The sequence below is a fragment of the Psychrobacter pulmonis genome (assembly GCF_904846465.1).
GTDB lineage: Bacteria > Pseudomonadota > Gammaproteobacteria > Pseudomonadales > Moraxellaceae > Psychrobacter > Psychrobacter faecalis.
Genome location: NZ_CAJHAT010000005.1, coordinates 57,672 through 115,342 on the forward strand (window position 1 = coordinate 57,672; position 57,671 = coordinate 115,342).

Genomic DNA, 57,671 nt, shown 5'->3' on the forward strand with positions numbered 1-57,671 from the left:
AAAAAACGGCGCTTCACCTAGATGGCATGGTGGTGGTTTGGGTCATTCACAAATTCAAGAGGATGATAATCACAGTGGTTGGATATCCGGTATTGCTCAATATGGGCTGACGTCTGACTCTGAGGTGAACCTAAGTTTCGATGACACGCCTAATAAAGTTGGTCTACAGTGGACCGTCAATACTGGCGCACGTGCCAATGCTGAGACGCCAACTATTACAGATCAAGCGACCTTTGCCCCTGACGAGCATGTATTAGAATTGGGCGTACTACGTCATCGCTTTAGCAATCATCAATCAACAGACAGTGGCCAAGGGATTAATCTAGCCACCGACCATGGTTTGCAAATCACTGGCGACACAGGCGTACTGCTTTCCACCTTTGGTGTCAGACATAGTCAAAGCGAGCACGAGTCTGCTTGGATCAATGATGCAGGACAACGCCAGTTAAAAATGGGGACTGAGCTAAGTGAGACTTTCAAAGAAGCTAAGCAAGCACACTTGCAGACTACGGCAGCACTTAGCGATACCAACCAAACGATAGAAGTCTTTAGAACCAGTGCGCAAGTGATCGACGAGACGCTAAATACGGAAGTGCTTGGCGCACCTGATGTATTGCTAGTCAGTAAAGACAGTATCCTCGCATCTGCAAATAATACGCTATGGACGGCAAAGACTATCGTCAGGCAGTCAGGTAGCACGCAGTCGGATGTGGTGGCAGGTAATTATACGCTGACGGCAGATACGATTGACTCCCTCTCTGGGATTGGTGGTCAAGCCGATCTATCAGGCTTACATATCAGCGCCAATACCAAACCTGTAGCCATACAGGCACAAGGTGGTGAGCTGCAATTACACAGTCATCAGTCGATGACGATTGGTAGTGAGTCGGGTCAGGTGAATGTGTCGAGTCCAAAGCGGATTAAGTTTCAGACCAGCGCGGGGGCATCTATTACGATTGATGACAGCGGTATTAAGCTGGTGTGTCCGGGGACGATTAAGGTTAAGGCGGTGAAGAAGAGTCTGGTTGCGGGGGCTAAAGTGAATGCGCCAGTGGTTGCTTTACCGACCTCGGGATTGTTTAGTAAAGCGTTTGATTTAAAAAAGCTTATTCCTCAAGATTTAATAGACCAAGGTATCAGCTATAAGCTTATTAATCACACAAGAGGTACTGAGATTGAAGGTAAGCTTGATGAAGAGGGTCAGACACTAAGGGTGTTTGGTGATGAGGCTGAGAAGGTTGAGTTAGAGCTTGATGCGATTACTGTTAGAGAAATAGATATCAATGATTTAGATCTTGACGAAAATTTTGGGGATGAAGATGAAGATTGCGGTTGCTAAAGTCCAAACATGTTCGGTATCTGTTTTACTGAGTGTTCTATTAACTATGGCTGGATGTAATACTCAACAGTCTGTTAACGGATCAAAATTGGTTAAAGATGAGCCTTTGATTATAAATTCTGATTGTCAATATGAAACTGTGTTTGATGACAGCATACCAGCGCGAGTCAGTTATTTTGATTATACGGGGAAAAAAATTAAGTTTGTACCTGATCCTGATCATTTTTGGCAATCTACTGTTGCAGGCTGCTTTAACACTAATCAAGGCTTAATTATCATCGGATTAGACCGAAATCATCCAGCAGAGTCTGTTGCACAAATGACTTTATCTACTTATTTATATAAAGATAATAAGTTTATTTCAAAGAAATACTTAAATCAAGCTTGGAGCTGCATGCCTGATCATTCAAGGGGTGAGTTTTTAAATAAATTTAACTTAACTATAAATATCAAGTGTAAGGATAAGAAAGAAGGTAATGAAAACATAACTTCATCTTTTGATCAGAAATTTAGTATAGGTCTACTATGAGCTACACTTATGAAGATAAATTGAACTTTATCGTTGATATTTATTGTCCTATTAGAAAAGTATCGTTCGAGACAGGTATGTCATGGAAAACTATGCTGGCTCAAGCGGCACAAGAGACAGGCTGGGGTGAGAAAGTATTGCCTGGTACTAACAATATTTTTAACATCAAGCTTGACAGCAAATGGAAAGGAAAAACTAAGGTTTTTAGAGTATGGGAAGGAAAGAAAAGCAGTGGTAGATATGAAAACTCCAAATTTCCTGTTTTTGATACGCAAGAAGAAGCTATCTATGATAGGGTCGACTTCTTAAAAAGAAATCCTAGATATTCTAAAATATTTAGCAAAGATATATTAGGAAACTTTGAAAAGGAAGTACAAGCTCTTGAAGATGCTGGATATGCTACACATGCAGACGAAAAGACTGGTGAGTTAATTTATGCTGAATTACTCATTGCAGTTTTTGGCCCAACAATGCGAAAAGCCATAGCACGTGCAGAAGAAAAAGCAAGTTGTGTCATTACTGCGGCTGTATTTAAAAAAGGTGTAAGCGGTGAGCTCCTAGCAAACACTAAAGTTCTCATAAAAACTGATCATAATAAATATATCGATAAAAAAACTAACGGCAAAGGTATTATAGAGGGAATAACCTCCAATCTTAATGGTTTAATAAACTTTAATCTTGATAGTAAAGAATTTTCACACTCTGTTGCTAATAAAAGAAAATTGGCAATTGAAGTCAATATTACCAATGATAAATTTGTGACGAAAACAGTCAATCATGTAACTGCTGATAATAAACCAATAGATGAAAGTAAGAGTACTACAACTAATAATAGTGAATCATCTACTGCTGATTCAAAAAATTCTAATAATGTGACTTTCAACATAAAACTAGTAGAAGCAGACACAGGCAAACCCCTACCTAACACAACCTATCATCTTGAGTATAAAAACAACATCAAAACCCATAAAACCGACAGCTCAGGTATCGAATCTGGCATAACAGCTGATGTTAGCCAATCTATCAGCGTCTACCTTGATGATGACGGTGGCAAGAAACAATCTATTTATAGCATGGCATTTCCCGTTATAGGTGACCTAAACGGGCAAACCAAAATACTCAAAGTTCCTGTGGTAACCCTACAACTCATATTTGTTGATAAAAACAAAAAGCCTGTCCCTAACTATGAGTTCAAAACAGTCTATCGCGGTCGCATCTCTGAGATTAAAAAAGCCAATGCTAGAGGCATAGCCACTGTCAAAGCGCTAGCGGGTCAGAAACTAAAAATCATTCATGTAGCAGTAAATAAATTTACCAGTAATATCGTCACTGATGGGTCAACTAAATGGACATACAATACTGACAAGCTGATAGGAGATCCTAGCAACTCTCCTAGCTCTACTAGTAATGTAGCTACCAGTACACCCTCCTCCTCGCAAAAACCGGATAATACGAAGCCAATCGCTACTGACAAAGGTAACATTATACGTAATGACAAAATCACGCCAAAAGGCCCAACACATGAAATTAAAACAGATAAAGCAAAAATTACTATTAAATTTCTAGATGAAGATACAAATCAGCCTTTGTCAGGATTAACCTATTGGACTCAATCAACTAAATACGGTAAGAATGCTTCTACTACTGGTAGTGATGGTACAAGAGGCCGTACGCATGATTCAGATGTGGGTGTTAGCATTGCAGTATTAGTCAATGAGAATGGGAAGGAAGTTAAAAAAGGTACTATTATAGCTACTAGTGACAAGAACGGTACTGCTTATGTTTATAAGGCTAAGAAGCCTAAGTTAGATCCAAGTGGCGCACATTGGCATAGTAGGTTTAAAGCAAGTACAAGCTTAGATGATTTATCAGAACCGTTTAAGTCCAATGCTAAGAAATTTATTAGTGCATTGAAAGCTGCTAACATTTCAGTCCGTATTTCTACTACATATCGTCCTGATGCAAGATCTTATCTAATGTATTATTCAACTAATATAAAACGAGGCAAAATTAGCCCAGAGAAAGTTCCTCCATGGCCTGGTGTTAATATTGATTGGACTCATGGTGGAAATGAAAGTAAAGCTGTTGAAGCGGCTAGAGCTATGCATGCTTCTTATGGAATTGGAGATAATCCTGTTGGAAAACCGTCTAATTCTAACCACAACGTAGGCCTTGCAGTAGATATGACAATCACTAATTATTCAGGTAAGACAATTAGTTTAAATGGTAAAAATCATAAGTTAAATGGATTTAATGATTTAGTTGCTGCGGGGAAAAAAGTATCAGTTATTTGGTATGGCAGCAATGACAAACCTCATTGGTCACAAACTGGAAGATAGAATGAAACTTAAATATATAGTAGTTAAATTAGTGTTACTGAGTCTAATAATAGGTTGCACACAACTAGAAGAAGCAAATGAGGATGTCACTGAATTATCAAAAGAAATAAGTGAAGATATCATTGTACCAAAAGATAGTAAAAGCTATGTAAGTGGCGGGAGCTATAACACTATAGGGATAGAACAAGACAATAAGACTCTTGCTTGCATTAAATACTCTACAACAATAAAAAAAGGGGTACTTATAGACTTAGACTCATCAGAAATACCAACCATTAAAATTCAAAGTATCGAAGTTAATCCAGATCAAATAAAATTATGTAATGAATATTTTAATAGTCAAGAATACACGCATACAGCAATATCCTCTGAAGCCTTTCAATATACGACAAACGGCTATATATTTGATGAGAATGATATTAAATTTCTTATTGAAAACGGTAAAATTATTGGATTAGATCTTAATGCTGACAATAAGTCTGATTATTTAAATACTTGTTCAAGCATAGAGTCTGAACATTTAAGTGTTTGGGAAGATGAGCTAAAAAAAGCCAGATTAGCTTATGCATCTCGACATATAGATGCAGATCTTCTTGAAACGTGTGGCAATATTGATTATCCCGAAAGCCATTAGTTTCTTATAAACCATCCTAAATTAGCTGACTATTATAAACTACTCTAGAGCATAGCTATTGTGTAAACTAGAGACTGGCAATTTATAAATCTTAGACATTCTATCAAAATCAAACCAAAAAAATCCGACCACATCAAGTGATCGGATTTTTAGTATTTGGTGGAGATGGCGGGAGTTGAACCCGCGTCCGCCAGCATTACGCTCATGAATCTACATGTTTAGTTTCTGTCTTTAGTTTTAATCCGCACCGATCCGACAGTCAGGATGGATTGGACGATTCTCTACTTTTGAACCCAAGCGATTGAGACAATCACTTGTGGCGAGCCTACATGCGGACGCTTCAACTTAGTTAACCAACTGTAGGTGATCAGCAACCAAGTAAGCAGGGTTTAAGCTGCTAGAGCGTAAGTTTCGTCGTTTGCGACTATAACAATATATGTTTGATTAACGAGAGGACATACGCTCTCGACATGCATCATTGAGTTTCATCACCAGCGTCGAAGCCAGAACATCCCCAATAAGACTGACTATTATATAGTACCTGCCTATCGGTTTTCAACCTAAACGCCTTCTGTATTACATTAAGTTACAGCTCAATTGTCTAAGCCAAAACTTTATTTATCCATTGGCCAATATTTTGAATCTGCGGCATACAAACTTGATGTGCCATCGGGTAGGTATGGTAAACGACACTATAGCCTTTCTCCGATAACAAATTTTGTGCTTGTTCGCCTAGAACCACAGGCACCACAGGGTCATGCGTACCGTGTTCAATCAATATCGGCATGTCTTTGTTAGCGGCGCTATAGCTGATATGGTCATTGGTCGCTAGATACGTAGACAACGCCATCAGCCCTGCCAAGCGCTGTGGATAGCCAAGCGCCACATGATATGCCACTGCCCCACCCTGCGAAAATCCTGCAATGACAATATGCTCAGGCTTAACACCGCGCTCGATTTCACGAGCAATCAAGTCATGAATTTGCTGAGAAGATTCTTCGATTTGAGCAATGTCGACTTTACGTTCAAGGCTCATCTCTAAGATGTCATACCATGCGGGCATGACCATACCACCATTCACCGTCACTGGACGATTAGGTGCATGCGGAAAGATAAAACGTACTGCCATGTCATCCGCAAGACCTAACTGTGGAACAACTGGCTCAAAGTCATGACCGCTAGCACCCAAGCCATGCAGCCAAATGACGGCTCGGTCAATCACTTTGTTTTTAGGATTGTGTTCAACAATAACAGCATCTAAATAGTTACTCATGTTTTTAAGTTCCTTTAACTGATAAATAAAATCAGATTTGTTTGTTTGATTAAGCAAGACATACCGTATTTAAATGAGAGTTTATAACTTACCTACTTAACTTTTTAAGCATGCATAAAAAAACCCTCTAACGTATCTAATAGAACAGCAGTAGATGCGACAAAGGGCAAATAAATAGATGGCAGAAAATCTAAGTAATCGATTGGACTGGTTGCTTAATATCGGCATTTTGACCACGATGACGCAGATAGTGATCAAGCAATACAATCGCCAGCATCGCTTCAGCAATGGGGGTCGCGCGTACACCTACGCAAGGGTCATGACGACCTTTAGTCAGCATCTCAATTGCTTCACCCTCTGTATTGATACTCTTGCCAGCCGTGGTAATACTAGAAGTTGGTTTCAGAGCAATACTAACGCGGATATCTTGGCCTGATGAGATACCACCCAAGATACCACCTGCATGATTGGCGGTAAAACCATCAGGGGTCATCTCATCACGTGAGCGATGACCAAACTGTCCAGCTACCGCCATACCATCACCGACCTCTACGCCTTTGACGGCATTGATACTCATCATCGCATGGGCAATATCGGCATCTAAGCGGTCAAATACTGGCTCGCCCAATCCGACGGGCACGCCGCTTGCGATAATCTCTAACCTCGCACCACAACTCGTACCTTCACGGCGCAAGCTATCTATCAAGACTTCAAAGCGGCTGACTGCATCGGCGTCTGCACAAAAAAACGGATTGCTATTGACAAAATCCCAGTCGATTTGACTTGGGTCTAGCACTTGACTGTATTCCGAGCCAATTTGGGTAACATGTCCGCGTACTTGCACGCCTAAGCGCTCATGCAAGTATTTCTTAGCGATAGCACCTGCCGCCACCCGCATGGCCGTTTCACGGGCTGATGAACGACCGCCGCCGCGATAATCGCGAAAGCCGTATTTCATACTATAGGTATAGTCGGCATGACCGGGGCGAAAAGTGTCTTTTATTTCACTATAATCTTTTGATTTTTGATTGGTGTTACGAATTAAAAGCCCAATCGAGGTGCCCGTGGTCTTACCTTCAAAGACGCCAGAGATAATCTCGACTTCATCAGACTCACGGCGCTGGGTCGAGTATTTAGACGTCCCAGGTTTACGGCGATCCAAATCTATCTGCAAATCTGCTTCGCATAATTCTAAACCTGGCGGTACGCCATCGACGATAGCCATCAGGCCTGCACCATGCGACTCACCGCACGTCGTTACGGTGAAAACCTGTCCAATACTATTGCCAGCCATATTTATCCTTAAACAAATGAAGTCGATTTTTTAATTGCTGTTTTTTAATTTAGCGTCAGTGTCAATTTTACTTTATTGATTACCATCCAATAATTGCACATAAGCGGCGAATAATTGACGATGAGTCATAAGCTCGTCATAGGTAATAGCAAAAATACCATGACCACCGTGAGCGAATTTCAACCAATCAAATTGGATTTCAGGATACGCTTGCTTTAACGCCCATTCACTATCGCCGACTTCACAGACCAGCAAGCCTTCAGGGCTCAGATAATCTGGCGCTTCAAACAAGATACGATGTACCAAATCCAGTCCGTCCTGACCGGCAGCGAGCGCATGTTCTGGCTCATATAAAAACTCTGGTGGCAAATCGGCCATAATCGCGGCATCGACATACGGAGGATTGGTAACGATTAGCTCATATTGATGCTCAGCAGGAATCTTGGCAAATAAGTCAGACTCAATCACATTAACTTGATGACCTAAGTCATGATGATCGACATTGACCATCGCAACTTCTAGCGCTCCTTTATCAATATCAACCGCATCGACTAAGGCATCAACAAAGCGGGTGGCAAGCGCAATAGCGATACAACCAGAACCGGTACATAAATCCAAAATACGCTCAGGCTGCGCCAACTGCTTAATCTCTAAACCATGGTCAAAGAAGGCGGCAGCTTGATTGTTCATGCTCATACCAAGCGGCTTTGCCAACTCATTAACATCGAAGTACGGATGGAACTGCTGACGAATCAGCTCGGCGATTGGTGAGCGTGGAATTAGGACGCGCTCATCGACATAAAAAGGCAGGTCGCAGAAATACGATAAATTAATGAGATAACTTAGCGGCTTACGCTCAGCGATACGCTCTTCTAATAAGCCCAGTACCTGCTGCTTCTCTGAAGTGGTTAAACGGCAATCGAGAATCTGATCATTGGCTGCCCAATCTAAGGACAGCGTGTGCAACACAATCGCCGACGCTTCGGCAAATTCATCCGTCGTCCCTTGAGCGACGACCACGTCATAGTTGCGCAGCTGCGTGACCGCAAAACGAATAAAATCACGAATGCTGACCAGTTGCTCACGCGCTTCTGCAAGCTCGGCACGCAGATTGGCAAACTCATCATCTTCACCAAGCAGACCTGACTCCAAATCGTAGGTCATCTCATCCTCTAAGCCTTGCGACTCATCAGCAAAGTACTGATTTTGAAACTCTTCTGCGCTCATGGTTTGGTCTTCTGACATATCACACCTTACTGATTGCACGCGTATCGACGACATGCGGATGGGTTAAATCGCTGACTTTTAACAGCCGATTTATTAAATAAAAACTTGTCATACATTATAGACGTAAACCTTGCGCTGCGCCAATGACTGTGTTTTTTAGCGCAAAAAGCTACCGCAAATAAATAAGGCAACTTTTATGATAGGTAAATGTATCATTAACCTCTTATCACTCTAGCATTTAACGATAAAGCAAATAAACAAGACCCTAACCAAATGTGAATGCTGTTTGATAACTAGCATGACTAAATTATTTCCCAACTGTAGTGAATACGTCAACTGTTGACGTTTAGCAAGCCCTAAACGAAAAAAGATGTGTCAAAAGTTTGCGAAGCGTCCAAATTATGCGCATAATAGCCGCATTAGTTATAACCATAAGTAAGCCAATATGATGAAAATAAAGCCCCTTATCACCGCTATATCTATTGCGATTGTTAGTGCCAGTGTCAGCGCTGTTGCTGTACCTGCCGACAATACGCGCACTCTACCAGTACGTAAAGCTGACTCAATGCCTACTATTGCTCAGCCTAGTATGGCGAAAAAAGTCAGTCTTAACGTGCAAGAAAACCGCAGCAGTTCACTCGATAGTCGTGCGCCTGTCGTAGCCACGCCTGCTTTAAAGCCTAAATCGCCTGATCGTATGACGCAGCTGATTGATGAAAAACAGGAAGCTAACGAAGACGACAATGACGCGCAACAAGCAGATGAGCAACAAAGCGTCAGCGCTGACAATATGAGCGTCGAAGAGCTAGCGCGTAAAGATGTACAGTCTGATAGCACCGATGACATCAGTGATGGCCAAGCTGTTGCCGCTCCTAGTGCAGCAGTAGCAAATAACCGCCCAGCCGATACTTCTATCAAAAGTATCGAAGATGTCGATGGTAAAAAATATACCACGCTAAACCTGTCTAATTACGCCAAACAAGTCAACGGTGCCACTTGGACACCGAACATGAAGGTCAACTCCGCAATGACCATCAAAATGCAAGCGTTATTGGATTGGAATCACGCTTCACCGGGCGCTATCGATGGCGGCTGGGGTATGAACAGTAAAAAAGCACTGATTAACTTCCAAACCATGAAAGGCTTGCCTGCGACTGGTAAAATGGATCAAAAAACGTGGGACGCTTTGAATAAAAACATCCCAGCCAATAAGCCAGTGCTAGTGACTTATACCATCACCGAAGATGATGTGAAAACCAACTTTGCTACTACGCCTGCTGGTGCAGAAGCCAAATCGAAAATGAAAGGCTTGTATTATCAGGACATCAAAGAGATGTTAGGTGAGCGCTTCCATATGGATGTGCGCTATTTAGACAAGTTAAATAAAAACAAACAGTATAAAGCTGGCGAAACCATCACCGTTTTAAATACGCGCGATCCACTCAAACAGCGGATTAATCGCGTCGTTGCCAATAAAGCCGACAAAACCCTTTATGCTTATAACGGTGATAAACTGGTCGCCACTTATCCAACAACAGTCGGAAGTGATGCGACACCTTCACCGCAAGGCACGTTTAAAATCATTAATAAAGTAAAAATGCCGTGGTATAAAGCGACCGTTGGTAAAGGGTCAGACAAACAAGTACATATGCTACCACCAGGTCCAAACAGCCCTGTCGGTGTGGTATGGATGGGCTTGTCTAAGCCATCTTATGGTCTACACGGTTCACCGAAACCTGAAGGTATCAGCCGCCAAGCATCCGCTGGTTGCGTCCGTTTGACCAACTGGGATGTGTTAGAGGTATATGCCAATATCGAAAATGGCGCCACCGTTGAGCTAAAATAGTTGTTATTAATGAAAACGCATAACCACGCCTTATAAGCAATAAAAAAACAGCTCCTTTTTAGGGGCTGTTTTTTATTTTATATAAATTCTAAAGCTAAGCTGCCTTTCTTTATTTTTAATTTTTATGGTGGCGGGCTTTTGAAACTGCTAGCTTTTGAAATAGCCAGCTTTTGAAATGGCTTAGTCTTAAATTCGTAGCTTTGTAGCCCTAAGCCTTATGACCTTCCTTACCCGTGATACTTCCCACTTTTTTGGTAAAAAATAAGGCAGCTGGAATGGATACAATGATACCTGCGGCAACCGCCATTTGGATGTGCGGGATTTGGTTAAATCCTGTGACCAAAGCAGCAATCATTAATACACCGACGGTCACGGTTGCAGCTATTGAATAGATGACAGAAAATAGTGGCCAGTTCATGATTTATTCCTCATTTTTTGTGTGGGTATAATACCTTTATACACCAAATCCACACAAATAGTAAGCCTTTTCTTATAGACCCACAGCCCATTTATAGCAAGTGATTCATATTAAAAGCCATATTATAATTATTGATTTGTACTTGGCATTTTTCTCTTGAAAATATAGCTAAACTATCCGCTTATCTGTCTTTTATCTCCCTCTATTTAGGCACAAGAAATTTACACGCTATTGGACATTTATCATTACAATAGTAGACCTTCTGCTTTCTTTAGTTTTAGAGTTCTTGTCGTTCTCTATACTCTGAACTGCCACTTTTATCTTCTAACCTCATTTTTTAATAAAGTTTTCTTCTATGACCTCCTCTCACGCTGACACTTCTAAAGACTCATTACCTATGAATCACCCTAAAAACGATGCTGAGTTTGCAGATGAACGTAATGTTGGCAATATCGACAACGAGGCTGTTATCGAAGAACAGACGCATAGCGAAAATAACAATGAGGAAGAACGAGCAACAGCGTCAAAAGATGCGCAAGTGCCTGAGGCAACCATCAAAATGGAAACGGTGGCACCCGATGTGGTGGTTGCTTCCTTAGAAACGCCGGAAGACGTTGACGACTCTCAACCTGTTGATGAATTTACAAATAATAATTCAGACATTGACTTTACCGATACAGCGGAAGCGTTTTTTCAGGAGAAGGATAAGGATAAAACTGAGGTCAACGCCGCCGCAAATAAAACTATCTCTAATCAAAACCATGCAAAAGACACAGAAACTCAAAAATTAGTAGTTGAAGAAAAACGGCAAGAGAATGTAAAACAAAACCTAAATAGCTTAGATATAGATAACATCAACGATAAAAAAGATAACAAACAAAATAAGCAGGAAGTTAATAAGGCTGAAAACACACGCCAAACCGCTAATAAGGCTTTGGAAGGCGACAACCACGTAAATGCAGATAATATAGAGGATAGCGAAGAAGACGAGGTCAAAGAGAAAAAAGAAGCCAAACTTGAGTCTTATAAGCAGTTTGTCGCCGAGCAATTCAGTAATAAAAAAGTAGACTATCCAGAAGTACGGGTCCGGATTGAGGCCAACGCCCTGCCGAGTAAAATGTATTTTGTGATGAATATCCTCTCGGCTATCATCGCAAGCTATGGTTTGGTGACCAATTCGGCAGCGGTGGTTATCGGCGCGATGCTAGTAGCAATGATGCTCGGTCCTATCACTGGTGTGGCGTTGGCGATTATTGACCACCGTATGCCGCTATTGCGAAAATCACTTATTACGGTATTTCTTGGCATCTCTTTGGTTGTATTGGTCGGTTTCATCGTTGGTTGGCTACATAAAGATCAACCACTTACTGTCGAGATATTATCGCGCACCCAGCCAACTTCGATGGATTTGATGATTGCCTTAGCTGGTGGTACGGCAGGTGCTTATGCCATGGTTTCGCCGCACCTGTCGGTCGCTGTGGTTGGGGTCGCCGTGGCTACGGCTTTGGTGCCACCGCTTGCCGCCAGTGGGATATTATTTGCCAATGGTGAGATGCAAATGGGACTTGGCGCGCTGCTATTGGCCTTGACCAATATTATCGCCATTCAATTTACCAACGCTTTGGTACTATGGCTACTAGGTTTTCGCCGCTTGGTCGATGATGATTATAAATCAAGTACTTATTGGACCTTTTTACGGCGTAATGCGGTGACGTTATTGTTGTTAGGCGTTTTAGGGACCTATTTAACCATCAACCTACAAACCAACGCCAAGCAGCAAGGGTTTGAAAGTAGCGTCAAAGAGACGATTAATAGCTACTTTAGCGACAAGGGTAACGTGCTGACCAATACCCAATTCGATAAAGACACTTCCCATCAAGTCGTGCGCGCGGTGATTCGCGGCGAGACCACCCCTACCTTTTATGACGTCCGCCAAATTGAGGCGATTATTAGCAAAGATATGGCGGAACACTTTCCCGACTATTTACCCATTAAGCTACAGCTACGCTATATGCCCGTGCAGGTGATTGAATCACACCCACTTATTCAAGATAAACTCGATAAAACCGATGTGACCGTTTTAACCAACTGATGTGTTTGACGGTTTAATTTATCCTAGTCACTTAATACAAGCGCTTGCTTAATAAAGAAAATTAAGCCTTATTTCCACTGCGTTTGCTGATGAATCTTCAACACGCTTGGTACGTTTGTGCTAAAATCGCTTGCAAAATTATTTTACTTATTCTATTTAATAAAACCATTCGTCAGTAAGGAGCCGCTGTGAGCCAGCCACATCAAACAGCCGATATTCGTCAAGCTTTTATCGATTTTTTTATAAGCAAGCAGCACACCCCCGTCGCCTCATCGAGCTTGATTCCCTACAATGACCCGACATTGCTATTTACCAATGCCGGTATGAATCAGTTTAAAGAGACCTTTTTGGGTATGGAGCCGCGTGACTATACGCGTGCGGTAAGCTCACAAAAGTGTGTCCGTGCCGGCGGTAAGCACAATGATTTGGATAATGTCGGTTACACGGCGCGCCATCATACGTTTTTTGAGATGCTCGGCAACTTCTCGTTTGGCGATTATTTTAAGCAAGCAGGTATTGCTTATATTTGGGAATTTTTAACTTCCGATGAATGGTTGGCAATTGATAAAGATCGCTTGTATGTGACCATTTATGAAACTGATGATGAAGCCTTTGATATTTGGCATAAAGACATTGGCCTACCTAGTGAGCGCATCATCCGTATTGGTGATAATAAAGGCGCACCGTACGCCTCTGATAACTTTTGGACCATGGGTGATACCGGTCCTTGCGGTCCTTGTACCGAAGTTTTTTATGACCATGGCCCTGATATCGAAGGCGGATTGCCGGGTACGCCAGAAGAAGATGGTGACCGCTATATCGAGATTTGGAACTGCGTCTTTATGCAGTTTAACCGTCAAAAAGACGGTACCATGCTGCCGCTACCTGCGCCGAGCGTCGATACTGGCATGGGGCTTGAGCGTATTAGCGCAATCATGCAGGGCGTCCATGGCAACTATGAAATAGATTTATTTATCCATCTAATGGATGCGGCGGCTAAGATTTTAGGTATTGAAAACGAGCAACAATCCTCATTAAAAGTCATCGCCGACCATATTCGTGCCGTGGCCTTTTTGATTGCTGATGGCGTAACCCCAAGTAACGAAGGGCGTGGTTATGTACTGCGCCGTATCATTCGCCGTGCCGTACGTCATGGCAATAAACTTGGCGCGGACAGTGAATTCTTTTATAAAATGGTCGCGCCTTTGGTTACTGAGATGGGCGACGCCTATCCCGAGCTAAAAGACAAACAAAGCGCGATTGAAAACGCCATTCAAAAAGAAGAAGCCCAATTTGCCAAAACCTTAGCACAAGGGTTACGCTTGCTTGCCAGCGAGCTTGAAGGCTTACAAGACGGCGATACGCTCTCTGGCGAAGCAGCATTTAAACTTTATGATACTTATGGTTTCCCCGTTGATTTGACCGCTGATATCACCCGTGAGCGCGGTATTGTGATTGATGAAGCAGAATTCGATGAGCACATGCAAGCACAGCGTGAACGTGCGCGTGATGCCGGCAAATTCGACGTTGATTATAGTAGTGTCATTCAAGTAGACAACCCAACCACCTTTGTCGGCTACGAACAGCTTGAAGAAGACGGCGTCACTATTCGTGCGCTTTATCAAGACGGCAATCTAGCCGAGAGCTTGGCTGAAGGCATGGAAGGCGTTATTGTCCTTGACCGTACCCCATTTTATGCTGAAGGCGGTGGTCAGGTTGGCGAGCTGGGTGAGATTCGCACAGCGACAGGTGTTTTTGAAGTGCAAGACACCAAAAAATCTGGCCAAGCCATTATCCATTATGGTGTGGTCACTATGGGCGAAATTAACGCTCAGCAAACGGCTGATGCACAAGTATTATCAAGCATTCGTGCGGCGAGTGCCAAAAACCACTCGGCGACGCATTTATTGCATGCGGCATTAAGAGAAGTACTGGGCGATGCAGTCACACAAAAAGGCTCATTAGTCTCAAGCGAAGTATTACGTTTTGACTTTTCTTATGACAAACCGGTTAGCGCTGCTGAAATCAGCCGTATCGAACGTCTTGTCAATGAGCAAATTCAAGCCAACACCCCTGCTCGTATCGAGCATATGTCTATCGATGAAGCGATGAAACAAGGTGCGATGGCGTTATTCGGCGAAAAATATGGTAATGACGTCCGTGTCTTGACCATGGGTACCGACAGTATCGTTGATGGTCAGCGTAAGCCGTTTTCTATTGAGCTGTGCGGCGGTCTTCACGTACAGCGTACTGGCGATATTGGGGTATTAAAAATCACCAGTGAATCAGGTATTGCTGCGGGTATTCGCCGTATTGAAGCGGTCACTGGGATGAATGCCATTAAAAACATGCAGCAAAGCGAGCAGCAACTGAGCGAGCTTGCAGCTCAGCTAAAAGTCAAACGTCCAGAAGTTGCACAGCGTGTGCGCACCATGGCAGATAAGCAGCGTGATTTGGAAAAACAACTAGAACGCTTAGAGCAAAAAATTGCTAGCGCCCAAGCGGCAAACTTGCTTGATGACGTGCAGACCATCGCTGGTACATCGGTACTTATTAGCACCTTAAGCGGTGTTGATGGCAAATCGATCCGTACCCTAACAGACGATGTAAAATCAAAACTGCCGTACAGCGTGATTGTGTTAATTGGTGATAAAGACGAGCAGCTGGCACTGGCGGCAAGCGTTGATAAATCGCTAACCGATCGCGTCAAAGCGGGCGACATTATTCGTCATTTGGCAAGCGAGCTTGGTGGTAAAGGCGGCGGTAAGCCTGATTATGCCCAAGGTGGTGCGCCAAAATCTGCCAATACCAATGCCGTTATCAGTGCACTAAGCGCTTGGGTTGCAGAAAAGCTGGCGTAAATAGTAGGAATATAGGGGATTGGTTATAACGGTTATAACCAATCGCCATATATCTAATTCTTGCTAGCACTTAAAGTTATACGGCTAATATGGTATAAAGTAGCACGCTTAACGACTGTCAGCATATCAAGTGTATGAGTATAAACAGTAAAACAGCAGAGCAAATAAAGGGCGCAATTTTTATAATTCGGCTTTATCGTTATTAAAATGAATCTTGCACTGTCATGGCAGACCGCGCCATGATGGATTGATGTCGACAAGTAACAGATGGCCATTGGTGAATAATAGGTAGATTTTTATGGCGTTAATAGTACAAAAATACGGCGGCACCTCGATGGGCAGTATCGACCGCATCAAAAATGTCGCCAAACGAGTCAAACGTTGGCATGACAACGGTCATCAAGTGATCGTAGTTGTGTCTGCCATGAGCGGTGAAACCAACCGTTTGATTGATTTAGCACGCCAAATCAGCAGCCAACCTGATCCACGCGAATACGACCAAATGGTCTCAACGGGCGAACAGGTTTCTATCTCTTTACTGGCGATGGCGATTAAAGAGCTCGGTATTGGTGCCCGTTCATTCACCGGTCGTCAAGTTGCTATTAAAACCGATAGTGCCCACACCAAAGCGCGTATCGAAAGCATCGATGATAAAAACATCCGTGAGCAACTAGATGCGGGCAACATTGTCATCGTGGCAGGTTTCCAAGGTATCGATGAAGAAGGTAACGCCACAACCTTAGGTCGCGGCGGCTCGGATACCACAGGTGTTGCCATTGCCGCAGCCTTGGGCGCTGATGAATGCCAAATCTATACCGATGTCGATGGCGTTTATACCACCGACCCACGCGTGACCTCAAAAGCCAAAAAACTTGAAAAGATTACCTTTGAAGAAATGCTTGAAATGGCAAGCCTTGGCTCTAAGATTTTACAGATTCGCTCAGTAGAGTTTGCTGGCAAATACGGCGTACCTCTGCGCGTATTATCTAGCTTTGATGAAAACAACGATGGTAGCTTCGACCAAGATTTTCAAGACAATGTCGGCACCCTAATTACGATAGACGAAGGAGACAACATGGAACAAGCAATCATCTCAGGTATCGCTTTTAATCGCGACGAAGCAAAGATCGTCGTGCGCGGTGTGCCCGATCATCCTGGTATCGCCTCTGCCATCCTAAGCCCTATCGGTCGCGCCAATATCGAAATCGATATGATCGTTCAAAACCTATCAACCAATGGCACTACTGACTTTACCTTTACTGTCAACCGTACAGACATGGATAAAACCATGAAAGTGCTAGAAAACGAAGTCAAAGATGAGATTGGTGCCAAAGAAATATTGGCCAACAACGAAGTAGTAAAAGTGTCATTGGTTGGTGTTGGTATGCGCTCGCATGCAGGTGTTGCCAGCCTTATGTTCCAGACTTTGGCTGAAAACAACATCAATATCCAAATGATATCGACCAGTGAAATCAAAGTCTCTGTGCTTATTCAAGAGCAGCATTTAGAAAAAGCCGTGAAATCATTGCATACCGCCTTTGGTCTTGACCGCGAAGACGGCGACAGCACAATCGCTGGGTTATAATATTTAAAAGCTATATATTAAATCACTGTAAGATACTTCTGGTTTAATAATGATGGGTTAAGTAGCGATTATTTTTTAGTAAAATTTCGATTAAATAGAGTCTTTTTAGGCTCTATTTTCTTTTATTACTATTGCTCAGGTAAGTATATACCTAATAGTTTTGTGAAAATCCGTGACAGTATCTGTTATGCCCCCTATAATGGGGCTTTCATTTGGGCTAAATGAATTTATCTATCATTACCGCTATGAGTACTAGGTGACGCAGAGTTTTTATAATGACTACTCTGCCTATTTAGTACTAGAGTAATGTCCTGTAATTGAGACGCAATCTGATGAGTAATAATCTGTTGATGCGACATAAGGAGTGTGACGCATGTTAATTTTGACACGCCGCGTGGGCGAAACGCTAATGATTGGCGATGAAGTCAGTGTGACTGTCCTAGGCGTTAAAGGCAATCAAGTACGAATCGGCGTCAATGCGCCAAAAGATATAGCGGTACACCGTGAAGAGATTTATCAGCGTATTCAGCATGAACGCACGGTACAATCGCAAATGCAACATCTTGAGCAAGGCAGCTTTGCACCTTCATTCGATGATGAAGACTATTTTAACCGCTAAGTTGATCGCTTGTTCGTTAACTAACTATCAATAATTATTGGGCATAAATTAAGCACCCTATTTTTGCTTTCTAATCTGCTCTGAGGTCATGTATTTATGAGTATCCGTCAATCAGATGTATCGGCTCTACTTAATGGTTTGAATAAAAAAGCCATTGGATTCAATGATGTCATCAGCTTTATTGATGATTTTTATCGTTATGCGCCAGCGCCTTTTGTTAATGGTATGCTGCACAATGCAGCGGGCGAAAACGAAGGCAGCGCCAAAATTTTTGGTTTTGCTAAGCACCATGGTCTAAATCAATTGGACACGCTAAAGTTGTTCGGTGAGCATTACGCCAAGGTACAAGCAACGCCAAAGGGTACCGACCATGCCAATATCCGCAATTTTTTACATTGGGGCTGGCAAGGATTTTTGATGGAAAAAAATCCATTAACGCCGCGTCCAAGTGTTGATACTAGCGCGCTGTAGTTTTCTATTTTTGCTAACTATCTATTTTAAAAGTATTAAAAAAGCCACGCTATACAATTAGCGTGGCTTTTTTCTGTTTACTGCTTTCAATTTAGTGCTTTTGACTTAATGCTGCTTAGCCGCTTACTTGTCTCAATTAACTGCGATAAAGCTGCTGCTTATTTATTATGAAATTTAACAGGTTGTACTGCCCCTTTAGGATTGGGCATGTTGGGATAATGATGCTCGTGCTCGACATCACATTCCGCGCCCACGACAGAGCCATCGTCTCGCACAGGTTTATGAATATAACCGGTACGCTCGGCTGGCGGCAGATGCTCATGCTCCCATACCATCACCGCTTGCATACAAGTTTCGCGCTGCTCAGGCGTCAGCTTACGACCATCCGGCCATTTACCCAGCTCAATGGCTTGGCGAAACTTTTCTACCACTTCTGGTGTGACACTTGCTAATATCGTTTGTTTATCCATCGTACCTACTCTCCACGACTATTTTATAATCCAGTACTGTTTTGAGAAATCTAGCACTGCATTTATTCTTCTATAATATCATCATCGATATCCATACTGAATTCTTCGGCATGGACGTTCCAGTGTAATTTGGTGCGGCAGGCTTCATAAAAATCAAACCCTGGCGGATGAAGCAAGGTCAGCTTATCAGGATGTTTGCGAATATACAGACGCTGCTCTTGGTCGAGCGCGATACTCGGCTTGCCGTCGGCGCTAACTTGTGGCTGGGTGCGGTTATCTTCATGAATACGAATACAAATCTCGCTGGTGCCACTCACTACAATCGGGCGACTGGACAAGGTATGCGGATGCATCGGCACCAAACAAATGGCATCCATACTCGGATGAATAATCGGACCACCGCCAGAGAGCGCATAAGCAGTGGAACCCGTCGGTGTCGCCACAATAAGTCCATCGCTATGCTGACGATAGACATCGTGCCCGTCAATTTTCATCTGAAAATCAATCATGTGCACCGATTTACCCGCATGCAGCACTACATCGTTGAGCGCCATATCTTCATGAATGATTTTTCGCCCTTCACGAATCTCCATGGTCAGCAAAAACCTGTGGTCTAATTGATAATCGCCCATCAATACTTGGCGTAGTTTAAAGGCCGCTTCATTGGGTTTCACATCGGCCAAAAACCCCAAACGACCACGGTTGACTCCTAGAACTGGCACCCGATAGCGCGCCAATGCTTCGGCGGCATGCAATATCGAACCATCGCCGCCTACTACGATGACTAAATCGCAAATCTCACCAATCAAGCTGCGTTTGACGATTTTAACTTTTTCAATTTCAGTGAGGTTCAAAGTAGGCAAATTGGCCGTCTGCACATCCATAATCAATGTCAGATTCATCTCATTGATGGTATTGGCAATCTGTACCAAACTTTGGGTCACGCTGCGTTTTCCGGCGCGGCCCATCAAACCAATGCGCCTAAACGCTGGGTTTTTGATGGCATGAAACAGCTCTGATTCATGTAAGTGCGGCAATCGGGCGGACTGCGCTGAGTTTTCCATAAAACGACTCGGCATAACGATAAAATACAGTGCAATGATAACGAGAAATCAGCGCTTAGACTAGCATGTTTATGAAGTTTCGTTGTTAACTGTCGTAATTGGTCCCATATATCCTCTATCATACGCCACTTTTAGGCGTATTTGCTTCGCTACGCCTAATCGCTTTATATATCAATATTTCCTAGTTAATTAAGGCTCGATAGCCATGTGATGCCTTGCATGCACTCACGTAAACACAGTTGACAATAATGGCGGTTTTGCTAAAGTAGCTGGCAACTTAGTTATTTATATTTTAAAAAGGACAACTTTATGGCAAATCCTATTGTCAGTCGCGCAGAGCTTGCCGTTGGCGGCGCGCCGATGACGGTAAAGGGTGTGATTCAAAAGACCAGTTTATTGCTTGGACTATCGGCGATTACGGGTATTGGATTTTTCTTTTATGCATTGATGGCAGGTCTATCACAAGGCTTCATCACCATGGCTGCTTTTGGTAGTATGTTTGCCGCCTTTGGTCTTGCTATTTTCATCACTTTTAAACCGCAAAAAGCCAAAACCTTTGCCGTACCTTATGCGTTATTGGAAGGTATCTTTTTAGGTGGTATCTCGCTATTCTTTATGCGCATGTACCCAAGCGTGCCAGTCACCGCTATGTGTGCGACCTTTGTCACCGCTGCGGTCATGCTAGGGCTGTATCGCTCAGGTTTGGTTAAAGTCACTGAGAAATTCCGCTCAATCGTCACCTCAGCATTGATTGCTATCATGTTGGTTTATGTGGCGCAGTGGGTACTGTCTTTAGCGTTCGGTTCGAGCTTACCTTTCTTATTTGAAGGTGGCGCTATCGCTATCGGCTTTAGCTTATTCGTGATTGTTATCGCTTCTTTTACGCTGCTATTGGACTTTGATAATATCGATCGCGGTGTGGCGATGGGCGTCTCAGAAGACTACGAATGGTTATTTAGTATCGGTATTCTTGCGACGCTAGTATGGATGTATATCGAATTTATGCGTTTACTAAGCTACCTACAAGACTAAACTAAACCCTGTTTAGCCGTTATTTAAAATAATTACCCACAAAAAACCGTCTTTATAAAGACGGTTTTTTGTGGGTAATTTTTAAGGTTTATATAAATAAGTTTAAGCTGCTTTACATTAGGCACGCTTTAGACGCAGTGCGTTTAATACCACAAACAATGAGCTTAAGGACATACCAATCGCTGCAAGCCAAGGCGGCACATAGCCTAGAGCTGCTGGTATCAAAACGCTACTATTATAAATCAGCGCCCAGCGTAAGTTTTGCTTAATAATACGTTTGGTCTTATCAGCGATACGTTTCGCCGCCGTGATAGCTTCGATTTGACCATTTAGAATAATACTGTCACTCGATACTTGCGCCAAATCTGCTGCGCCCGCAATCGAGGTTGAGACATCTGCCGCTGCTAAAACAGGCGCATCATTAATACCGTCACCAACCATAAGGACGACGGCGCCTTTTGCTTGTAGCGCTTGAATATGATTGACTTTATCGGTTGGCGACAGGCCGTTATAAGCGGCTTTCATGCCTAACTCTTCCGCCATTACCAGTGCTTGCGGACTTGGGTCACCGGTTAGCATGACCGGCTCAATACCTGATTTTTTGAGAGCGGCGAGCATAGACGGCGCACTATCACGTACCTTATCGTTAAAGTAAAAACCTGCCAGCGCTTGCCATGCATTTGACTGACTATTTTGACAAGACAATACCACCGCCGAGCTGGCACGATGAGTGGCTAAATCAATGGTTAAATCGTTATCCGCATTAGCAGCATGACCCGTTCTATCTAAGGCAAAATCGACATGACCGATGCGATATAGGACGCCATCAATCATTGCCTCTACCCCGCCTGCAGGATAGTATTGCAACGACTGCGTCGCTGGCAGATGCAATTGGTAAGCGGCGGTGAGCAAAGCGTGAGCAATCGGATGGCGGCTGCCCACTTCAAGCGCGGCGGCAATCGCTAATAACTTGTCTTTTTCTTCATTGCTAGCAGCTGTCGTATCATTAGTTGCCAATCGCTCGATATTTAATAAATTGGGCTTACCATAAGTGAGCGTGCCTGTTTTATCAAACGCCACATGGGTAATCTCAGCAAGGGTTTGCAGCGTATGGCCACGTGTGGTTAAAAAGCCATAACTTGCCAGTCGATTGGTCGCTACGGTCAGCGCAATCGGTGTCGCTAAAGACAGCGCACACGGACAGGTCGCCACCAATACTGCCACCGTTGCCCAAATTGCTTGGCTTGGGTCAACGATATACCAACCAATGAACACCAAAGCTGATAATACTAAAATCCGCGCTACAAACCAACGCGCCAGCTTATCCGCTTGCTGAGCGAGTTTTGGTTTCTCACTCATCGCCCGATTCATCAGCCTATCAATCAACCCTATCTGGCTGTCTTCTGGCAATGCCGTCACTAGCATCTCAAACGGCTGACTGTCATTTTGGGCGCCGCCAACGATATAATCACCTTGGGTTTTGATGATTAAATCGCCCTCACCAGTTAGCAGGCTTTGCGAGACGGTCGCGGTAGAGCTAAGCAAGATACCATCGCTGATAATCTCAGAACCGGCTTCCACCATAATAATATCGCCCACTTGCAAGCTATGAGCGGTCACCATCTGCCTTTTTTCTGGCACGGCTTCTGTCTGCGCTATATTTGATGGTTTATGATTTTCCTGCTGCCAGTCTTGAGCGATACGTGACGTCAATTGCTGAATATTGGCATCCATACTTTGCATAAAGTTGGGCATCGTTTTTGCGCTAGTGGTTGTGCCCTTTGTCGTTAGATTATTATTTGGATTAAGCACCTGTTCAGCACTATTATCAGGAATAGTATCATTATCAAGGGCAGTATTATCAAGCGTATTTTGCTCTATGAGCTGCAAGATACGCGCCGCCGCGTCTTTATCTTCAGCAATTTTTTGCACCAAGACGGGCTCGACCACCACCAAGTCATTGGCCATGGTAGCGGCTTTCAGGCGTGCATTATGTTCAATATAACGCCCAGCCAATAAGAAGAAAATAAACATACTGACCGAATCAAAGTAGGTTTCCCCTTGCCCGGTAATGGTCGCATAAAGACTGGCAAAGAAGGTCACCACTAAGGCGATGCTAACCGGCACATCCATATTGACTTGGCGGGCACGAATCGCTGACCATGCTGAGGTAAAAAACGGCACACCGGCATAAAAGAACACCGGCGTACTTACAAATAGCGACACCCAACGTAGAAAATCACGCTGAAAAATAAGCATGTCGCTATATTCACCAAAATAAATCGCTACCGCATACATCATTGCTTGCATCGAGCCGAGCGCCGCGATACCAAGCCGCAATAGCATCTGACTGTTATGACGTGCCAGCATGGCTTCATGGGTATCTTGACGATAAGGCTTGGCTTCGTAGCCAATCTCATTGATAACGCCCAAAATACGACTAATCGGTAGCTTATCTTCGTCCCAAATCACCCGCATACGTTGATTGGTTAAATTCACCTGACATTGGCTGATGCCATCTAACTCATCTAGCCGCGACTCAATCAGCCACGTACAGGCAGCACAGCGCAGGTTGTTGACCGACAGCTCGGCTACCGACATGCCATCTTGCGCATAGACAAATTGTGATTTTATTTCATCGTGATCATAAGCTTCGAGGCGCGTCAGCTGTGTGGGTAAGCTTGCCGTACGGTTAATCTCTGAGCGGTCAAGATAATATTGCTCAAGCCCTGCCTCGACAATACTTTGCGACGCCAACTGACAGCCCATACAGCACATCTCGCGCGACTGACCTAAAATATCGGTATGAAAAGGCGGCTCAGGCACCGGATCACCGCAATGAAAACAATGACCGGCAAGCGGCAACACCAGACCCTCAGTAATCGAGTGGTCTTGATAGTGGCGGTTGTTATTTGCTGGCATAGATGAGGGAATACTAGACATAATCGCGCTATTTCCTTTCGACAAGTTTACTTGCAGCCGACCGGCTTTTAATAGACTTGCTCTGATTAACGAGAGTCAATCCCTATGTAAAAAAGCGATTGAATTATCTGCCTTTAACACAGCTACTTTACATAGATATTGGCACAACGTTATTGGCATAAATGAGACCAAAAAAAATCGGTAAAAACGATTAATAAAAGGGGGCGATAAAACTGTTAGTATCAACCTAATTATTAATATAAACATTATACTACAAGCGCGCGGCGTAAGCAGCCTAGCCCTTTATCCCAAAACATTAATACCTCTAAAACACCTACTACGAAAGTCTAACGCCTGCTTAATGAATGCGGGCGTTGATGATGATAGATTGAAAAATTTGTCAATTTGCGTCATTATGAGGCAGTTTTTTATCCCAAAATGGTGTGTCATCAGTGCAAAAGTCTAATTCTAAGCGACCACAGTCGTCTAAGCCTGCTATCAATACGCTACCCTCACAGCAGCGCGGCGTGGTGTTTAGTGGTATTTTATTAATCGTCATTATCGCGGCTATGGTGCTATTGGCGCTATATTTGGTCAAACTTGATCGCACTATTACCACCAAATTTGAGGGTAAACGCTGGGATATTCCTGCTAAGGTCTACTCACAGCCTTTAGAGCTATATCAAGGTGCCAATGTCAATACAGACACCATGAAAACTTGGCTTAAGCTGCTCAATTATCAAAGCAACAAGGCTTATGATCGCACCGGTACCTACCATAAATCTGGCAATACCTACTTTATCCATACGCGCGGCTTTACGTATAGCGCCAACGACGTCGATAAAGAGCAAGTCATCAAAATGACCATTGCTGGCAATAAGATTGAGTCGGTACAAAGTACCCAGCCTGCCAAAACTGGCATTATTCGTCTGGAGCCAGTAAACATCGGCGGTATTTATCCAGACAGTAACGAAGATCGCATGGTGGTGACGCTCGATCAAGTACCGCAGCCGCTGATTGACGCGCTTATCGCCACCGAGGACCGCGGGTTTTATGAGCACAAAGGCGTCTCGATACGCGGTATCGCGCGGGCGGTAATAAACAACTTTACCGGTGGCCCTAGACAGGGCGGCTCGACCATCACTCAGCAGCTGATTAAAAACTTTTATCTCAATTCTGATCGGACGATGAAACGTAAAGCCAATGAGGCATTGATGGCGGTGTTACTTGAGCTGCATTATAGTAAAGATGAGATTCTACAAACCTATCTAAACGAGATTTACTTGGGTCAAAACGGCAATCGCTCTATCAATGGCTTTGGTCTTGCCTCACAATTTTATTTTGACAAACCGCTCAAAGAGCTGCGTTTAGACCAACAGGCACTGCTCGTTGGTATGGCAAAAGGCCCGAGCGTTTATAATCCGCGCCGTCATCCAAACGATTCGACAGCGCGCCGTAATACCGTACTGAATAATATGCTGGCGGTCGGTAAAATTAGCCAAGAAGAGTACGAAAAAGCGATAGAAAAACCACTCGATGTGGCGGACAAACCCGTCGAAGGCAAAAGCCAGTTCCCTGATTTTTTAGATATCGTCAAGCGTGAATTGAACAAAGTCTATTATTCTGATGATCTAAAAAACGAAGGTCTGATTATCATCAGTACCTTAGATCCTATTGCCCAATTGGCAGCGGACAAAGCGGTTGAGAGAAAACTCGGTGAGCTACGTCGTCGCGGTAGCAAGACCAAAGACTTACAAGGCGCATTGGTCAGTGCCAATCCTGAAACCGGCGAGCTGGTGGCAGTGGTCGGTAGTGGCAGTGAATTTACCGGTTTTAACCGTGCTGTCGATGCCAAGCGTCAAGTTGGCTCGTTATTAAAGCCAATTATCTATATGACGGCGCTTGAAAGCGGGCGCTATAATTTGGCAAGCTCGGTCGATGATTCGCCGATTACGGTCAATCTGAGTGACGGTACTGAGTGGAATCCAAAGAACTATGACAATCGTGACCATGGTTATGTGCCATTTACCACCGCTTTGTCGCAATCGTATAATCACAGCGCGGTACGTTTGGGTATGGAGTTTGGCGTTAATACCTTTGCCAAACAGCTACAGCGCATGGGCGTAAAAGAGAAAATCCCGCCTTATCCTTCGGCTTTATTAGGCTCGGTCAATCTTAGCCCAATGGATATGCTGGGCGTTTACCAAGTATTTGCTACCGGTGGTTTCCGCACGCCTATTCATAGTATTCGTAGTGTTATTGATGATCGTGGACATATTTTGCAGCGTACCGGTTTAAATACCCAGCGTAGTATTCCGCCTGAGACCAACTTTTTGATTAACTATGCCTTGCAAGACGTGGTCAAAAACGGCACGGCCAGACGCATACAATCGCTTGGCAGCAACTTAAACCTTGCGGGTAAAACCGGCACTACCAACGACTACCGTGATGCTTGGTTTGCGGGCTACAGTGGCAACTATGTTAGCGTGGTTTGGGTCGGCCGTGATGACAATAAGCCCATCGGTCTAAGCGGTGGTAGTGGCGCTTTGCCAGTTTGGGTCGATTATATGAATCGTCTCAAACTGACCCCTGTCGCGCTGCCAGAGCCCGAAGGAATTGAGTGGTTGTGGCTTGAGAACAACTCTGGCAAGTTGTCTAATGAACGCTGTGCTGATGCGCGCTATCTGCCAGTGATGTCAGCGTATCTACCCGAAGAAGCCAGCAGTTGTGCTATTAGCTTATATCAGCAAGAGCGTGCCCGCGAGCAGATACAATGGCAAAATGAGCAAGGCTCTATCAATCAGCAGCGCCGCCGTGAAGGCTTAGATATTCCTAATGGCGAAGCCGTTGATACGGATAACGACGATGGCGATGCTGATAATGCTGAGCAAGAAGGCGGGTCGAGCAATCGTGCCGATACTTGGTACGACCGCGCCGTTGAATGGTTCTAGGGTTTTTAAGACTTAAAAAAGGGTTTTAACATGGCTTTATTGATACAGCAAACTGTCGCCGCTAAGCAGGCTAGTACTGCTCCTTCTAAAGGGCAAACTAAGCTGATTAATACGATTCTTGCTACTAGCGCCCTTATTAGCGCATTAAGTTTAAGTGCTTGCCAAACGGCACCGACAGCAATAAAAACGTTTCCTGCGCAAACGTCTGCGCCTCAAAAACAGCAGCCTACAGCAAAACAGCCAGTAACGGTAAACCAAGTACCCATTGTTAAAGGCGATGATAATAAGTACTCTACCGTGCCTAATACAGTGCCTACACAACCGGCTTCGACAATACAGTCATCCGAAGCAGAACAGGTCTATACGCCAGCAACACAAAGTCCAATCATCACACAGCCCGATAGCCAAGATACCATCATCCTTACGCCTTCTCGTGAAGATTACATCCTATCCGAACCATCGATTCCTTCGCATAATGAGCTATTGGAGCGGGCGCGGCAAAACTCACAGCAGCGCAGTCAGCAAAGCACAGCCAATAACAGCAACTTGCCAGCCTTTCGTAATCTCATGCAAACAGGTACAGAGCAATTAAAATCAGGCAATCTCAATGGCGCTGAGAGCAGCTTTACGCGTGCGCAGCGCCTCGCACCCAAATCATCAGCCGTCTATTTTTATTTGGCACAAGTCGCTCTTAAAAAGAATCAACCACGTAAGGCTGAAGCGATGGCGCGCCGAGGTTTGACCGTTGCTCAAGACAGCACTCGCCGCCGCAACCTTTGGCAAATCATCTTGCAATCAGGACAAGCACAGGGTAACGCTCGCGTGATAAATGAGGCCAGACAGGCGCTGCGCTAATAGCACACACTCTCGTATTTACCATGACGACTGAATCTATAAGCGCTAAAATAGGCTTATAGATTTAGTCGTTAATTTTTTTATCCAGTTTTTTATTGGGTTTAATGACTGTTTTATTTTACTCCTTTAATTCTTCACTTTTATTTTAAACTAAGGTTACCTTTATGGCATGGCAACAACTGCATTTACAATGTGAAAAAGACAATGTCGATCTCGCTGAGGCGCTGTTATTAGAAGCTGGCGCGCTATCAATCGCTTTAGATGACGCAGGCGATCAGCCTTTATTTGAACCCCTTCCCGGTGAATCACCGTTATGGGATGAGGTCATACTCACAGGCTTGTTTGACGCCAATACAGATGCTGGCAATCGTCAATTACTTGAGGAGTTAAGCCATGAAATCGGCGCACAAGTACAAGCCAGCCGAACGTGGGTCAACGCTGTCGATGATAAGGATTGGGAGCGCGAATGGATGTCCAATTATAAGCCAATCGAGTGCGCCAATAACTTATGGATTGTGCCTAATTGGCTAACACCGCCGAACCCTGACGCTACCAATATTATTATGGATCCAGGTTTGGCTTTTGGTACTGGCTACCATGCCACTACTCGCCTCTGTCTTGATTGGCTGACCGAGCAAGACCTGACCGATAAAGTTGTGATCGATTACGGCTGCGGCTCCGGTATTTTAGGTATTGCGGCGCTTTTACTGGGCGCGCGTCAAGTTTATGCGGTGGACATTGACCCACAAGCGGTGCTTGCGACCAATCAAAATGCGGCGCGCAATCATGTTGACGACCGCCTGCAAGCATTTTTGCCAGAAGACTTCAATAATTACTGGCAACAAAACGATATAAAACCCGTAGAAATCATGGTTGCTAATATTTTAGCCAAGCCACTCATTGGTTTAGCGCCTTATTTTGCGACCTTGATGGCCCCCAAAAGTCGTATCGTATTAGCAGGTTTGATTGAATCGCAAACCGAGCAGGTCAGCGAAGCGTATAAGCCTTACTTTGCGCTCGATCCTAAGCATGCTTTTACCGCGCAAGAAGATCAACATTGGCAGCGTTTATCTGGTACATTTACAGGCTAGCAACATTTAATTACATCTGTTACGATAGAGGAGCAGTTAAATAATGTTGTGTATTTGACGCTGCTCTATCGTTGCCTGAAAATTATGATGATTACTATATAAAAAACCACATAAAAAACTGGTAGCGATTGGTAAGTGATTATGCGGTATTAATACTGATACCTTTTTGGATTCGACCTTATGACTACGCCAATCAAAACCCAGTGCCCTCATTGTCATGCTATTTTTAATATTAAAAAAACACAGTTAAACCAAAAAACAGCCAATGTTTGCTGTGAACATTGTCAACACAGTTTTTTGGTCAATAACAACCTTATTGTCACGGCTGATACAGAGCCGACTGCTGACACTATGGGGCATGAACCTCAATCTGATGCATCCACTACAGCCAAGACTTCTATTAAGCAAACGTCTACCGTTACGCCAGAAGCAAAAGCCACAACCAAACCAAACGTCACCTCTGAACCAGAAGATGCAGATATTCTTATCCATGATGATATGGCTGAAGAAGATTTGATAGATGATCAGTTGATTCACGATGATATGGATATTGCAGATTTTGAAGAGGAAGATTTAGAATACGGTTCGCTCGACAGTATGGACGCTTGGCTAACGCAAGCAGCAGATAGCACCCCTACCTCAACTACAAACAATAGTGACAAGCCGCCGAAAAGTCCAGCGACAAAGCTAGATAAAAACGCTCACGCCTCTGTTAGTTCCATAGAAAAACCTTCTTTAGCAAACGCTCTTATAAAAGAGCCAGCATCAGCTGCCCAAGTAGCCCTTAGCTCAGCGGCAGCTAATGACATCCATGCCAGTATCGATGATAATAGCGATGAGTCTTGGCTTGAAAAATTGCTCAAAGAACAAAATGAAAACGAAGACGGCCATAGTCCAAGAAAAGACACAGATTTATCAGCGCTGCTCGCAAGCATGGGCGTTTCTATCAAAGACGAAGACAACACGCAGGCCGCACGCCTTAAAAGGCAGCAAGCACAAGCCAAGTTTTCACCAACACCTGCTAAGCGCTCGCTTGCTTCATTACTCTGGACACTTGGATGTTTGGTATTAGCGCTGCTACTTTTTGCGCAGTATGTCATTTTTAATTTAGATAACTTGGTGAAAATTCCTGCCCATGCTGAGCGCTTGCAAAAAGTATGTGCCATCGCCGCTTGTAGCTTACCTAGCGCCAATCTAGCGGCTTTGAGTACAAGCGATATCACTCATCGACCTAGCCGCATCAAGACTGCCAACACCTTTAGTGATATCAGCATCACTTTAAACAACCAAAGCACCCAAGCACAACTCCTGCCGCATGTGAAAGTCAGTATTTATGGTACTGATGCACTTATCGGCGAATTTATTGCAGCACCGCAAGATTATCTACTCAGTACACAGAGCCAATTAGGCGCAACAAGTCGCAAACAGCTGTTATTTACCATCCCAGTTGCCAATGCTCAAATCGACAAAGTAAACGCTGAGCCTATTTATTAACATCAGGCTTGGTAGAAATGCCATTTATAAGCAATAAAATTTATTCAAAAGTTTTGCTCTTTTATCAAACTTGTCCTAAATGTTTTAAATCTGTCATCATAAATGACAATAAATAGCGTCAAGCTTAGAGTAATAATAGGGTAATACCCAATCTATTGTTCTGATAGGCGTTGACTTTGTTATAATAGCGCTTAAACGCCTTATGGTTTACGCTTACGCTTACGCTTAAGGACATTATCTTATGCCACCACATGCACCGTATAATGCCACTCATTTTGACCAGGATATTGAGAGCTCTGCTGATTATAAAGACGGCTATCATCGCTCTATCCATAAGGTAGAAGCTTCCTTAGACAATAGCCTTCATGCGCACCAACCGTTACGTGTGCATGTAGAGCGCGTGGTGCGGCAGTATTTTGCGATGCTCGATGATGAGATGCCAACCGACTTATATGAGCTTATTTTAAAAGAGATAGAGCAGCCACTATTGTCAGTCGTGCTCGAAAAGTGCCGCGGCAATCAGACCAAGTGTGCGCAAATCTTAGGTCTCAATCGCGGTACGCTACGCAAAAAGCTCAAAACTTATGGCTTAATGTAATCTATGGCTTTATGCCAGTCGCCGTTACTTACGACGACCAAACATCGCAATCACCACGCTCCTTAGCACCGCTAACCGACATTCAATTGTATGGCACGTTTATAGTTTATGATCTTATCAAACCCGATATGCTCTGCACTGCTTGCCATTATTACCTTGCCAGACGTTTACGTCAGGCTTTTTTTATGGAAATTTTCTTATGAGTACAACTCCCCTTGCCCTACTATCGGTTTCCGATAAGTCAAATATCGTAGAATTCGCCCAAGGCTTGCTTAAAGCTGGTTTTGGTTTATTATCGACTGGCGGTACTTACCGCTTGCTGGCAGAAAACAACGTCGCCGTCACTGAAGTTTCAGACTATACGGGCTTCCCTGAAATGATGGACGGCCGCGTTAAAACCTTGCATCCAAAGATTCATGGCGGTATTTTAGGACGCCGCGGTACCGATGACAGCGTCATGAATGAGCACGCTATTGAGCGCATTGATTTGGTCGTCGTCAATCTTTATCCGTTTGCAGAGACGATTGCACGTAGCGACGTCACTATGAACGATGCGATCGAAAACATCGATATTGGCGGCCCTACTATGGTACGCTCAGCCGCAAAAAACCACGCTCACGTTGGTATTGTAACCGATCCTGCTGATTATACGCGCGTACTCGACGCCTTAGGCGATGGAACGACTCTAACCGCTGCCCTACGTTACGATTTAGCGGTCAAAGCCTTTGAGCATACCGCACAATACGACGGAATGATTGCCAATTTCTTGGGCAGCCGCGTGAATGAAAACCAAGAGGCAGAGAATTTCTCTCGTACCTTTAACGTCCAATTAGAAAAAGTGCAAGACCTGCGCTACGGCGAAAACCCGCATCAAAAAGCGGCTTTTTATGTCGAAAACCATGCGCTAAAAAGCCAGCAAGCCTCTATTGCAACCGCGCAGCAATTGCAAGGTAAAGAGCTCTCTTATAACAATATCGCCGATACCGATGCTGCCCTTGAATGTGTTAAAGCCTTTAGTGCGCCCGCTTGCGTGATTGTAAAACACGCCAATCCTTGCGGAGTTGCCGTAGATAGCGATCAAGTCACGGCTTACCGCACCGCTTTTAGTACTGACCCTGAGTCATCTTTTGGTGGTATTATCGCCTTTAACCGCGAGCTTACGCTTGCTGCAGCCAAAGCCATTATTGACAATCAATTTGTCGAAGTCATCATTGCCCCAAGTATCGAAGATGGCGTTTTGGAAGCGACCGCTGCTAAGAAAAACGTCCGCGTCTTAGTCTGTGGCGAGCTGCCAACGCCTGAGCAGCGCGACAGCCAGCTTGATTATAAACGCGTCAATGGTGGTTTGTTGGTGCAAGAGCAAGATTTGGGCCTTATTACCGCCAACGATTTAAAAATCGTTACCGACGTCCAGCCAACCGAAGCACAGATTGCTGATTTGTTATTTAGCTGGAATGTCGCTAAATACGTCAAATCTAACGCCATTGTTTATGCCAAAGGTCAACGCACTATCGGTGTCGGCGCCGGTCAAATGAGCCGCGTCAATTCAGCACGTATCGCCGCTATCAAAGCTGAGCATGCCGGTCTTGCTACCGAAGGCGCGGTAATGGCATCAGATGCCTTTTTCCCGTTCCGTGATGGTATCGATAACGCTGCTGAAGTCGGTATTGCTGCTATCATCCAACCAGGCGGCTCTATGCGTGATGACGAAACGATTGCTGCCGCCAATGAGCATGGTATCGCCATGGTCTTCACTGGTATGCGCCACTTCCGCCATTAATCAGCGGTTAAGATAATGCTATTAAGACAACAGCGTTAAGAGTAAATAAAAATTGTAACGCATAAAAAAAGCCACTATTGATAGTGGCTTTTTCATATTTAAGGCTTAATGAAACTCGTTAAAGAAAGGGTTTAACAAATGCCTTATAGATCGCTTAACGTCCTTGCGCATTGGCCATATTGGCTTCGTTAATCTCAACTTTATAGACCATGCGTAGATAATCTAGATAATCTTGCAGCTGATCTTGACCCAAATTATCACGAATAATGGCGGCAGTTTGTGCCCTTTGGGCATCAGATAGCGGCGATTGCTGCTCTGTTTTGATGCGATCACCGACCAATAACGTCGCGCCCGTCTCAGTCTCACTCGCTACCGCCACAACGCCATTTGCTGCTGCTTGCTGACTAAAGGCTAAGCCGCGCTCTTTTTCGCTCAATTGCGTGGTTTGACGGTTTATCTCGCCCAATGCTTGCAGTTTAACAGGCTGTTTTGCAATATCAGCAGGCGTTTTAATAGTGGCCGCTAGTTTCTTCGCTTCTTTTAATGCCAGTGCCGTTGCTTTTTGTTGACGCAATATCTGTGTGATTCTTGGCGTCGCCGCTGTTAAAGACAACGTCTTGGTTGGACGATAATTACTTGGCTGTACCCATACCGTACCATTACCAACCTCAATACCCGCAGTCACCGCTTGGTCTTGAATGGTAAATTCATCAAACGCTTGCTTAATCACCGCCGGCTGCGCCAAAGCAGATTGGTTGTTTTCTTTACGATAATCTTTAATTCGTTTTAATGGCACATTTTCTTGCTGAGCGATATCTTCAATACTAAAGCCATCTGCTGCCAAGTCATTAATCGCTGTGACTTTATCGGCATACATTTCCTGGCGTTTATATTCTTTCGCTTTAGCGGTTAGCTCTGCACGCATACTCTCTAGACTTGGGATTTTGCTACCATTGTCTTCAGTCACAGTAAATATCTGATAGCCAAAGCTGGTCTTTACAGGCGCGCTGACCTCACCAACGCTCAAGCCTGCAAGCGCTTCTTCCACGGCTGGTGCATCATTACCAAATACCGCTGGGTTAAAACGTCCGATATCGCCGCCTGTTTCGCCTGTTGGATCATCTGACTCGGCTTTCGCAACTTTAGCAAATGATTCACCTTTCGCAAGGCGGGCTTTAATTTTATCTGCTCGCGCCTTAGCATCTTTACCCGTTAGCAGGATTTGACTGATTTTGCGCTCATCTACGATAGCAAGACTTTGCTTATAGGCTTCATATTGCTGCTGCAAATCTTCTTGGGCAACCTCATTAACTTCAATCGCTTGCGGATTTAGCTGCAAGTAAGCCAAGTCGACCATGGCCGCGCTTTTGAGTTTGTCTTTATTGGCATCATAGTAAGCTTGTATATCACCCTTGCTCAACTTTACTTGCTCAGCATAATCTTGCCATTTGAAACGATGCAGCCAGATATTGCGCGACTCTAGCTGCAAGTCAATCAACTGACTGACCGCTTGCATCGGATAAACTGCGGTACCTACGATGCTGGCATTGAGCTGATCTAGGCTTAACTGATTGCGAAACTCAGCAAACAGCTGGTTTTTTGTCATATTGCGCTGACGTAAAAAGTTTGCAAACTGCTCGTTAGAAAAATTGCCTTCTGCATCTTTAAAGATTTCTTCTTGGCGCAGCAAACGATTGATGGTGTCATCAGAAACCGTCATGCCAAGCTTGCCGGCCTGCTGCTCTAGCAACGTGCGATCAATCAGTCCTTTTAGGACTTGCTCGTGCAGCACATCTTCATTTAACAAACTGGCATCATCAACTTGATCTAAAAGCTCAGTACGGCGGTTATTGACAGCAGTTTGATACTCGGACAGTCCCACGCTTTTGTCACCTACTTGAGCGATTTGGTTGGAATCAACACCGCCGCCAAAGTAGCTTTCGACACCCAATAGAGCGAGCGGCGATAGGCACAAAATCAATAAAATGCGACCCGGCCAGCTTTTTAAGAAATCGCGCAATTTATCCATAGTTATCTCTGCTTTATTAACCTATATTGATGAAAGACCATTGTAATACTATTAATAATATCAACGCTGTATAAGCAGGCAATGGTAAGAAGAAGAACGTGTGCATTTTATCGCTATAAAATAAGGCGGACTGACGAAGTTTATAACAAGATTTATTTAAAATCCTCGTTTATACAAAACCGCTATCGCGCGCCCTATGATACGTGATTTTTGATATATACTCAAAATATTCAGGCGACTATTGCCACTAAATACTACAAATTTCAGCACTAAAAAAAGCACCTAAACTCTAGGTGCTTTTTTGCTCATTCGCTCATGACTTAATGAATCGTTAAATCATGAGTTGCTATCTATTATTTTACTGCCAACCAACGCTGTTTTTATTCGTGTATCACGTCGTCAACGAGCATTTGATTATCTCATTATAGAATAGCTAAAAAGAGTACAGCTTAAACAAAGCGGCTTAGTTTAAACGCTCTTTTAGGTTTTTACCGGCTTTAAAGCTTGGTACTTTGCTTGCTGGAATGCTAAGTTCTTCACCAGTCTTAGGGTTACGGCCAGTACGCGCTTTACGGTCTTTTACGCTAAAAGTACCAAAACCAACCAATGAGATGCTGTCGCCAGCTTCTAGCGCTTCACCAACACTTTCCATTACTGCATTCAAAGCTTCGCCAGCTTGAGTTTTATTTAGACCACTTTTTTCGGCGATGCTATCAATTAATTCTGACTTATTCATAAAATTTCCTTCAAGTTTTAGGGGGTAAAAAACGCTCACGCCAAGTATTGTATCGCTCTCAGAGTACTTAAGCAATAAAAACCACTGGCCTCACGCATAAACAGGTTTCGCTTTGTTAACGCCTTTATATCAAGGCAGCATAAGGAGCGCAAGCGATTTTACATATTTTTGTGCACTCTACTACGTATTTGACACTCAATGTTACTTAAAACTGCTGCAAATTTTCTATTAAATCGCTACTTTAGCTTATAGGATTTAACGAAATAAAGCACCTATCAAATAAAGCACCTATCTTTGTATTGGCTCTTTTATGCATTTTGCCTTTATAACCTAAATACTCAAATATGATGCAGGTGCCAAAACTCAGTTTTTATACTAACAAGCAAAATTAAAAACTAAAGCATAAACTTGGATCGAAAAACGGCTGCCAAGCCCAACTAATGCATTACCAGTCATAAATTTTGGTGTCTTTATAGATGAGCAAATTATAAGGTAGTGACTGACCAACTGACAGAAACGTGCGTTACTTTTTATACTAAAGGCGTTACTATAAGCGCGATTGCATTGTACATTTTGGGTTGATTTTGATATTTGTTTGTCCTTTTATCTTTAACTTAAACAATAAAAACGGATTATTTACATGAAGCGTTCTACGTTGTCTCACTCTTTTCTTAATATCATATTGGTGTTTATCGAGTCGGCGCTGACCCTGCTGTTACGTTTAGACCCAGAACTCCGTAAAGCCGCTTATCCACTCGCCAAGCAAGAGACGGTCGTCGCGCTTAGGTTATACTTGCCTCATGTAGAGGTTTTCGCCACATTTACTACCAAAGGGGTGTTATTAGACGATAGATTGCCTATCGGCCGTAGTGAGCCTGACGTTATTATCAACGCTTATAGCATTCAAGTGCTTAATGCCATCATTACCCACGATACTGAGTCGACTGAAAAGCTGCAAATGCGCGGCGAGGCGATGCAAGTACAGCTGGTGAAGCAGTTTATTATGCAGCTTGGTTTTGGTAGTCTGATTCAAGGGCTGATTAAAAAGATTAAGGGCGGCAAAGGTAAGACCAAACCTACCGAAGCCGAAATGGCAGAAAAAAAGGAGAGTTATAAGCTGCGTATTAAGGAGCAGCAAACTCAAATCAACACCTTGACCATTAAAAACCGTGAGCTTGAAACCACGGTCAAAGAACTACAAAGTAAGCAGAAGACCTTTATCATTACCGCAATTATTTTTGCGGTTATCGCTATCGCTGCCATTATTGCTTTATTTATCATGACCTAATGCCTTACTAACTGCAGTGATAACGTGTTTTTAAAGTTATTTTTCTAACCTTGTATCGCGTTTAATAGGATGTAGGCTTGTTAAGCGCTCTTGCATCCCTTCTGTAATTCATATCCTGCGCGTTCGCGTATTTATTCTCTTTTAAGCCTTAATATTTCCTATCATTGTTTTTATCAATGATAGGAATAAGTCGCACTCACCATTCAACCACACTTTAATCTTGACTAAATTACTCGGGATTGAGTATAATTACCCTATCGTTGCACACATCGGGTAAACCATCTGCTGTTTAATAGCGACAAGACACCATTTAGTCGATAGATGATTTTCCTAAATAGAAGTGCAAGTACGGCTAGCTACTAACTAGCCTTTAGCAATAAGTCGATTATAAATCTATAAAGAACCTATTGATAACCATGCACTTTTGGAATACGACAAGACTAAGTTCGTTGTTAAATAAACTTTTTATGAAAAGGATTGGAGATAACACATGCGTTTGACTACTCGAGGCAGATACGCCGTGACCGCTTTACTTGATTTGGCTTTGCAAACCAGCCAACAAGACAGCGCCGTCTCTTTATCTGACATTGCTAAACGGCAATCGATATCTATCTCTTATCTTGAACAGTTATTTTCCAAGCTTCGTAAGCGCGGTTTGGTCACCAGTATCCGCGGTGCAGCAGGGGGTTATCATTTAGCCAAGCCGCTTGATCAGATTGATGTGATGAGCATCATTTCTGCCGTCGATGAATCTGTCGATGCGATGCAGTGCGGCGGACGCGGTGATTGTCAAAGTGGTACAATGTGCCTAACGCATGATTTATGGTGCGCTTTATCAAATCATGTCGAACAATACTTGAAAAATATAACATTAGCGCAATTATTAGACATGGAACATGTGCAGTCAGTCTCAGACCGTCAGCACCTCACGTTTCCAAACGACATTGCTACAAAAGATATGTCCACAAAAGACATCAACACTATTACTCTATCGACCAGCGAGGCAAACCCAGCATGAGCCAACATAACAACCTTATATACTTAGATTATGCCGCCACGACGCCAGTTGCTAAGTCAGTCGCTGCTAAAATGAGCGAATATCTGACGGTAGACGGCATCTTTGGTAACCCAGCATCACGCTCACATGGCTATGGCTGGCAAGCAGAAGAAGCGGTAGAAACGGCTCGTCAGCAAGTCGCTGAAGTGATTCATGCGGATCCACGCGAAATCGTCTTTACCTCGGGCGCAACAGAATCAGATAACTTAGCTATTAAAGGCGCGGCACATTTTTATCAGTCGCGCGGCAAGCACATCATTACCAGTAAAATTGAGCACAAAGCGGTTTTAGATACTTGCCGTGAGCTTGAGCAAGAAGGTTTTGAGATTACTTACCTTGAGCCACAAGCTGGTACGGGTTTGATTTTGCCAGAGCAAGTACAAGAAGCCCTACGTGACGATACGATTTTAGTATCACTAATGATGGTTAATAATGAGCTTGGTACCATTACCGATGTCGCCGCGATTGGTGAGATCACTCGCAAAGCAGGCGTTGTATTCCATGTCGATGGTGCGCAGTCTGTGGGTAAAATACCTGTCAATCTTGAAGAGATGAAAATTGACTTGATGAGTTTTTCAGGTCATAAAGCCTATGGCCCTAAAGGTATCGGTGCGCTATTTGTTCGCCGTAAACCTCGTATTCGCCTAAAAGCTGAGCAGCATGGCGGTGGCCACGAGCGCGGTATGCGTTCAGGTACCTTGCCGACGCACCAAATTGTTGGGCTAGGTGCGGCATTTGCATTGGCCAATGAGCGTTATGCAGAAGACCATGCTCACGTGGCAAAGCTGCGCCAAAAGCTGTGGGACGGTCTACAAGATATCGAAGAGATTTATCTAAACGGTGATTTAGAAAACAGCGTGCCTAACATCATTAACATCAGCTTTAACTTTGTTGAAGGCGAGTCACTGATGATGTCGCTAAAAGACTTGGCGGTTTCATCAGGTTCAGCCTGTACTTCAGCGACGCTTGAGCCATCGTATGTATTGCGCGCCATCGGTCGCCCAGATGAGTTGGCACATAGTTCAATCCGCTTTAGCTTTGGTCGTTATACCACCGAAGAAGATATCGATACCGTGGTAAAACAGATGCATGAAGCGGTAGACAAATTACGCGCGCTATCGCCACTTTGGGATATGTACCAAGAAGGCGTTGATTTAGACTCGGTAGAATGGTCTGAGCATTAATATTTATCCATAAATTTTAATAGTAAAAAGGTTTAATGGTTATCAGGTATAAGCATTAAACCAAATAATTCATCAGACAATTATAAATACCATTTTTATAATATGTGTTTGACCCCAATTATCGATGAGTAGACAGACATTTAAACTTAATAAGTGAGTTATTTGGAAAGTTACTTATATAACTTAACATTTAAGTGGCTACTCATCATCTAACTAGGAGAAAACCCCATGGCCTATAGTGACCAAGTTATTGATCATTACGAAAACCCACGCAACGTCGGCAATCTTGACAAAAATGCCAAAAACGTTGGTACGGGTATGGTTGGCGCCCCAGCCTGTGGCGATGTAATGCGCCTACAAATCCAAGTCGATGACAACGGTATCATCGAAGATGCACGCTTTAAAACCTATGGCTGCGGTTCAGCGATTGCTTCAAGCTCGCTTGTCACCGAGTGGCTAAAAGGCAAAAGCTTGGACCAAGCTGGCGAGATCAAAAATATGGATATCGCTAAAGAATTGGCATTACCACCGGTAAAAGTGCATTGCTCAGTCCTTGCAGAAGACGCCATTAAAGCCGCCATTAGCGACTATAAAGGTAAGCATGGTGCAGCTGCGGCAGTAACAGAAGAAGCAACCAGCTAAATTTATATAAAGCCTTGCGCTTATTTATATAATAGGCGAAAGTAGCGAATTTGAAAACAAACATGAGTAATACGACGTTAGAAGCTACTAACGCCCCTAAGGTGACAATAACGCTCATGTAATTGTCACCTTTTATTTATTTTTAACGCTTTATTGGCAGTGGTGTTGATAAAAACGCTTTTGCCGCAATTATTATCTCAATTATTGATAGTCAATGGGAGTTGGCATGATTGAAATGACAGAACGCGCCGCTCAGCATGTTCAAGACTTTTTGGACAATCGCGGTAAAGGTGAAGGCATTCGAGTAGGCATTCGTACAGCGGGCTGCTCAGGCTTGGCTTACGTGCTAGAGTTTGTTGACACGCCTGACGAAAACGACACCCGTTATGAAAGCCGTGGCGTCAATATTTTTATTGATCCTAAAAGCTTGGTTTATTTAGATGGCTTAGTAATGGATTATGAAAAAGAAGGTCTCAATGAAGGCTTTAAATTCACCAATCCCAATCAAAAAGGTGAATGTGGCTGCGGTGAATCGTTTACCGTCTAAAGCTCTAAACCAAAGCGCGCTAAACGATTGATATACGAGCGCTTAGCACCTAAAACCTGAGTTAGCGCTTAGATACTGAGTAAGTACTGAACTTTAAAAGACCAGTATTTAAAACAGACAGTAAACAAAACAGTGCATAAGTAAAAGCAAGTCTTCACAAGAATAAATAAAAACAAAGGTAGACGCTATGACAGACATCACGCCAGACGCACAGTTTGATAACTTCTTTGCTCTTTTTGAGCAACCTGTACAGTTTGCGGTCAACCAAGAGCGCCTTGATCAACAGCTGCGTCTGCTACAAAAACGTTATCATCCGGACAATCTTGTCGCTGATAGCAAAAATGTAGCGGATAGCGCACAAGCTAAGCAGCAATCAGAGCAAGCTTCTGCGCTGATTAACCAAGCTTATCAAACGTTAAGAGACCCTGACAGTCGCGCCAGCTATTTGTTAGATATCGCTGGGCAAGCGCAAAACTTAGAGCATTCTATTGCCGACTTGGACTTCTTAGAAGATGCGATGCAAATGCGTATGGATTTGGACGATGCGATTGAAGGCAAAGAGCTTGCCGTGCTAAAGCAACTAAATCCGCAGATTACCGTGCGTCTAAATAAACAATCTGAGCGTTTTGATAGTGCTTATCAGAGCCAAGATTGGCAAACGGCGATTGATGCCACGCAAAAATTAAAATTTTTGGTGAAATTAGATGCCGATGTTACTACGGGGCTTGATGAAGTCGCGTCTGCTGAGCATTTAGATGACGATGATTTATATGTTTAACGTCATACTAATTCATTTGAATTGTTTAACTTCGCGGGTAACAAGCCTATATGTAGCTAAGGTTAAAATAACCACTACTATGCCGTATAATTGTAAACATTAAATACTAGTCAACCATATATTGTATTTGTACCATTTCTCTTAATTCATTTTATCTTTGAGTTTTCTTATGTCTTTATTGCAAATTGCCGAACCCAATCAAAGTGCCCAACCTCACCAGCATCGTTTTGGCCTAGGAATTGACCTTGGTACGACGCGCTCATTGGTCGCTGTGGTACGCTCAGGCAAGGCGCAAGTTTTGCAAGCCGATACAACGACCGATACTTTGTTGCCGTCGGTGGTCTACTATCCAAGTGCTGGCAAGCCTTTAGTTGGCTATGATGCCCTTACCCATTTAGCAGATGATCCAAAAAATACCATCGTCTCGGCTAAGCGCTTTATGGGCCGTAGTCAAGCCGATATTAAATTCTCCCACCCCTATGAGTTAAGTGGCAGCGAAGATGCCATGCCAGCTTTTGTGACGGCGCAAGGTGAAGTCTCTCCTGTTGAAGTGTCAGCGCGTATTTTAGCCGCGCTAGAGCAACGTGCCGCAAGCGCTTTGCCAGATGACAGCATACAAGGTGCGGTGATTACTGTGCCCGCCTATTTTGATGAAGCGCAGCGTCAAGCCACCAAAGATGCCGCACAAGCTGCTGGTATTAACGTTTTGCGTTTATTAAATGAGCCAACCGCGGCCGCCGTTGCCTACGGTCTTGATCAGCCTAACACTGACAAGAGTGAAAACTACTACCTCATCTATGATTTAGGCGGTGGCACCTTTGATGTGTCTATATTAAAGCTTAGCGATGGCGTATTCGAAGTATTAGCGACGGGCGGCAATAGTGCGCTTGGCGGTGATGATATCGATCGCTTATTGACCAATTGGCTGATTAAGCAGTTAAATATTGACCCTAAAGACGTGAGCCTGCACGACAAATCCATACTCGCTCAGCAAGCAAAAAGCTATAAACAAGCATTGACCGATGCTGAGCAAGTCGATATCGACATTGTTGTCAATGAGCGCTCTTTTCGAGGTGTGTTACGCCGCGATGATTTGATAACAATTGCAGAGCCTGTCAGTCGCCGCACGTTAAGTGTCTGCGAGCAAGTACTGCGCGATGCCAAATTATCTGCCGCTGACTTAGATGAAGTCATTTTGGTTGGTGGCTCGACGCGTATGCCTGCTATCCAGCAGGTGGTGGCAGATTTCTTTGCGAAAGAACCGCTTTGCCGCTTAAATCCCGATGAAGTCGTGGCTTTAGGTGCTGCCCAAACTGCGCATCAATTGGTCAATGGTGACAGCGATAATAGCTTGTTATTGCTCGATGTGACGCCTTTATCGCTCGGTCTTGAGACTATGGGTGGCTTGGTTGAAGTGCTGATTCCGCGCAACACCCCTATTCCCGTTAAAAAACGCCAAGTCTTTACCACTTACCAAGATGGTCAAACCGGCATGGTCATTCATGTAGTGCAAGGCGAGCGTGAAACAGTGGATAATTGCCGCTCACTTGGACGCTTTGAGCTATATGGTATTCCGCCGATGAAAGCGGGCTTTGCGCGTATTGAAGTGACCTTTAGTATTGATGCCAATGGTCAGCTGACCGTCAGTGCGCAAGAAACAACGACCAAGACTGAAAGTAAAATTGAGATTGTGCCATCTTATGGTCTGTCTGATGAGCAAAAAGAGCAATTATTAATCGCAGGCTTTAAGTATGCGGAAGAAGACAAAAATGCGCGCTCGCTAATTGAAACCAAAGTAGAAGCGGAACGTGAATTATTGGCGCTACAGTCGGCGCTTAACGAGTTTGCGGCGTTAATCACACCTGAAGAGCAGCAGTCGTTGACCGTGAGCATGCAAGCCTTGCAAACCGCGCTTAGCACCGACGACTTAACCGTTATTGAAAGCGCGCAAGGCAAATTAAAGCCACACAGTGATGCTTTTGCCGCGCGTATTATGAATCAAAGCGTCAAAGCAAGTATGTCGGGTACCAGTGCGCAAGATTGGTAGTAGATAGCATTTATACCAATTATATGATAGGCGCTTAAGAAGCTAAACTAACAACTATACTAGATTGACCCTTTTTTTATTTTTAATTGATTAGCAGCGGACGAATAACTTATGCCAAAAATTACAATATTACCTCACCATGAAATCTGCCCAGAAGGCACCGAAGTCGAGCTAGAATCGGGCACAAACTTATGTAAAGCGCTACTTGAAAAGGGCATCAAGATTGAACATGCTTGCGAGATGTCGAAAGCCTGTACCACTTGTCATGTCGTGGTGCGTAAAGGCTTTAACACCTTAGATGAGATGGACGATATCGAAGCGGATTTATTGGACCGCGCGTGGGGTCTGGAGCCTGATTCACGCCTATCATGCCAAGTGATGCTTGAAGATGATGATCTAACGATTGAGATTCCTAAATATACGTTGAACCATGCAAAAGAAAATCATTAAATAATAAAGCTGAAGCATGAAATGAAACTAAAAAATCCAGTTATGTATCATAACTGGATTTTTTCTTTTTATAAATACTTTCAAGTCGCAATCAATCTGTACCTAATTATGACTGATATTTTCCTGCTTACTTTCTGCTACTATCTCAAGCAGCGCCGCCTGCTCTTCTTGTTCGATACGGGCAAGCGCTAGATTCAAGCGATTTCTGATATCTTGATAGTCATTATTTTGCATGTCTTTAAAGTTCAAATGCAAATTAAAACCAGGTAGCGTATGATCCACCCATTTTGACAACTGACCTTTATTTTCATCAGGGTCGAGTACTTGCCACGCGCTTACCTTATTATCAAAACCTTTGAGCTGAAAAGCACCGACATATTCACAGTCATAATCATGCGAAATATAATCATGGGTACTTTCGCTAATAAATATCTGGCCTTTACCCGCGACTGCCTCAAGCCGTGAAGCAAGGTTGGCCTCTTTACCAATCAGCGTATAGCTCAAACGGTTGTTACTGCCAAAATTGCCGACGTGACAGTAGCCGGTGGTAATGCCGATACGGATATACAAACCCTCGAAACCGAGCAGCCGCCATTTTTGCCGCAAGGTGCGCATTTCACGGCGCATATCTATCGCCATTGCCACACAATCGAGCGCATCTTGGCGCGGCCCTCGACTGTTCGGCTCGCCAAAAAAGCACACCATCCCATCGCCGATAAACTTATCCAGCACCGCACCGTGCTTATTGGCGATTAACGTCATACAGTGCATATAGGTATTTAGAATGTCCGCCAAATTGTCAGCGCTCAAACTATCGGACAATTCTGTAAAGCCGACAATATCTGAAAACATCATCGTCAGCTTGGCACGTTTATTTTCGACGCTAACGGGACTGTCAGATTTAACGATTGGTTCCCAAACTTGCGGCGGTACAAAGCGCGTCAGTTTATTAATGACAGAAACCATGGTATTTAAACGTCCAGCCGCTTGCCGCGCTCGCGCTTCATAATCTACATAATCACGATAAACATGGCGAAAATGGCACAGTATCACAATCATACTGGCCAATAACACCGCAGGGGTAACAAAGCTGTCGTGACAGTCCATCTCCGTGCTATTTAAAGTCACACTGACGTAATAAAAAACAATGACCGTCACTACTGACGCAGCGAGAAGTTTAAGATGGTTTTCAGGGCTACTAAGAATAATTCGCAGACCGATGAGCGCTGCTAGACTGAGCGAAATCACTGCACAAAACTGTATCGAACCTATGACCGCTGAAGATAAAATAATAACAATGTTAGACGTCCAAAAACTGGCTGGACGGCGATAGTTATAAATTAAAATCAGCAAACTCGGCAGACAAACCACGACAGCGAGCGCCATCGACGTCGGACTAAAGTTATAATGTATCGCGAGCAATATAACCGTTAGTATTAAAACAAAAATTTCTGGATAATCAAATCGATAGGCATTGCTACTACTACCACCCTGTACAGGAATCTTTGGGCTTGTGGTTTCAAAAAATACCATAGTCAAGGTTCGCTTAAAGGAAAACTGTCGAAGGTTTGAATAAAAATTAAAGCGGATTTTCTATCAACATATGTTTTTGCGCAGTCTTTAGATTAATAAGTACTTAGGTTAATAAGCTTTCAGGTTGCTAAGCCCTTAACTTAGCAAGTAAATACATTAATAAGTAAAACGCTTTATCAACATTTGATAATATAAGTAGATAGGAAATCTACCTATTATACGGCTTTAATGCCTTCTTACCTAGGACACTGGTAAGTAAAAGCATACCACTTGTCGCTTATTAGCCATAAAAAGCAGTGTAAAGCTCATGATTAATAAAAACTATTTGCATTAAAAACGACTTGAGTTAATAACCATAACAAAGACAAAAAAGCCAGATAATATCTATCTGACTTTTTTGAAGTGAAAAATAAATATAAGCCCATACTCAACAACTATCTGAATAAAAACAGTTATTGCGCACTAAAACTATTAGAAACGCCTGAGTAAGGCTTAATTTTATGCGTCCAACCGCTCTTCCAGTCGCCTTGATGGGGCAATCGATAAGTACCTGCTAGGGTGTCCTTAGCTATTCGCCAATCAATGATGGCTTTACTATACGCCACCCCTTCGCGCTGCCACGTATAAGTGGTATCAAAATCACTATCACTCAGATAATCGACCCATTTACCATTGTCAAGACGCTGTACTTTTAAGAAACTGTCTTCGGTACGTAGATTATTTTTGGGATGAGCACCGCGGAATACTGCCGTAGCAATGTCACCCTTTTGATAACTGGCTTTGGGCTGAGTGAGGGTTTGTCCCCAAGCTTGTTTTAAAGGCTTATCGTCGAAGACCACCCTTGGACGCTCGTTAAAGGACTTGCCTGAGCGATCAGGCGGTGTGGCGCTGTCATAGATTTCTATACCATCACGTAGCGCTTCAGCCAGCCGCGTGTATTCTTGGATATAAGCAGCGGTTTGATATGGACCATACTCAGTAGACGCGCCTTCGTAATGCTGAGTAGCAAATTCTTCGCGCGTGGTCAAATAGCCGCTATAGTTATTCGCCAAACCATTAATAATAACGGTATCAACTCCAGAGTCTTGTAACTGGGCAAGCACGGCGGCGCGCATCCGGCGTCCAACCATCGTCGTCGGTTCGGCAGGGATGGCAACGAGAGCGATATTACCGATACGCATCAGTTGCACCGGCTGTTGAGTATTAATCCAGCCCCAGCTTCCCGTTGGCAATAAGACTTGTTTTTCCGCCTGACAATCATCTTGGCTGACGGTTGATACTATACCAAACGCGCCGCGCGTTAAACTGCCCAAAAATGATTGATCGACTTTATTGATATCGTCATTGATACGGAAATTTTCTCGGGTCATGCCCTCATACATACCAGGTATATTCGAGGGGCCATTCTCCCCGCCAGCGGCAAACGAGTAACCACGAGCTGGCATACATAAGACTTTATTACCCGCGCCATTGGTGAATTTACCTTCGACCTGATAGCCCTTTAAGTCAATCCAGCGCGCGCGTACGTCTACTGGTCCAGCAACCGGCACGCCTTGATGCCAAAGCTCAACCGCTTTATCCAGCTGCATCTGCCCATCCCGTCTAACGTTTTCCCACTCGTTATCGCTACCTTGAAAGCCCGGTTTAGAATTGGCATTACCACCTGCCGCCAGCATATCGCCTTCATCAGCATTGGCAAAAGCTGCGACAAACGGCTTGTCTGATGCTCCGCCAAAAATCTTTTCCGCGCCGCGCTGAGTAAAGCCTTTGTTATCAGCACTTAGGTGCATAAATTTATTACTAAAACTCGTTGGATGCAGCGCAAACCAATTGATCAGACCCACTGGGGTGCCATCGGCGTCATTAAGACGCAGCTGGGTCATGGTTTCATTGACATTACTATCAAAATCTTTGACGTCGTTATTATTGTTATAGGCAAAATCCGAGCGATTGACTGTCGCACCCTTTAGCTCGCCTTGCGCCAAAGATAACGTCCCTGGCGTCAAGGTAGCGTGAGCGCGTTTAATTGAGGTGACAATACCATTGACGATAGCATTGAAGTTTTGGCTGCTATAGCCTGCTAGCGTGTCATCGGTACTGGCAATTTGATACAGCTGCTGATGTGAGTAGCCGGCGTTACTCACATAGGTATGCGTGGCTGCGAGCATGACATTGTCATCGTTATATAAGTCGCTATAATCCGCTTTTAGACGTTTAATGACCTCAAGTTTTACCGCGGTAAACATCGCGCCCATATCTGCTGATACATAGACGACACGTTTGCCCGCATTTTTATCCGCTTCGCCGATAATAAAAGCATAAGAGTAAAAACGGTCGTTGATACCTTGTACCACCTACCCCGCCGCATAACCAAACATGCCAGTTTCGGCAGCAGCTCCGGTGATATCTGCCTTACCACTACCAACGAGATACTGACTTGTCGGCATTGTTCTCATAGACATAGCAGAAGCGCTACGATTTAACGTGATAGAGCTGTCCGCTGCGGCAGTAGCGTTTTCACTAATGGTTGGCCTCGAATCGGACAAGGCTGCAGCAGATTGCACGGATGCCGACTGTGTTGAAGCAGACTCCGTTGAATCCGTCTCACATGTCGTTAGGTTCAATACAGTGGTACAAATAGAGATGAGTAACATAAAAGGTCGTAATAGTGGAGGTGCGATAGAAGAAGTAGCCATTTATTATCCTTAACATAGAGTAAAATCTTCAACTGAAGTATCTCAGTCTAAGATTAAATATCCCGCAACCTGTGATGCGCGCTTAATCAATGATAACTATTGATAACTATTGATAACTATTGATAACTACCAATACACATCAATCCACGAAAACGACTGCGAGTACATAAGTTGGCTATATCCATTTAACCAACCCACTCTCTAATATAACGACTAACAAACAAGTGTAAGATATTTTATAGCAACCAAACCTTCAATTGCCCTTAAAAACCACTTTACTATGATTTTACTTTGAGCATACCTACTTAAATAAGATGGCTTAGATAAAACGACTTAAATAAAAAGTACTGAAGTCACATTTATCAACCATTATCTAAAGCTTAACTACATTTGCCAATCGAACGGCATTTGATGATGACCGCGCAGCGCCATCATCAGCGTTTGCTGCATTTGCGCCAACACTTCTTTGGTATAAGGAACGGCAGGAATGCCCCATACTGGATTTGGCCATTGCATGTCGTTTTGATAGCGGACGATATGATGAAAATGTAGCTGCGGTACTTGATTACCGAGGGCAGCGACATTCATTTTATCTGCTTGGAAAGTCTTAGCAAGTTGGCTTGATAACCAGCTCGACTCACGCAAAAACTGCGCCTGGTCTGCCTCAGATAGCTCGTATAATTCTTTGATACCTGATACCCGCGGTACCAATATTAACCATGGAAACTGACAATCATTGATTAAACGACAGGTTGATAATGGGAAATCACCCACTAAAAAACTGTCGGCTGCAAGTTTATGATGAAGTTGGAACATAATGACGGTTCTCTTGTTATGACGCTCAAATAAAAGGAATTAAAATACCAAAAAGCAGAACTGAATTTACTAAACTATAATACGCTTAAAGCATTATGCTTAAAGAAACAGCAGGCTAAATATAAGATGCCGCTATTTTATCAGTTATCCAAGCGATAAAATAGCGCCGTGACTGATTGTCTTAGCGTATGGCATTTGCTGTACTTAAACGATTTCGTAAATGTGCTTGGTTTAGCGATATAAACAAACAAAGCTAGGCAGACTCTGTCACTGTATGCTCGCTAAAATAGCGCAATAGGTCTTGAATGACGCTGACACGCTGCTGCGGTGTTGCCAGCTTATTGCTATCTTGATAGCGTATACCAGATGCACCGTTCATACGATAGTGCTGACCGTCTTTTTGAATCAGCTGAATAATCGCTAAGGCGTCGACCGGCGTATCAGGCGCAAATTCTAGTGTTAGGCTGCTGCTATTGGCATCAATCTTATTAATCTTGAGCGGTTCAGCTTGTATACGCAGTCCATGAACGGCAAATAATTGCTTAGTCTGGTCGGGTAATGTCCCAAAACGGTCAATCATTTCGGTACGAATATCGGTCAAGGCTTCTTTATCATCAGCATTACTAATACGTTTGTAAAACAATAAGCGCTGATGCACATCGTGCAAATATTCTTCTGGTATTAGCGCCGAGCTGTGCAAATTGATTTCACTGGTCAATGACAGCGGCGTACTTAAATCCGGCTCTTTACCGGCTTTAATCGCCTTGGTTGCGCGCTCAAGCATATCCATATATAAGCTAAAGCCAATCGCTTGCATGTTACCGCTTTGCTGCTTACCAAGGATTTCACCGGCGCCGCGAATCTCTAAATCTTCGCTTGCCAGCATAAAACCTGCGCCCAAGGTATTGGCGCGCTCAATCGCGTGCAGACGGCGCTTAGCATCGCCTTTAAGCCCTTTGATAGAAGGCACTAGCAAGTAGCAATAGGCTTGATGATGACTACGACCAACGCGACCACGCAGCTGATGCAATTGCGCCAAACCAAATTTATCGGCGCGCTCAATGATAATGGTATTGGCATTGGGCACATCAATACCGGTTTCGATAATGGTCGAGCATATCAGCACGTTGAACTTTTTATGATAAAACTGCTGCATCACTTGCTCAAGTTGGCGCTCTTGCATTTGCCCATGCGCAACCCCTACTCGTGCTTCAGGCACCAGTTCACGGACGGTCTCTGCCATACGCTCAATACTGGCGACATCATTATGCAATAGATAAACCTGTCCGCCACGTAGTAGCTCACGCAAGATGGCTTCTTTTAATAAGGCATCGGTCTTTTGCATAACAAAGGTTTTAATCGCCAGACGACGTGCAGGCGGGGTAGCAATAATCGACATATCACGCATCCCTGAGAGCGCCATATTAAGCGTTCTAGGGATTGGCGTCGCGGTCATCGACATACTATCGACGTCGGTCTGAATCGCCTTGATACGTTCTTTATGGCGTACACCAAAACGATGTTCTTCATCGACAATCATCAAACCCAGATTAGAGAACTTTACATCAGGTTGCAGAAGTTTATGCGTACCGATAACAATATCGACCTTGCCCGCTGCGAGGTCTGTTAACACGGTATCTTGATGCTTTTTACCACCAAAGCGTGACAAGGTTTCGATACGTACCGGCCAATCAGCGAAACGGTCACGGAAATTGTCTTCATGCTGACCGGCGAGCAAGGTTGTCGGCACCAACACCGCCACTTGATAACCGGCACTCACCGCAATGAACGCCGCACGCATAGCGACTTCTGTTTTACCAAAACCAACATCGCCGCAAATAAGACGATCCATTGGCTGATTCTGTCGCATGTCTTCCATAACTGCATGGATGGCATTGGCTTGATCAGGCGTTTCTTCAAAGGCAAATTGACTGGCAAATAGCTCATATTGCGATGGGTCAATTTTAAAATGAATACCGACTTTCGCTTCGCGCCGTGCTTGCATATTAAGCAGCTCGGCCGCCACGTCATGGATTTGCTCAAGCGCCTTTTGCTTGGCTTTATCCCATTTACCGCTGCCAATTTTATGTAATGGCGCAAGCGCTGGATCTCCGCCACTATAGCGATTAATCATTTGTAAATTGGCAACCGGTACATAGATACTGGCGTCATCAGCGTACTTTAGGTGGATAAACTCTTGCTCACCATCGCCGACATCGAGCGTAATCAGGCCATTGTAACGCCCAATACCATGCTCGATATGCACCACTGGACTGCCTTCGGTGATTTCGGTGACGCTTTTAACCAAGAACTCTTCTGATACCCCACTTTGCCGGCGACGACGCGTTTGCAGCACTTGCCGGCCAAATAATTGCGTCTCACTAATCACCACCAAGCGCTCAGGGACGTAAACGCCGCGTTCAATAGGCGCAATGGTCAATCCGACTTGCGGTAACTTATTACTATTATTCTTCGATTTGTCCGCTGCTAAAAATGCCTCAAAGCTATCGTAAGCTTTGACATCTATTTTGCCTTTAAACAGTTCAATCAGAATTTCACGCCGACCCGCCGTTTCTGCCACAATTAATACAGGTGTTGCTGTTTGCGCTTGTAGCGCTAAAAACGCTAACAGTTCGCTAAGAGGTTCGGCTTTTTGATGATTGACTGGTAGTTGTGGCGGTTCTTGCGCGCTTAACGTCACTAGCCCCTGTTTTTTTGGCGTCAGCGATAGTTGCTCAGATGCTAAGGTTGCGTCATCGTTATCAATGCTATCAATCGCAGCAACATCAGTCATGGTCGCAAGCTCATTGCGCGCACTCAGTATCACCCGCGGATAATGATTAAGGTGCTCATTTAGACTATTTGATAGTAGATACAACAATTCAGGCGCAACGATGGGCTTGTCAATATCGTGACGGCGCTCTTCATAACGGCGCTGAATTTGTGACCAATAATCTGCCTGCTTTTCGTTAATCAGCTCATCTGTTATAAACAGCGCATCGCTTGGCAAATAGGAAAACAAATTACTTTCTGCCATCCAATCCTTTAAATCAAAAAACAGTGGCTGATAATACTCAAGTCCGCTACTGGCAATACCTGCCATGACATCTTTATGCAGCTCAGATTTGCGGCTACTGGCATTGGGGAACATAGCAGCAAAGTTGGTGCGGAACGTCTCCCGCCCTTCATCGAGCGGAAACTCTTTAGCGGGTAGTATTTGAAATTGCTTAATGGGCTTTGAGATATCTGGCAGTTTATGCAGCAGCGATAGCGATTCTTTGCCCATACTGCTATCGTTGCCGCTTATCATGATTTTGAGGTCATCAACGGTCAATGTGCGCTGGGTCTGGGGATTAAAAAAGCGAATGGTTTCAATTTCATCATCGAATAAGTCTAGGCGTAGCGGAAATGGCTGACCCATGGCAAAGATATCAATGATACTACCACGTACGGCAAATTCGCCCGGCTCAAAGACGTTCTCAACCGCGCGGTAACCCGCCTTTGCCAATAGTTCGCGCTGAGTATTGATATCGAATCGATCACCGACACTCAAATCAAAATGCTGCCCTATCAGCCAGCTTGGCGGTGCGACACGGTGCATCAATGCCTGTACCGAAATTAACAGTACGCCTGACGTTGGCATATCCGTTAACAGATTAATACGTTCGCTGACGATATCTTGATGCGGAGACAGCTCATCATAGGTCAGCGTTTCCCAATCAGGGAACACATAAGCATCGACGCCGCAAAATGCCAACTCCGTCTCTATCTGGTTAAGCTGATTTTGGTCACGCGTCACCACAACCTTTAGACGGTCAGCCACATCCCATAGCGGCGTTTGTACCAGACTTGCGAGCCACAAGCTACTGACTGCTCCATGCACAGGCGCCAGCCAACGCCGCTCGGCATTCTGGATAGGAAATAACTGCTGGTTAATAGGGTCAAAGGCGTCGGTCAAAGCAGTGATAGACATAAAGGATAGGGTCAACGTTAAGAGTCAGAAAGCTATTATACGAATATTTGCGCAATTACCAAAATTTATGCCGTAACGGTTTGTCACTTAGCCTTGTTATGAAAAAACCAAAAACTAAACAATTGAAAAAACGCATATTCATCTATAACGACAAGCTACTTAACCCCAGTTCGGGATAAGGGCTCAAAAAAAAGATAAAAAAAGAAGTCCAAAGTTGCTAAAGTAAGTTTACCAAGACAAACTTCACAACAAGGACTTCTTACATGGACAACCTAACCGAACTATACTGCCATATTGACGACTTTTATCAGCAATTCAAACCTGAGTTTGACGCTCATTTAATCGCAACGGGACACCAAAGGTTAAGAGCATGCCAGATAAGTGTAGCAGAGATTATGACCATCTTGGTACTATTTCATCAATTGCGGTATCGACAGTTTAAGGCGTTTTACTACCATCACATGCTTGGCATGATGAAACGGGAGTTTCCAAACCTGCCGAGCTACTCGCGATTTATAGAGCTTGTGCCGCGCAGTATCATGCCACTGTGCAGCTACTTGCAAAGCATGATGGGCGACTGTACGGGTATCAGCTATATTGATTCAACCAAGATAGCAGTTTGTCATAACAAACGTATCTACCGTCATAAAGTCTTTAAGGGACTTGCAACCCGAGGCAAAAGCAGCATGGGCTGGTTCTATGGCTTTAAGCTGCACGCCATTATCAATCATAAGGGCGAGCTTGTATCTGTTAAAGTCACTGAGGGTAATACGGATGACAGAGTGCCTGTTAAGGATATGGCAACGCCTGTGTTTGGCAAGGTGTTTGGGGATAGAGGCTATATCAGTAACACACTAAACGAGTGGCTCACAAAACACAGTGATACTACGTTGATAACTAAACTTCGGCGTAATATGAAACCCCAATTACTCAAGCCGATGGATGAGGCACTACTCAATCATCGCTCTTTGGTTGAAACGGTGTTTGGAGAGCTTAAAAACTTGTGCCAAATCGAACACTCACGCCATCGTAGTGTCACGGGGTTTATCACAAACTTGCTGTCAGGGTTGATTGCTTATTGCTGGTTTCCCTATAAGCCCACCATCAAAAACATGCCTCAGCAGGGACAGGTAGCAACATTGTAAATAGTATCAATGAGTTACAATGTGGCTTATCCCGAACTGGGGTTACTTAAATAAAAAAACCTCAACGATTAAGCTGAGGTTTTAGAGTTATAACCATAAAGCTACTGTTAAAGTATAAGCTGTTTTTAAATTAATGGTTTTTCGCTCGCGATAATGCCGTTATTATCGGCGTAAACAAACATACCTGAGTTTAACGTTAAATCACCAAAGCGGATTTCAATATCGGTTTGACCTTCATCGCGGCGATTTGATTTACGCGGGATGCAGCCAAGCGCCATGACGCCGATATCCATTTGCGCCATATCATCTACATCACGCACGCAGCCATATACCACCACCCCTGCCCAGCCATTATCAATCGCTGATTGCGCAATCATATCGCCGAGCAACGCGCAGCGCATTGAACCGCCACCGTCAACGACCAAGACTTTGCCATTGCCGTCTTTATCTTTGCCATCGCTGTTCAATAAAGATTTTACGCGGCTATTATCTTCAAAGCATTTTACTGTCACGATTTCACCGCAAAATCTGTCTTTACCGCCAAAGCTATAAAATGATTTGCCTTCGATATTGGGCAGGCATACTTGCGACTCAGGATTGGCATCTAATAAATCACAAGTGACAAAGTTGTCTTTATTCATCGTGGTTGTTTCTGCTGTATCTGACATCGTGACGCTCCTTGTTAAGTTAAATAGTTGAATTATCTATCATGAAATCTGAGTTTTTATCAATTTATGCTTAGGCTATTTTTTGACTTTGGTCATTGCTAGTAGCTGTTTATTTTCGATAATTTCCGTGTCTGTAATGGTAGGCTCACTACGATATTTATTACGCTGATATACCTCATGCGCACTCATCGCCATCGCACTGGCAACGCGCTTGGCAGAAATAGGATGCAAGGATAATGACTCGGGGACGATTGGCGAGATCAGTTTAAATGCTTTTTGACCAAAGCTTTCAAGCGGACGGCCTTTATGCTTGCCAAGTAATAACGATGGCCGAAAAATCACCAACTGGGTAAAACCTAGCGCCATAATAGACTGCTCTGTTTCCGCTTTGACCCGATTGTATAAAAAACGGCTGTCGATATCGGCATTCATTGAGGACAATAAAAAGAAGTTTTCCACGCCTTTCACACGGCACAATGTGGCAAAATTGACATTATAGTCGTGGTCAACTTTTCGAAACGCTTCGTCACTACCTGCTTGTTTTTTGGTGGTACCAAGGCAGCTAAAGGCATCGGTCTTACTATCTACGCCGACACTGGCAAATATTTCAGCCAAGTTATCAAAATCACTAACCTGAAAAAAGCGCATGCTGGCATTGATGTAGCGAGGCGGCCGCCGTGCAATTACAATCAACGTGTCATAAAGCTCACTAAGCTGCTTAACAAGATGCTGTCCGACCAGTCCTGTTGCGCCAATTACAATTGCTTTTCGCTGCATAGCCTATCCATTTATATCATGTTGGGGTGATTATAATGCTAAAAATGATGTCTTGTAGAAATTATTTGCTTTGGTATCATACCTAAATTAACAACTCGCTAGCGCTATTCTACACAATTTATTGTAAGAGATTTTATCAACGTCTAGGTTTATGGGAATAATTCAGACTTTTAAGTCGAACTTTTGTTAGATAATTTATTTGTTAGCGCGATAAACCCTTTAATTAAACCTTTAAGATCGGCTAGCATAACTTCTTTTAGCATTAATCATCAAATATATTGTTCTAAGCGCAATAATTTGCTAAGATAACCGGCTTTACACGTCAACGCTGTTTAATTATTCCAAACAGTTCTGGCGCGAGCGATGCTCTATTACTATTAGGTACTTTAATAACAGATAAGTGCCCTCATAATAGACATCGACATCATGTTTGGCGAGAGGCTGCTCGTCACCGATGATTGTTAAACCCATTATTATTGCAATCAACATTCATATTTTTATCTGTCTTTATCAAGGAGATACGCGTGGCTAATACTGCACAAGCTCGTAAACGCGCCCGTCAAAACACCAAACGTCGTCAGAACTCTGCGTCACAACGCTCTATGGTTCGTACTTATCTAAAACGTGTTGATGCGGCTATCGCTGCTAAAGATTATGACGCGGCTACCGAAGCTTACAAAAAAGCGGTACCGGTTCTTGATCGTATGGCTGACAAAGGTATTATTCATAAGAATAAAGCTGCTCGTCGTAAGAGCCGCCTAAACAAAACTATCAAAGGCTTACAAGCTTAAGATTGGTTGCGTTTAGACCGCATCGCACTTGATGGTGTGATGACCAAAACCTTGCTACTGGTTTTCATACTGGGGCAGGGTTTTTTTATGCCTATTTAATAGTTAAAAGCTGGTATTTAAAAACATTAGCGGCTTAATTAAATGCTTAAAGAATAAGGTCTATGTCCATTTTACTTCTGGTGGCAATAGCAACTTGCTTGGATGAAAACCAGCGGCACGGTAGCCTTGTAATAAATCGCTTATTGGACGAATATATACTTGCCCGCGCCAAACGAAATAGGCATTGGCTTGCTCAAAAGGCTTATCATCAAACCACAAAAACACCCCTTCCATCATCTTTGGCCAATCATTCCAATCAATCTCAACCACGTCTAGCATCACTGCTAAAAAAGCTGATAGCAGAGTATCATGACTGACCGCCAGCATTAAATGCCCATGTTGCGGCTGGTTTTGATAAAAAAGCGATAAAAGATCGAGTCCGCCTTGATAAGCATTTTTCGTGCCTTCAAGATTGCCTTGTAAGAAGCGATTGATAAAGTTTAGCACACCAATTTCTTTAAAAATCGGGTTGGCAATCTCAGGTTCGGTCACCAGACTGCCAGGTTCAACCAGTAGCGATTGATGGGCAATATCACGTCGTAGTCCCGCACCCTCTTGCATCAGCTGCGCGGTATCAATACAGCGACCAATCGGACTTGAGATACTATCAACATCGAGCGAATACGGCAGATATTCTGCTAACCAGCGCCCCCAAGACTTTGCCAACACGCGACCTTTTGGCGTTAATGGTAGTTGGTAACTGGCAAACCCATTACCATCAGAGCGCTCACGTAAAGAATGTCTGGTAAATAAAATCAGTCTTTTATCTACCGGCAACAAACCTACCGAAGACATCATACTGTCAGGTAAGTGAGAAGGTGCAGGTACGCTTGGCCTGAGGTTCGTAGGCTTTTCAGGCGGTGTCGATCGTTCCGATGGGATATTATTAGGCAATTTACTCATGGTAGTAAGCGTAGCAGATTTATTGATGAGAATGAACAAAATATAAGCTCAGTTGCACTATAGCTTATTCAGCTATATATCGATATAAGCGCTTGGTTAACAGGATTTAGCCAATATCCACCACTTTGTTCCAAACAAACGCCAATTCGGTACTGCTTACCTCATTAGGATAAGCACGCGGATTGACTATCACACGCGTTTTATTAATTTGATAATCAAAGGCTTCATGAGTATGGCCATGTACCCATAGCACAGGTGCCCAGTCCTCATGCATCCAGCTCGATAAATCACTGACAAAGGCGGCATTACTCGGTAGGTTGGCAAATTTTTCAGACACCGATAATGGGCTAATACTATGATGACTCATGACCACCGTTTTTTTACCCAATGCTTGCGCCGTTATCAGTGCTTGCTGTAGCCACTGACGATGCTCAGTATGGATTTGTATCGATACTTCAGGAGAGAACAGCTCGCCACCCGCATAAATTTGCTTATAATCACGCATAAAACGCCTAGCTGCTGCCATCGTATCGACATCAGCTTGATATTGATAGTCCGTCCATAACGTACAACCCAGAATCCGCACTTCACCAATATCAATATACTGACACTGTAAAAAGCGCACGCCCTGCTCTAATTCACTATCATAATTATCCCAAGTGGCTAGCTTTTTATCAAAATGCAGTACATCTTCGCCGAAGTATTCATGATTGCCCGCGATAGTAATC

At 43.8% G+C, this 57,671-nt stretch carries 44 protein-coding genes, 1 other RNA gene and 1 pseudogene (2 of these 46 cut by a window edge); 27 read left to right on the top strand and 19 right to left on the bottom strand.

Going from position 1 to position 57,671, the window contains the following annotated elements:
* The 4 genes in view from JMX70_RS09495 to JMX70_RS09510 are tightly spaced (each overlapping or abutting the next) and all read left to right on the top strand, a layout consistent with a single transcriptional unit that may run on beyond the window.
* On the top strand, positions 1-1,339 hold the final stretch of the coding sequence (locus JMX70_RS09495) for a contractile injection system protein, VgrG/Pvc8 family (protein WP_201591591.1). It extends 1,577 nt beyond the left edge of the window; only the last 1,339 of its 2,916 coding nucleotides appear in the window; its start codon lies beyond the left edge, outside the window; its stop codon occupies positions 1,337-1,339.
* A complete protein-coding gene (locus JMX70_RS09500) occupies positions 1,320-1,868 on the top strand; it encodes a hypothetical protein (protein ID WP_201591593.1) in 549 nt (182 codons plus the stop codon). The genes JMX70_RS09495 and JMX70_RS09500 overlap by 20 nt, the downstream gene beginning before the upstream one ends.
* Positions 1,865-4,207, top strand: a complete 2,343-nt coding sequence (locus JMX70_RS09505) for a glucosaminidase domain-containing protein (RefSeq protein WP_201591595.1) — start codon at positions 1,865-1,867, stop codon at positions 4,205-4,207. The genes JMX70_RS09500 and JMX70_RS09505 overlap by 4 nt, the downstream gene beginning before the upstream one ends.
* Positions 4,164-4,841 carry a hypothetical protein gene (locus tag JMX70_RS09510; protein ID WP_201591597.1) on the top strand — a complete coding sequence of 226 codons (678 nt, stop codon included), beginning with the start codon at positions 4,164-4,166 and terminating at the stop codon, positions 4,839-4,841. Before JMX70_RS09505 ends, JMX70_RS09510 begins: the two co-directional genes overlap by 44 nt.
* Positions 4,842-4,998: 157 nt before the next feature.
* Here the strand turns inward: JMX70_RS09510 and ssrA are convergent.
* The 4 genes from ssrA to prmB form a co-directional block, all read right to left on the bottom strand.
* Positions 4,999-5,357, bottom strand: a transfer-messenger RNA (tmRNA) gene (gene ssrA / locus JMX70_RS09515).
* 85 nt (positions 5,358-5,442) lie between these two features.
* Positions 5,443-6,114, bottom strand: coding sequence for an alpha/beta hydrolase (locus JMX70_RS09520; protein WP_201591599.1), 672 nt, complete (start codon positions 6,112-6,114; stop codon positions 5,443-5,445).
* A gap of 190 nt (positions 6,115-6,304) precedes the next feature.
* Positions 6,305-7,408, bottom strand: coding sequence for a chorismate synthase (gene aroC, locus JMX70_RS09525; protein WP_201591601.1), 1,104 nt, complete (start codon positions 7,406-7,408; stop codon positions 6,305-6,307).
* Between the two features lie 72 nt (positions 7,409-7,480).
* Positions 7,481-8,653, bottom strand: a complete 1,173-nt coding sequence (prmB, locus tag JMX70_RS09530) for a 50S ribosomal protein L3 N(5)-glutamine methyltransferase (protein WP_201591603.1) — start codon at positions 8,651-8,653, stop codon at positions 7,481-7,483.
* A 571-nt stretch (positions 8,654-9,224) separates the two neighbouring features.
* On the opposite strand from prmB, the gene JMX70_RS09535 reads away from it, so the two are divergent.
* Positions 9,225-10,481 (top strand): L,D-transpeptidase family protein, encoded by a 1,257-nt coding sequence (locus JMX70_RS09535; protein ID WP_406947875.1) that lies wholly within the window; start codon positions 9,225-9,227, stop codon positions 10,479-10,481.
* 208 nt (positions 10,482-10,689) lie between these two features.
* Here the strand turns inward: JMX70_RS09535 and JMX70_RS09540 are convergent, their stop codons facing one another.
* Complete coding sequence (locus JMX70_RS09540) at positions 10,690-10,899, bottom strand: hypothetical protein (RefSeq protein ID WP_068404450.1); 210 nt, start codon at positions 10,897-10,899, stop codon at positions 10,690-10,692.
* A 355-nt stretch (positions 10,900-11,254) separates the two neighbouring features.
* Here JMX70_RS09540 and JMX70_RS09545 point away from each other — a divergent pair, with 355 nt between their 5' ends.
* The 5 genes and pseudogenes from JMX70_RS09545 to JMX70_RS09565 all read left to right on the top strand — a co-directional run bounded on the left by JMX70_RS09545 (position 11,255) and on the right by JMX70_RS09565 (position 18,527).
* Positions 11,255-12,991 carry a TIGR00341 family protein gene (locus tag JMX70_RS09545; RefSeq protein WP_201591609.1) on the top strand — a complete coding sequence of 579 codons (1,737 nt, stop codon included), beginning with the start codon at positions 11,255-11,257 and terminating at the stop codon, positions 12,989-12,991.
* Positions 12,992-13,179: 188 nt separating this feature from the next.
* Positions 13,180-15,852, top strand: a complete 2,673-nt coding sequence (gene alaS, locus JMX70_RS09550; RefSeq protein ID WP_201591611.1) for an alanine--tRNA ligase — start codon at positions 13,180-13,182, stop codon at positions 15,850-15,852.
* Positions 15,853-16,150: 298 nt separating this feature from the next.
* Positions 16,151-17,437 carry an aspartate kinase gene (locus tag JMX70_RS09555; RefSeq protein WP_068404454.1) on the top strand — a complete coding sequence of 429 codons (1,287 nt, stop codon included), beginning with the start codon at positions 16,151-16,153 and terminating at the stop codon, positions 17,435-17,437.
* Between the two features lie 373 nt (positions 17,438-17,810).
* Positions 17,811-17,978 (top strand): annotated as a pseudogene (csrA, locus tag JMX70_RS09560) (carbon storage regulator CsrA); the annotation flags it as partial.
* A 174-nt stretch (positions 17,979-18,152) separates the two neighbouring features.
* Positions 18,153-18,527 (top strand): HopJ type III effector protein, encoded by a 375-nt coding sequence (locus JMX70_RS09565; RefSeq protein WP_068404458.1) that lies wholly within the window; start codon positions 18,153-18,155, stop codon positions 18,525-18,527.
* 158 nt (positions 18,528-18,685) lie between these two features.
* Here JMX70_RS09565 and JMX70_RS09570 read toward each other — a convergent pair whose 3' ends face one another.
* Both JMX70_RS09570 and JMX70_RS09575 read right to left on the bottom strand, forming a co-directional pair.
* Entirely contained in the window at positions 18,686-18,997 is a 312-nt protein-coding gene (locus JMX70_RS09570) for a YeaC family protein (RefSeq protein ID WP_068404460.1), read from the bottom strand.
* Between the two features lie 62 nt (positions 18,998-19,059).
* Positions 19,060-20,061, bottom strand: a complete 1,002-nt coding sequence (locus JMX70_RS09575; protein WP_068404461.1) for an NAD(+) kinase — start codon at positions 20,059-20,061, stop codon at positions 19,060-19,062.
* A 309-nt stretch (positions 20,062-20,370) separates the two neighbouring features.
* On the opposite strand from JMX70_RS09575, the gene JMX70_RS09580 reads away from it, so the two are divergent.
* Positions 20,371-21,093 (top strand): Bax inhibitor-1/YccA family protein, encoded by a 723-nt coding sequence (locus JMX70_RS09580; RefSeq protein WP_011280732.1) that lies wholly within the window; start codon positions 20,371-20,373, stop codon positions 21,091-21,093.
* Positions 21,094-21,210: 117 nt separating this feature from the next.
* Here the strand turns inward: JMX70_RS09580 and JMX70_RS09585 are convergent, their stop codons facing one another.
* Positions 21,211-24,036, bottom strand: a complete 2,826-nt coding sequence (locus JMX70_RS09585) for a heavy metal translocating P-type ATPase (protein WP_201591613.1) — start codon at positions 24,034-24,036, stop codon at positions 21,211-21,213.
* 431 nt (positions 24,037-24,467) lie between these two features.
* On the opposite strand from JMX70_RS09585, the gene mrcB reads away from it, so the two are divergent.
* From mrcB to purH, 6 genes are all read left to right on the top strand, one after another.
* Complete coding sequence (gene mrcB, locus JMX70_RS09590) at positions 24,468-26,966, top strand: penicillin-binding protein 1B (protein WP_201591615.1); 2,499 nt, start codon at positions 24,468-24,470, stop codon at positions 26,964-26,966.
* Positions 26,967-26,996: 30 nt separating this feature from the next.
* Positions 26,997-27,821 (top strand): tetratricopeptide repeat protein, encoded by an 825-nt coding sequence (locus JMX70_RS09595; RefSeq protein ID WP_201591616.1) that lies wholly within the window; start codon positions 26,997-26,999, stop codon positions 27,819-27,821.
* A gap of 164 nt (positions 27,822-27,985) precedes the next feature.
* Complete coding sequence (prmA, locus tag JMX70_RS09600; RefSeq protein ID WP_201591618.1) at positions 27,986-28,912, top strand: 50S ribosomal protein L11 methyltransferase; 927 nt, start codon at positions 27,986-27,988, stop codon at positions 28,910-28,912.
* A gap of 180 nt (positions 28,913-29,092) precedes the next feature.
* Positions 29,093-30,406, top strand: coding sequence for a DUF3426 domain-containing protein (locus JMX70_RS09605; RefSeq protein ID WP_201591620.1), 1,314 nt, complete (start codon positions 29,093-29,095; stop codon positions 30,404-30,406).
* Between the two features lie 328 nt (positions 30,407-30,734).
* Complete coding sequence (gene fis / locus JMX70_RS09610; RefSeq protein ID WP_068404623.1) at positions 30,735-31,004, top strand: DNA-binding transcriptional regulator Fis; 270 nt, start codon at positions 30,735-30,737, stop codon at positions 31,002-31,004.
* Between the two features lie 199 nt (positions 31,005-31,203).
* Positions 31,204-32,784: a bifunctional phosphoribosylaminoimidazolecarboxamide formyltransferase/IMP cyclohydrolase gene (purH, locus tag JMX70_RS09615; RefSeq protein WP_201591622.1), complete on the top strand. Its 1,581-nt coding sequence runs from the start codon at positions 31,204-31,206 to the stop codon at positions 32,782-32,784.
* Positions 32,785-32,938: 154 nt separating this feature from the next.
* On the opposite strand, the gene JMX70_RS09620 is transcribed toward purH, so the two are convergent.
* Both JMX70_RS09620 and JMX70_RS09625 read right to left on the bottom strand, forming a co-directional pair.
* The gene (locus JMX70_RS09620; protein WP_201591625.1) at positions 32,939-34,813 is read right to left on the bottom strand and encodes a SurA N-terminal domain-containing protein; all 1,875 of its coding nucleotides are present in this window, start codon (positions 34,811-34,813) and stop codon (positions 32,939-32,941) included.
* Positions 34,814-35,276: 463 nt separating this feature from the next.
* Complete coding sequence (locus JMX70_RS09625; RefSeq protein ID WP_223808465.1) at positions 35,277-35,588, bottom strand: HU family DNA-binding protein; 312 nt, start codon at positions 35,586-35,588, stop codon at positions 35,277-35,279.
* Between the two features lie 601 nt (positions 35,589-36,189).
* On the opposite strand from JMX70_RS09625, the gene JMX70_RS09630 reads away from it, so the two are divergent.
* The 8 genes from JMX70_RS09630 to fdx all read left to right on the top strand — a co-directional run bounded on the left by JMX70_RS09630 (position 36,190) and on the right by fdx (position 43,542).
* On the top strand, positions 36,190-36,837 hold the full coding sequence (locus JMX70_RS09630) for a hypothetical protein (RefSeq protein WP_201591628.1): 648 nt from the start codon (positions 36,190-36,192) through the stop codon (positions 36,835-36,837).
* Positions 36,838-37,327: 490 nt separating this feature from the next.
* Entirely contained in the window at positions 37,328-37,855 is a 528-nt protein-coding gene (locus tag JMX70_RS09635) for an Rrf2 family transcriptional regulator (RefSeq protein ID WP_102076829.1), read from the top strand.
* A complete protein-coding gene (locus JMX70_RS09640; protein ID WP_191689656.1) occupies positions 37,852-39,078 on the top strand; it encodes an IscS subfamily cysteine desulfurase in 1,227 nt (408 codons plus the stop codon). Before JMX70_RS09635 ends, JMX70_RS09640 begins: the two co-directional genes overlap by 4 nt.
* 228 nt (positions 39,079-39,306) lie before the next feature.
* Complete coding sequence (iscU, locus tag JMX70_RS09645; RefSeq protein WP_201591630.1) at positions 39,307-39,720, top strand: Fe-S cluster assembly scaffold IscU; 414 nt, start codon at positions 39,307-39,309, stop codon at positions 39,718-39,720.
* A gap of 226 nt (positions 39,721-39,946) precedes the next feature.
* Entirely contained in the window at positions 39,947-40,267 is a 321-nt protein-coding gene (gene iscA, locus JMX70_RS09650) for an iron-sulfur cluster assembly protein IscA (RefSeq protein WP_068404485.1), read from the top strand.
* Positions 40,268-40,454: 187 nt separating this feature from the next.
* Positions 40,455-41,045: a Fe-S protein assembly co-chaperone HscB gene (hscB, locus tag JMX70_RS09655; RefSeq protein WP_201591632.1), complete on the top strand. Its 591-nt coding sequence runs from the start codon at positions 40,455-40,457 to the stop codon at positions 41,043-41,045.
* Between the two features lie 169 nt (positions 41,046-41,214).
* Complete coding sequence (hscA, locus tag JMX70_RS09660; protein WP_201591634.1) at positions 41,215-43,092, top strand: Fe-S protein assembly chaperone HscA; 1,878 nt, start codon at positions 41,215-41,217, stop codon at positions 43,090-43,092.
* 111 nt (positions 43,093-43,203) lie between these two features.
* Complete coding sequence (gene fdx / locus JMX70_RS09665) at positions 43,204-43,542, top strand: ISC system 2Fe-2S type ferredoxin (protein ID WP_068404490.1); 339 nt, start codon at positions 43,204-43,206, stop codon at positions 43,540-43,542.
* A 102-nt stretch (positions 43,543-43,644) separates the two neighbouring features.
* On the opposite strand, the gene JMX70_RS09670 is transcribed toward fdx, so the two are convergent.
* The 5 genes from JMX70_RS09670 to mfd all read right to left on the bottom strand — a co-directional run bounded on the left by JMX70_RS09670 (position 43,645) and on the right by mfd (position 52,560).
* On the bottom strand, positions 43,645-45,075 hold the full coding sequence (locus JMX70_RS09670; RefSeq protein ID WP_201591636.1) for an adenylate/guanylate cyclase domain-containing protein: 1,431 nt from the start codon (positions 45,073-45,075) through the stop codon (positions 43,645-43,647).
* Positions 45,076-45,527: 452 nt separating this feature from the next.
* Positions 45,528-47,429: a neutral/alkaline non-lysosomal ceramidase N-terminal domain-containing protein gene (locus tag JMX70_RS09675; RefSeq protein ID WP_227671235.1), complete on the bottom strand. Its 1,902-nt coding sequence runs from the start codon at positions 47,427-47,429 to the stop codon at positions 45,528-45,530.
* Positions 47,430-47,771, bottom strand: a complete 342-nt coding sequence (locus tag JMX70_RS12515) for a hypothetical protein (RefSeq protein WP_227671236.1) — start codon at positions 47,769-47,771, stop codon at positions 47,430-47,432. It lies immediately after the preceding gene.
* Positions 47,772-48,155: 384 nt separating this feature from the next.
* Positions 48,156-48,587 (bottom strand): HIT domain-containing protein, encoded by a 432-nt coding sequence (locus JMX70_RS09680; protein ID WP_144296506.1) that lies wholly within the window; start codon positions 48,585-48,587, stop codon positions 48,156-48,158.
* Positions 48,588-48,840: 253 nt separating this feature from the next.
* On the bottom strand, positions 48,841-52,560 hold the full coding sequence (mfd, locus tag JMX70_RS09685) for a transcription-repair coupling factor (protein WP_201591637.1): 3,720 nt from the start codon (positions 52,558-52,560) through the stop codon (positions 48,841-48,843).
* 263 nt (positions 52,561-52,823) lie between these two features.
* On the opposite strand from mfd, the gene JMX70_RS09690 reads away from it, so the two are divergent.
* Positions 52,824-53,705: an IS982 family transposase gene (locus JMX70_RS09690; protein ID WP_201591638.1), complete on the top strand. Its 882-nt coding sequence runs from the start codon at positions 52,824-52,826 to the stop codon at positions 53,703-53,705.
* 125 nt (positions 53,706-53,830) lie between these two features.
* Here JMX70_RS09690 and rraA read toward each other — a convergent pair whose 3' ends face one another.
* Complete coding sequence (gene rraA / locus JMX70_RS09695; RefSeq protein WP_082894266.1) at positions 53,831-54,373, bottom strand: ribonuclease E activity regulator RraA; 543 nt, start codon at positions 54,371-54,373, stop codon at positions 53,831-53,833.
* Between the two features lie 75 nt (positions 54,374-54,448).
* Positions 54,449-55,150 carry an NAD-dependent epimerase/dehydratase family protein gene (locus tag JMX70_RS09700; RefSeq protein WP_144296508.1) on the bottom strand — a complete coding sequence of 234 codons (702 nt, stop codon included), beginning with the start codon at positions 55,148-55,150 and terminating at the stop codon, positions 54,449-54,451.
* A 524-nt stretch (positions 55,151-55,674) separates the two neighbouring features.
* Here JMX70_RS09700 and rpsT point away from each other — a divergent pair.
* Positions 55,675-55,941 (top strand): 30S ribosomal protein S20, encoded by a 267-nt coding sequence (rpsT, locus tag JMX70_RS09705; RefSeq protein WP_010200097.1) that lies wholly within the window; start codon positions 55,675-55,677, stop codon positions 55,939-55,941.
* Between the two features lie 159 nt (positions 55,942-56,100).
* Here the strand turns inward: rpsT and JMX70_RS09710 are convergent, their stop codons facing one another.
* Both JMX70_RS09710 and JMX70_RS09715 read right to left on the bottom strand, forming a co-directional pair.
* On the bottom strand, positions 56,101-56,943 hold the full coding sequence (locus JMX70_RS09710; protein WP_201591640.1) for a histidine phosphatase family protein: 843 nt from the start codon (positions 56,941-56,943) through the stop codon (positions 56,101-56,103).
* Positions 56,944-57,049: 106 nt separating this feature from the next.
* Positions 57,050-57,671 carry the 3' portion of a metallophosphoesterase gene (locus JMX70_RS09715; protein WP_201591641.1) on the bottom strand. The gene runs 176 nt beyond the window's last position, so the window shows 622 of its 798 coding nt (coding positions 177-798); its start codon lies beyond the right edge, outside the window; its stop codon occupies positions 57,050-57,052.

Coding starts and splice junctions, on each gene's coding strand:
- JMX70_RS09500 (WP_201591593.1), top strand. CDS start 1,320: ATGAAGATTGCGGTTGCTAAAGTCCAAACATGTTCGGTATCTGTTTTA.
- JMX70_RS09505 (WP_201591595.1), top strand. CDS start 1,865: ATGAGCTACACTTATGAAGATAAATTGAACTTTATCGTTGATATTTAT.
- JMX70_RS09510 (WP_201591597.1), top strand. CDS start 4,164: ATGGCAGCAATGACAAACCTCATTGGTCACAAACTGGAAGATAGAATG.
- JMX70_RS09520 (WP_201591599.1), bottom strand. CDS start 6,114: ATGAGTAACTATTTAGATGCTGTTATTGTTGAACACAATCCTAAAAAC.
- aroC (WP_201591601.1), bottom strand. CDS start 7,408: ATGGCTGGCAATAGTATTGGACAGGTTTTCACCGTAACGACGTGCGGT.
- prmB (WP_201591603.1), bottom strand. CDS start 8,653: ATGTCAGAAGACCAAACCATGAGCGCAGAAGAGTTTCAAAATCAGTAC.
- JMX70_RS09535 (WP_406947875.1), top strand. CDS start 9,225: ATGGCGAAAAAAGTCAGTCTTAACGTGCAAGAAAACCGCAGCAGTTCA.
- JMX70_RS09540 (WP_068404450.1), bottom strand. CDS start 10,899: ATGAACTGGCCACTATTTTCTGTCATCTATTCAATAGCTGCAACCGTG.
- JMX70_RS09545 (WP_201591609.1), top strand. CDS start 11,255: ATGACCTCCTCTCACGCTGACACTTCTAAAGACTCATTACCTATGAAT.
- JMX70_RS09555 (WP_068404454.1), top strand. CDS start 16,151: ATGGCGTTAATAGTACAAAAATACGGCGGCACCTCGATGGGCAGTATC.
- JMX70_RS09565 (WP_068404458.1), top strand. CDS start 18,153: ATGAGTATCCGTCAATCAGATGTATCGGCTCTACTTAATGGTTTGAAT.
- JMX70_RS09570 (WP_068404460.1), bottom strand. CDS start 18,997: ATGGATAAACAAACGATATTAGCAAGTGTCACACCAGAAGTGGTAGAA.
- JMX70_RS09575 (WP_068404461.1), bottom strand. CDS start 20,061: ATGGAAAACTCAGCGCAGTCCGCCCGATTGCCGCACTTACATGAATCA.
- JMX70_RS09580 (WP_011280732.1), top strand. CDS start 20,371: ATGGCAAATCCTATTGTCAGTCGCGCAGAGCTTGCCGTTGGCGGCGCG.
- JMX70_RS09585 (WP_201591613.1), bottom strand. CDS start 24,036: ATGTCTAGTATTCCCTCATCTATGCCAGCAAATAACAACCGCCACTAT.
- JMX70_RS09595 (WP_201591616.1), top strand. CDS start 26,997: ATGGCTTTATTGATACAGCAAACTGTCGCCGCTAAGCAGGCTAGTACT.
- prmA (WP_201591618.1), top strand. CDS start 27,986: ATGGCATGGCAACAACTGCATTTACAATGTGAAAAAGACAATGTCGAT.
- JMX70_RS09605 (WP_201591620.1), top strand. CDS start 29,093: ATGACTACGCCAATCAAAACCCAGTGCCCTCATTGTCATGCTATTTTT.
- purH (WP_201591622.1), top strand. CDS start 31,204: ATGAGTACAACTCCCCTTGCCCTACTATCGGTTTCCGATAAGTCAAAT.
- JMX70_RS09620 (WP_201591625.1), bottom strand. CDS start 34,813: ATGGATAAATTGCGCGATTTCTTAAAAAGCTGGCCGGGTCGCATTTTA.
- JMX70_RS09630 (WP_201591628.1), top strand. CDS start 36,190: ATGAAGCGTTCTACGTTGTCTCACTCTTTTCTTAATATCATATTGGTG.
- JMX70_RS09635 (WP_102076829.1), top strand. CDS start 37,328: ATGCGTTTGACTACTCGAGGCAGATACGCCGTGACCGCTTTACTTGAT.
- JMX70_RS09640 (WP_191689656.1), top strand. CDS start 37,852: ATGAGCCAACATAACAACCTTATATACTTAGATTATGCCGCCACGACG.
- iscU (WP_201591630.1), top strand. CDS start 39,307: ATGGCCTATAGTGACCAAGTTATTGATCATTACGAAAACCCACGCAAC.
- iscA (WP_068404485.1), top strand. CDS start 39,947: ATGATTGAAATGACAGAACGCGCCGCTCAGCATGTTCAAGACTTTTTG.
- hscB (WP_201591632.1), top strand. CDS start 40,455: ATGACAGACATCACGCCAGACGCACAGTTTGATAACTTCTTTGCTCTT.
- hscA (WP_201591634.1), top strand. CDS start 41,215: ATGTCTTTATTGCAAATTGCCGAACCCAATCAAAGTGCCCAACCTCAC.
- fdx (WP_068404490.1), top strand. CDS start 43,204: ATGCCAAAAATTACAATATTACCTCACCATGAAATCTGCCCAGAAGGC.
- JMX70_RS09670 (WP_201591636.1), bottom strand. CDS start 45,075: ATGGTATTTTTTGAAACCACAAGCCCAAAGATTCCTGTACAGGGTGGT.
- JMX70_RS12515 (WP_227671236.1), bottom strand. CDS start 47,771: ATGGCTACTTCTTCTATCGCACCTCCACTATTACGACCTTTTATGTTA.
- JMX70_RS09680 (WP_144296506.1), bottom strand. CDS start 48,587: ATGTTCCAACTTCATCATAAACTTGCAGCCGACAGTTTTTTAGTGGGT.
- mfd (WP_201591637.1), bottom strand. CDS start 52,560: ATGTCTATCACTGCTTTGACCGACGCCTTTGACCCTATTAACCAGCAG.
- JMX70_RS09690 (WP_201591638.1), top strand. CDS start 52,824: ATGGACAACCTAACCGAACTATACTGCCATATTGACGACTTTTATCAG.
- rraA (WP_082894266.1), bottom strand. CDS start 54,373: ATGTCAGATACAGCAGAAACAACCACGATGAATAAAGACAACTTTGTC.
- JMX70_RS09700 (WP_144296508.1), bottom strand. CDS start 55,150: ATGCAGCGAAAAGCAATTGTAATTGGCGCAACAGGACTGGTCGGACAG.
- JMX70_RS09710 (WP_201591640.1), bottom strand. CDS start 56,943: ATGAGTAAATTGCCTAATAATATCCCATCGGAACGATCGACACCGCCT.